We start from the raw sequence: 54,219 nt of genomic DNA on the forward strand, positions 1-54,219 counted from the left end.
TCGGGTAGTACACCTTGTCGAGGTGGGACAGGGCGAGGGTGTGCCCGTCGACCGTCATCTGCGGCATCGGCGCTCTCCGGGAGTGCTGCGGTGGCCCCCTCAGCCAGTCTGCCCCGCCCCCGCTCCCGCCGCCCGGGCCCGGCGGCCGGGGCCCGCGGCCGCTCCACCGGGGTCCGGCTCACGGCACCGGGGTCCGGCTCACGGCGCCGGGGCGGGCCGGGGCGCGCCCGGGTAGGTGCCGAAGTACCAGTGGTTGCCCTCCGGGTCGGCCGCGGCGAAGTCGCGCGAGCCGTAGTCGGTCTCGGTCAGGCCGGTGGTGATCCGGGCCCCGGCGGCCACGGCCCGGGCGTGCACGCCGTCCGGGTCGGCGGTGACCACGTACGCGCTGAACGTGCCCGGCTCGCCCCGCCACTGGCCCGGCGCGGTCTCGCGCACCGAGCCGAGCATCACGCCGCCGCCCTCCGGCCAGGCCAGTTCGGCGTGCGCCACGAACTCGCCCTCGCCGTAACTGGCCACCTCCTGGAAGCCGAAGGCCTCCACCAGGAAGCGGATCAGGGCGCGGGCGTCGGTCGCGCGCAAGGTGGGCCAGACCTGCGGGGCAGGGGTCTCGGTGTCCATGAAACTCACTCCTCGGATGCGGTGGTTACGCCTCCCACTCTGCGGCCGCCCCCGCCGCCCCGCCTTGGACGTTTCGGAACTTGCCCTCCTCCGGCCCCTCCGCCGCCAGCCAGGCACTCGGCGCCGACCCCGCCAGCGCGCGGAACTCCCGGGCCAGGTGCGCCTGGTCGAAGTAGCCGCAGCGGAGCGCCAGTTCCGCCAACCGGGGCGGCGGCGCGCCGGTCGCCAGCAGGTGCCGGGCCCGGTCGAAGCGGATCACCCGGGCGGCGGCCTTCGGGGTCAGCCCGGTCTCCCGGCGGAACCGCTCCTGGAGGTGGCGGGCGCTCCACCCGGTCTCCCGGGCCAGCTCGGCCACCGGCAGCGCCCCGCCGCTGCGCCGCAGCGCCCGCCAGGCCCAGCCCACCTCCGGCGGCACCAGCCCGGACGGCCGGGCGGCCCGCAGCAGCGCCCCGTCCAGTGCGGCGAACCGCTCCGCCCAGCCGTCGGCCGCCCGCAGCCGCTCCTGCAACTGCGGGCCGAGCCGGCCGAGCACGTCCTCCGCCGGGACGTCGATCCCGGCCAACTCCCCTGCGGGCAGCCCGAACAGCGCCCGGGCGGCGAGCGGGTGCACGGCGATCTGCACCCCGGACTGGGCGCCCTCGTGGGTGATCAGTGCGGGGGAGGTGTGCAGCCCGCCGAGCAGCGTCGGGTAGCTGCCGGGCGGCTGCGCCGGATCGGGGTGGCCGGCGATCACCAGCGGCTCGTCCAGGGTGAGGATGAAGGTCAGGTACGGGGAGGGCAGGCCGCGGTGCACGGCCGGGGCCAGGCCGCGCTGGCGGTAGCCGGAGTACCAGGCCACGTACGGGCGCAGCGCCGTCGCGGGCCGGGCGCGGACGGCCTCGTCGACCGGGTCGATGGCGTGCGTGGTCACGGGTTCCAGTATCGGCGCCCGCGGTCGCGGGCGGGAGCGCGGTCGCCTACGGTGAGGGCACGGTCACCCTGTGAGGGGCGCGGTGCGCCGCCGGGGGATGGCCGCCGGGGGGGCAACACCGACGAAGGAGTCCCCGTGACCACTGCCCGAGACATCATGCACACCGGCGCCCAGTGCATCGGCGCCCACCAGACGCTGGACGAGGCCGCGAAGATGATGCGCGACAAGAACGTCGGCGCGCTGCCGATCTGCGGCGACGACCAGAAGCTCCACGGCATCATCACCGACCGCGACATCGTGGTGCGCTGTCTCGCCGAGGGCAAGGACCCGGCCGCCATGACGGCCATCGAACTGGCCGGGCACCTGCACTGCGTGCGGGCCGACGACAGTATGGACACGGTGCTCAAGAAGATGGAGCAGCACCAGATCCGGCGCATCCCGGTGATCGACGGCGACCGGCTGGTCGGCATGATCAGCGAGGCCGACCTGGCGATGGGTCACCGCGAGGGCCACCGGCTGACGGACCAGCAGATCATCGAATTCATGGACAGCGTCTACTCGAAGCGCTGACGCGCCTGCCTTGTACGACGGCCCCGCCGTGCCCGTGGCGGGGCCGCTCGCCGTCTCATGGGCTGGATTTTCCTTTCTCGCAAGGCGAGATGCGGGCACAATTGCGCACATGGGAAAGCAGTACGAATGCATCGACGGCCGGCTGCGGCAGTTCATCGAACGCCAGCCCGTCTACTTCGTCGCGACGGCACCGCTGGCCGGTGACGGGCACGTCAACCTCTCGCCCAAGGGCCGCTCCGGCACCCTCGCGATCATCGACGAACTCACCCTCGCCTACCTGGACTTCGGCGGCTCGCAGGCCGAGACCATCGCCCACCTGCGGGAGAACGGCCGGATCACCCTGATGTGGTGCGCCTTCGACGGCCCGCCCACCGTGGTGCGGGTGCACGGCCACGGCGAGCCGGTCTTCCGGGACGACCCGCGCTTCGCGGACCTCCTCGCCCGCTTCGAACCCGGGGTGGACGGCTCGGGCCTGCGGGCCATCGTGCTGGTCCGGGCCGAACGGGTCAGCGACTCCTGCGGGTACGCCGTGCCGTTCATGGACTACCGCGCCGACCGCGACCTGCACGCGCAGTACTTCGACCGCAAGGACGAGGACGAGTTCGGCGCCTACTGCGAGCGCAAGCCCCTCGTCGCCACCAGCATCGACGGCCTGCCCGCCCTCCCCCTCCCACTCCCCGCCCGCCCGACCGCGTCGACCCAGCCGGCCTGAGGGGTCTGCGGGCCGGAGGGGCGGGGCGGACGGTGACATGGCGAAGCCGCCGTACCCCGGGGGGTGCGGCGGCTTCGTGGGTGCGTGGGGGCGGCGGGCTTACTTGCCCAGGCCGGCCTTGACGGAGCAGATCGGCCAGGCGCCGGGGCCCTGGGCGGCGAGGACCTTCTCGCCGATCGCGATCTGCTGGGCCTTGGAGGCCATGTGGGCCTGCGGGGCGTACGCGGTGCCGCCGAAGGCCGCCCAGGTGCTGGAGGTGAACTGCAGGCCGCCGTAGAAGCCGTTGCCGTTGTTGATGGCCCAGTTGCCGGTGGCCTCGCAGGAGGCGACCTTGTCCCAGACCGACGCCGGCGCGGCGGAGGCGCTGGTGGCCGTGACGAGGCCGGCCACCGGCAGCGCGGTGAGCGCCCCGGCCATCAGAGCCATCCGGACGCGGTTGCGGCGCTTCGGGGTGGCAGTGGTGGTGGCAGCGGCAGTCTCGTTACGGAAGGTCATGCGTTTCCTTTCGGAGGGGGTGTGCGGGCGTGCGGAACCAGGCCTTCGGAAGGCCGTCGGTTGCGGGGACGCATCGCTCGCGCGGTCCGGCACCGTTCCTGCCCGGGGGCCGTGGGGCCCGGCCGGAGCGGAATCGCTCGGTGCAACGAGTTCGAAGGTACGGGGGTGGTCGTGGCGGTTTCAAGGAATCGCAGGTTCGAGCACGTCAGAGGCCTGTTACCGCAGGTAGCGATCACGAAAATAAGGTGATTCCGACCGATTTGCGGCTATTTCCAAGATCAAACCACCCCCGGAAGTGGCCCCGGTCACCGCGAAGGCCGTGTGAGGCCGCGCACACCGTCGACAGCGCGTGACGGCCCGCCCGCCCCCGGTACCGGCGCGGCGCCGCCGCGGGCCCGCCCGGGTGGCCCGCGCCACAGCCCTCACCCGGAGTGCCCCCGCCGGCCACCCACGGTGGCGGGCATAGCCTTCCGCCCATGAGCAATGACAGCGATGCGGCCGACACCGGGGCCGTCGAGGGCGCGGGCCGACCGGCCGGCGCCGAGCACGGGGAGCACCAGCCGGCCGTCGCGCCGAGCGGCTTCGAGCTGGGGACCGACGGACCCAAGGTGATCCTGGCGGGCCTGGACGGCTCCGACTCCTCCTGGCGCGCCACCGCCTACGCCGCCGGACTGGCCCGCCGGCAGCGTGCCCAGCTGGCCGTCGCCTACGTCCAGCCGATACTCGGCGCTGCCACCGCCCTGGCCGGGGCCGCCGTGGAGGAGACCACCCAGGAGGTCGCCGACGAGCTGCTGGCCGCGCTGCGCGAGGCCGAGCAGCGGGTGAGCGAGGTCTGGCGGGTGGAGTGGAGCTTCCTCACCCTGCGTGGCGACCCCTACGCCGGCCTCGCCAAGCTCGCCGACGAGCTGCGCGCCGACGCCGTGGTGGTCGGCGTCTCGGAGCAGGCCGGGCACAAGGTGATCGGCTCGGTCGCGGTCCGGCTGGTCAAGGCCGGCCGCTGGCCGGTCACCGTCGTGCCGTAGCCGTAGCCGTAATAGGGGGGTGGATGTCGGAGGGGTGGCCGCAGTGGCACGGGCCCGGACCGCCCGCCGGGCGGCGCCGGAGCGGCGGGTAGGGTGCGTGACCATGACGGAGACGTCGGGCGCGCACCCCACCGAGCCGGCCCACCCGACCGGTAACGACCTGCACCTGGACCTGCCCGCCACCGGCGGCCGCCGCGCCGCACTGATGGCCGCGCTGCGCGAGGCGATCCGCAGCGGCAGACTGGCCCCCGGCACCCGACTGCCGCCCTACCGGGCCCTGGCCACCGACCTCGGCCTGGCCCGCAACACCGCCGCCGAGGCCTACGCCGAGCTCGTCGCCGAGGGCTGGCTCACCGCCCGCCAGGGCTCCGGCACCACCGTCGCCGACCGCGCCGCACCCGTCCCGCCCACCCGGGCCCGCCGCCCCGCACGCCGCTCCGGACCGGCGCACGACCTGCGCCAGGGCCAGCCCGACGCCGCCTCCTTCCCCCGCGCCGCCTGGTTGGCCGCCGCCCGCCGGGCCCTCACCGCCGCCCCGAACGAGGCCTTCGGGCCGGGCGACCCCCAGGGCCGGCCCGAACTGCGCGCGGTCCTCGCCGACTACCTCGCCCGCGCCCGCGGCGTGCGCACCGACCCCGACCGGATCGTGGTCTGCTCCGGCTTCGCCCACGCGCTGCGCCTGCTCTTCGACGGTGCCGCGCCCGCCCTGCCGCCCGCCGACCAGGGGCCGCTGGCCGTCGAGGCGTACGGGCTGGGCTTCCACCGCGGGCTGCTGGCCGCCGCCGGCGTCACCGCCGTCCCGCTGCCGATCGACGAACAGGGCGCCCGGATAGGGGAGTTGGCCCGGTGTCCGGAGGTCAGGACGGTCCTGCTCACCCCCGCCCACCAGTTCCCGACCGGCGGCCCGCTGCACGCCGGGCGCCGCGCCGCCGTGATCGACTGGGCGCGCGGACGCGGCGGGCTCGTCCTGGAGGACGACTACGACGGGGAGTTCCGCTACGACCGCCAGCCGGTCGGCGCCGTCCAGGGGCTCGACCCCGAACGGGTCGTCTACCTCGGCAGCGCCAGCAAGAGCCTGAGCCCGGCGCTGCGCCTCGGCTGGATGGTCCTGCCGGACCACCTGGTCGACCGGGCGCTCGCCGCGAAGGGCGAACGCGAGGCCTGGGCCAGTGCGTTGGACCAGCTGACCCTCGCCGAGTTCATCGACTCCGGCGGCTACGACCGCCACCTGCGCCGGATGCGCCGCCGCTACCGGGACCGCCGCGACCAGCTGGTGGCCGCGCTGGCCGCCCACGCCCCGCACATCGAGGTGTCCGGCATCGCGGCCGGCCTGCACGCCGTGCTGCGGCTCGCCCCCGGCACCGAACGGTCCGTTCTCCAGGCCGCCGCCCACCGCGGCCTGGCGGTCGAGGGGCTCGCCGACTACCGGCACCCGGCGGCCGATCCGGCGGCGACGCCCGCCGTCGACGGCCTGGTGGTCGGCTACGCCACGCCGCCGGACCACGCCTGGCCGGCCGCGCTCCGGGCACTGTGCGACGTCCTGCCGGCGCCGGCCTGAGCACCTACCGGTCGGAGCACCTACCGGCCTCAGCGCACCGGCCTCAATGCACCGGCCTCAATGCGCCAGCCCGGCCTGGGCGCACCGGCCCGAGCAGGCCGTCCGGGTGCGCGGCGAAGGATAGGGCACCGGCGGTTCCGCCGGGCCGGAACGCGGACGGTCGGTCCCGGGCGTCCGCCCGCCGCTCGTACGCGAGTACGGGTTCGGGCCGAGGAGGGCGGCCCCGACGGCGCCGCCCCCTACGCTCCTTGGACATGCGCAGAACACATCTGAGCCGTGCCGCGCTCGCCGTGGGCCCGGCCCTCGCCGCCGGACTGCTGCTGGCGGCACCCGCCCGGGCTGCCGACAGCCCGCTGCCCCTGACGGCCGTCTCCGACCACCAGACGACCGGCCGGGGAGGTGAGTTCACACTGACCCTGACGCTCACCAACCCGTACGACACCCCGATCCAGTTCGTCTACCAGAGCGTCCAGGAGACGTACGACACCAGTCTGGTGAAGGGGCTCAAGTACACCGCCACGGCCTGCGGCACCCAGACCAACGGGTGCAGCGACAACGTGCACGGCGGCATCGCCCGCTACGACGTCCCGCTCGCCCCCGGCGCCAGCAGCACCTTCACGGTCACCTACGCCGTGGCCCCGGACTCGGCCTGCGGCCAGGGCGTCCGGATCGACTTCTACTCGTACCTGTACTACGAGTACCAGGGCGGTCTGGCCAACAACTCCGGCATCCTGGGCATCCCCGGTACCCAGGTCGCCTGCTGATCCACCCCCTCCCCCCGGCGCGGCCCTCGCGGCCGCACCCCCCGTACACCCGTCAGGTGCCGGCCACCCCCGTACCGGCACCTGACGGGCCTTCCGCATGCGTCGGAGTCGGTGCCGGTGCCGGGCTCGGTGTCGGAGCCGGGTGACAGGATTCGGGCCATGCCCGACTACGCATGGATGCCGTACCGCCCCGGACCGGGCGACGACCTGCCCCTGCCCCTGCCCTACGGGCTGTACGTCGCCCTGCGGGAGCAGGTGGGCCCCGAGCACACCTCCCGGGTCGGCGGGCTGCTGCGCCCCTCGCTGGAACTGCGCACGGACGTCGCCGAGGAGGAGCCCGGCTGGACGTCCGTCGGGCGGACCGGCGGATCGGCGGCGCTGCCGCCCGGCGTCGACTGGCCCGAGGGCGACGGCCACCCGATGGAACTGCTCGCCCGACTCGACTGCGCCCGGCTGGCGGAGGCCTTCCGGGCCGGTGGCGGCGGTCGCTGGCCGTTGCCGGTCGAGGGCCTGCTGCTGTTCTTCCACGACCCGATGCCCGCCGACCTCGACGGGGAGAGCTGCCAGGTGCTGCACGTCCCGGTCGGGAGCCCGGAACGTCCGGCCCCGCCGGACCCGGACGGCCTGGAGCCGCTGCCCGCTCGGCCGGTCCGGGCGCGCTGGGCCCTGTCGGCGCCCTCCTACCTGGAGGACGAGCTGCGGGCGCTCCTCGCGGGCGACTACCTGGTGGCCATGGGCGTCTCGGACGCCTGCCGCGAGCACCTCGGCGGCGCCGACGTCCGGCTCCTGGGGTGGTGCGACAGCGACAACACCACCCGCCCCGACGGGCACCGGCCGCTGCTCCAGGTCGAGGGCTCGGCGGTGGACGCGCGGTGGGGCGAACTCGTCAACGTCTCGTTCTGGATCACCGAGGAGGACCTGGCCGCAGGCCGCCTCGACCGGGTGCGGCAGGGCCTGGAGGTCGCCTGAGCGGTGTGCCGGGTTGACGGCAGGGAGGCTGCGCGGCAGGAGGGCGCGCGGGGTGGGGTCGGCTCGGCGGGGCGCCCGGGGTACGGGGTTGCGCACTCGCGAACGGGTGTTCCGGTGACGATAGCGGCCCGTGGGGGCGGATCACCGGAGATTCACCCTATCGGGGGGTAGTGGGCCGCCGTACGGGCTCCGTCGGGTTCTGGTGATCTAGGGTTCCGGATGGGCCGCCGGGCGATGGCGGTCGTCCTCTCGATACTCGCCAACTTCCCCACCAGCTCGCGGATCTGATGATCCGTCGCGGAGCATGCCCCGGAACCGGAGCGGTACCGGCCCCGGCTGCGTGATCCGACCACACGAATGGAGACCCCTGCCGATGTCCGTGGACACGACGAGCCCGGAGACACAGCAGGACCGGCAGCAGAGCCTCGCGACGGCCGCTGCCCGCAACCTTGCCACCACGACCAAGTCCGCCCCGCAGATGCAGGAGATCACCTCCCGCTGGCTGCTCAAGGTGCTCCCGTGGGTCGAGGCCCACGGTGGTGCGTACCGGGTCAACCGACGGCTCACCTACACCGTCGGCAACGGCGTGGTGGAGTTCATCAAGACCGGATCGCAGGTCCGCGTGATCCCGGCCGAGCTGGGCGAACTCGCCCTGCTGCGCGGCTACGAGGACGAGGAGGTGCTGACCGCCCTCGCCGACCGCTGCCAGCAGCGCGACTTCGGCCCCGGCGAGGTGCTCACCACCCAGGGCGAGGCGGCCGACCGGATCTTCCTGATCGCGCACGGCAAGATCAACAAGATCGGCACCGGCAAGTACGGTGACGAGACCGTGGTCGGCGTGGCCGCCGACGGCGACCGCTTCGGCGACGACTCGCTGCTGAACCCGGACGCGGTCTGGGAGTACACGGCGAAGACCACCACCTCCGGGGTCGCCCTCACCCTGAGCCGGGACGACTTCGCCCGCATCCGGGACAACGCGCCGAGCCTCCAGGAGCACCTGACGACGTTCCTGTCCCTGCCGCTGCAGGCCCAGAACGAGCGCGGCGAGGCCGAGATCGCCATGTCGGCCGGCCACCGCGGCGAGTACGAACTCCCCGGCGCCTTCGTGGACTACGAGCTCAAGCCGCGCGAGTACGAGCTGAGCGTCGCCCAGACCATCCTCAAGATCCACACCCGCGTCGCGGACCTGTACAACCAGCCGATGAACCAGACCGAGCACCAGCTCCGGCTGACCATCGAGGCCCTGCGCGAGCGGCAGGAGCACGAGATGATCAACAACCCGGAGTTCGGCCTGCTCAACAACGCCGACTTCGACCAGCGGATCCAGACCCACTCCGGCCCGCCCACCCCGGACGACCTGGACGAGCTGCTCAACCGCCGCCGTGACCCGGACTACCTGCTGGCCCACCCCAAGGCCATCGCCGCGATCGGCCGCGAGTTCAACGCCCGGGGCATCTACCCGCACCACGTCGACCTCGGCGGGCAGCAGGTGCCGGCCTGGCGCGGGGTTCCGATCCTGCCGTGCAGCAAGATCCCGATCACCAAGGAGAACACCAGCTCGATCCTGGTGATCCGTACCGGTGAGGACAACCAGGGCGTCATCGGCCTGCACCAGACCGGGCTGCCGGACGAGTACCAGCCCTCGCTCTCGGTCCGCTTCATGGGGATCGACGAGAAGGCGATCATCTCCTACCTGGTCAGCGCCTACTACTCCTGCGCGATCCTGGTGCCGGACGCGGTCGGCGTGCTGGAGAACGTCGAGATCGCGCACCGCCGCCACTGAGCGCGCGGAACGGCGGGCGCGGGCCGTAACCGGTCGGCGCGAAGATCGTTTCACCTGATGGCGGACGGCCCGCCCCGGTGGCGGGCCGTCCGCCTGATCACGTCTGAATGCGCATGGTCGTACCCGATCGGCTCTGATCCGGATCCGACCACTGCCGTCCGTTCCTGTCGGCTGATCAGCCAAATCCCTTCCGTCCTGCCCGGACGACCCGAGAGGTGTGTGGAGCCCATGCCGCAGCGCCGGCAGTACCGACGGATACCGCGGCACGGCGGCGGGGGCGCGGTCCCCGGTCGGCGGGCGCGGCTGATCGGCGCGGCGGTCGGCGTGGTGGCGATGTGCGCGCTGGTCGGCGGGGCCAGCGCCTCGGGGGCCGAACGCCCCGGCGGGCACGCGAACGGCGCGGCCGTCGACACCTGCGTGTGCACCGGGACGGACGTGTCCACCACGGTGGGCCCGGGCGGCAGCGTGGACGTCGGAGTGGACGTGGACGTCGAGGTCGGCGTCACCGTCGCCCCCGATGTCGGCCGCCACCACGGGCCCCGGCCGCCGCACGACCACCACCACTGCCACCGGCCGCTGACGGCCGGCACGGTGCCTGCAGTGCCCTCGCCCTCCGGCACGGCCGGGCTCCGGCCGGCGCCGGGGCGACCGACCGGCGGCCACGGGTCCGGCGGCCACGGGGGCGGCGACGAATGGTCCGGTGACGACGGGCAGGGGGAGCACGGGGACGGCTGGTGGCACTGGGGCCACGGGGGGCACCACCATCACCACCACCATCCGCACCCCTGCCCGAGCCCCACCCCGACGCCCACCCCGACCCCGACCCCGACGCCTACGCACACACCGACGCCGACCCCCACCCCTACCCACACCCCGACGCCCACCCCGAGCGCCACCCCCACGCCGTCCCCGACCGCGGTCCCGTCGCCTCCGGCCCCCAGCCCGCCGGCGTCGCCCCCGGCCCCGGCCCCGGCGTCTCCGCCGCCGCCCGCCCCCGCACCGGCGCCACCGCCCCCGGCGGTGCCCGCCGTGCCCGCAGCCCCGGCGCCCGCCGCCCCCGCTCCGCCACCGCCACCGGTGGTGCCGGTTCCGGCGGTGCCCGACCCGACGGTCCCCGCCGTGGTGGCGCCCAGCCCCGTGCTGCCGAGCCCGGCCCGTCCGAGCCCGGCCCGGCCCACGCCGTCGGCGCATCCCTCCTTCAAGGTGGTGCGGGCCGTCAAACCGGGGCCCGTCGCGCCGCCGCACCACGGCGCCTCGACCACCACCACGATGCTGCTGATCACCGTCCCCGCGGTGCTCGCGGCGGCCTCGCTGCGCCCGGGTCGTGGCCGCGGCCGCGGTGGTTCCGGGTCCTGACGGCCTCCCGTCCCGACCTTCCCCCGGCTCCTCCTGTCGAGTCCTGTCGAGCGGGCCCGGGGGTTCGCCTTTCACGTCACGAGCCAAGCCAGAGAAGGGAGTTCCCATGTCCGAGTGGGTGGCGCTGATCATCGCCTTGGCGGCGGCCTGTGCCGTTGTGTTGGCGGTGGTGGTGCTGCGGCGCCGCGGCACCGGCGTCGTCGAGAACACCGACGAGACGCCGGACGTCATCGAGTACATCACGATGATGATCGGAGTGGTCTACGCGATCGTCCTCGGCCTCGCCATCGCGGGTGTCTGGGAGGCGCGCGGCGCCGCCCAGGACGACCTGTTCCGTGAGGCCCAGTCGCTGCGGGAGGTCAGCGACCGGGCGGTGGTCTACCCGGTCGAGTTCCGCGACCAGGTCCGGGCCGACGTCGACGCGTACGTCACCTACGTGGTGACCGTCGAGTGGGACTACATGGGCAAGAACGGTGAGATCACCGACAAGGGCACCGAGTTGCTGGACAAGATCCAGAACGAGGTGGTCTCCCGGGCACCGGCCTCGGACCTGGAGGCCCAGGCCTACCAGCCGATCACCGACCGGATCAGCCAGGCCTCCGACTCCCGCAACCAGCGCGGCCAGAACGCCGGGCCGACCATGCCGGGCGTGGTGTGGTTCGGGCTGATCGGCGGGGCGGTGGTGACCATCGGCATGCTGTTCGCGCTGCAGATCCAGCGCACCCCAAGGGAGTTGATCCTGGCGGCCTGTTTCAGCGTGCTGATCGCCTTCCTGCTGTTCATGATCTGGGACTTCGACGATCCGTTCGCCCGGAGCGTCTCGGTCACCACCCAGCCCTTCACGGACCTCTTCCCCTCGCTCAACCTCAAGAGTTGAACCGGGGCCGAGACCGATGCCGACGCCGGTGGTCCCGAACGGGGCCACCGGCGTCGGTCGTTCGACCGGCTCGACGTCAGCGCAGGCTGCTGTCCATAGAGTTGAGCATGGTGCCGGAGGCGTCGTCGTTCTCCAGCGAGAAGGCGAACAGGCCGCCCAGGCCCTTGCCCTTCGCGTAGGCGCCGCGGGACTGGACGGCCTGCGGGGTGTCACCCGTCCAGAAGTTGGTGCCGTCGTAGACCCAGCTGTTCTCCGTCACCTGGTCCCAATGGGTCTGCGCGGCGGTCGGGTTGAGCTCCTTCCAGGCGGCCAGACCGGCCTCCTGGCTGAGCGGCTTGGCGGCCGTCGGGCCGGTCGCGCTCTGGTACAGGCCGTAGTTCGAGCCGGCCGGGACGCCGGTCCAGCCGCGCCAGTAGAACGGGATGCCGAGCACGATCTTGTTCGCCGGGAAGCCGCCGGGGATGCCGTACTCGGGCAGGCCGGCGGTGTACGCGGTGAGGGTGGTGTCCACGTTGTACTTGCGGGTGCCGGGGGTGATCGGTGTGGTCGGGTCCGCCGGGCTGTCGTGCAGCGGGTCCTGGTGGTTGGTCGGGCCCTTGGCGTCCCAGGAACCGTGCATGTCGTAGGACATCACGTCGGCGTAGTCCAGGTAGGCGCCGATCTTGTCGGTCTCCAGCTGGGCGATCTTGTCCTGGCCGCTGGGCAGCGCGGCGCTCAGCAGGTAGCGCTTGCCCTGGGCGGCGCCGAGGGCGTCCAGCTGGGTGCGGAACTCCTTGAGCAGCAGGGTGTAGTTCTGCTTGTCGGCGGGGGAGTAGTGGTTGCCCGTGTGGCCGCCGGCCGAGTCCGGGTACTCCCAGTCGATGTCGATGCCGTCGAAGATGCCGGCCGCCGAGGCCGCGCCGCCGGAGGCGTCACCGGCGACCCCGGTCGGCAGGTTCCCCTTGAGGAACATGTCGACGCAGGAGGAGACGAAGGCCTTCCGGGAGGCGTCGGTGGCGGCCGCGTCCGAGAAGTACTTGGAGTACGTCCAGCCGCCGATCGAGATGGTGAAGCGCAGGTTCGGGTACTTGGCCTTGAGCTGGCGCAGCTGGTTGAAGTTGCCCTTGAGCGGCTGGTCCCAGCCGTCGGTGCTGCCGTCCACGCTGGTGGCGGAGGTGTAGCCGTCCTGGTAGTCGGCGTAGGCGTCGCCCGCGCCGTCACCGGCGTTGGGGTCGGAGTCGTTGGCCGAGTCGGAGGCCTTCACTGCCTGGAAGCAGGTGAACTTCGAGGGGTCGATGTTGGCGAAGGCGTAGTGGACGACGTCCAGCTTGTTCGCGGCGCCGCTGGTGTCGACGTTCTTCGGGTAGTACGCGTTCTCGTAGATGCCCCACTGGTCGAAGTAGGCCGCACGGACCGGCTGTTGGGCGGGCGCCGCGGCGGTCGTGGTGCTCACCGGGGCGGACTGGGCGGAGGCGTGGCTCCCCGAGTAGCCCTGGACGCTGAACGTGTAGGCCTGGCCGGGCCGCAGCGAGCTGACGGCGACCGAGGTGCCCATCGAGGTGGCGACCAACTGGCCGTTGGACCACACCTTGTAGGCGACCGGGCCGTCGTCGCCGTTCAGGGTGGACGGCTGCCAGCCGAGCACCACGGCGCCGGAGGTGACCTTGCTGACCGTGACGCCGGTCGGGGTGGTGACCTTGCCGTCCCCGGCCGGGCCGCTCGCGGTGGCGGTCGCGGTCGGACTCCCGGTCGGACTCCCGGTGGGGCTGCCGGTGGGGCTCCCGCTCGGGGAGCCCGTCGCGGTCGGACTGCCGCTGGGCGAGCCGGTGGCCGTGGGGCTGCCCGAAGCCGTCGGGCTGGTGGACGCCGTCGGGCTGGTGGACGCCGTCGGGCTGGTGGTGGAGGTCGGCCCGCCCGGACCGGTCAGGGTGAGGTCGTCCGCGTAGTACGTGCCGGTGCCGTACCAGCCGTGGGTGAAGACCGTGACGGAGGTCGTGGTGGCGCCGGTGGTGAAGGTGCTGCTCAGCTGGTTCCAGCCCGTCCCGCCGGGCGTCCAGCTGGAGGCGTTGACGCCGGTGCCGGTGGCGCCCAGGTACACGTAGCTGCCCTGGACGAAGCCGGCCAGGGTGTAGCTGGTGTTCGGCTGGACGGTGACGGTCTGCTGGCACTGCGCGGTGTCGGAGCCGGAGGCGGCGCCGCTGAGCGCGTAACTCCCGCCGTGCACCGGGGTGGTGACCACCGAGCCGTTGGAGCAGCTCCAGCCGGACAGGGTGCCGGTCTCGAAGCCGCCGTTGGCCAGCAGGTTGACCGGCGAGGCGGCGGCGGAGCCGAGGGTGAGGGCGAGGGCGGCGCCGCTGGTGGTCAGCGTGGCGGCCAGGGCGAGTGCGGTGGCCCGTCTGTGCCGGGCGGCCCGACGGGCGGCTCGACCCTCGGCGGGCAGGTCGGGCCGTGCGGGCAGGACGCGGTCGTGCATGCGGGGTGTCCTCCGGATGTGTGGGGGTTCCGGCGGTGCGTGGCCCGGACGGGCCGTGGGGAGCCGGCCCGGACGCGGTGGGGGCGACCGGGCGGGGTGACACGTGCGTGACGGGTGCTCGACTGAACAGATTGGACTGGACCAATATTCGCCGTCAAGGGTGTCCACCCGCTGGACCGACCCGGGCGGCGAACAGCGGCCGACCGGTAGGTTGACCGGGACGGAACAGGACTGCCGAACGGAGGAGCGCATGGACAGTCAGGGCTGGGACGACCGCTACGCCGCGAGTGAACTGGTCTGGGGCGCCGCGCCCAACCGGTGGGTGGTGCGCGAACTCACCGGCCGCACCCCCGGCCACGCCCTCGACCTGGCCACCGGCGAGGGCCGCAACGCCATCTGGCTCGCCGCCCGGGGCTGGGAGGTCACCGGCCTCGACTTCTCCGCCGTCGCCCTCGAACGCGCCGAACGGCTCACCGCCGAACTGCCCGACGAGGTCGCCGACCGCCTCACCTGGCGCCACGGCGACGCCCGCACCCACGAGGCCCCCACCGTCGGCTACGACCTCGTCCTGGTCGCCTACCTCCACCTGCCCGCCGCCGACCGCCGCGCCGCACTGCACCGCGCCGCCGAAGCACTCGCCCCCGGCGGCACCCTGCTGGTGATCGGACACGACCTGAGCAACCTCACCGAAGGCGTCGGCGGCCCGCAGGACCCGGCCGTGCTGCTCACCCCGCAGGACGTCCTCGCCGACCTCGCCCCCTACGGCCTGCACACCGTGCGGGCCGAGCGCGTCCGGCGCGAGGTCGACACCGAACCCGGCCACCGGGGCGGTGCGACGGGCGGTGCGACCGGCGTCGCGACGGGCGTCGCGATCGACGCGCTGGTGCGCCTGGAGCGGGGTGCCGCGTGAGCGCCCGGCCCACGACCGCCCGCCCCACCCGCCGGCTGCTCCTCACCGGCCTCGCGGCCGCCGCCCCGCTGGTGCTCGCCGGCTGCTCCTCCGGCAAGAAGGACAAGGCCGACAAGAACGGCCCGGTCGCCAGGGCCAGTGACCCGGGCGGCGCCGCCTTCGTGATGATCATCCGGCACGGCGAGAAGCCCGACGGCAACCAGCCCGGCCTGGACGAGAACGGCAAGCACGACGGCAAGTCCCTCACCCAGCGCGGCTGGGACCGGGCCAAGGCACTGCCCACCCTGTTCACCACCCCGCCCGCGACCGGCCTGCGCACCCCCGCCCGGATCTACGCCGCCACCGACCAGGGCCCGCTGGCCGGAGCCCACCGGATGCGGCAGACCGTCACCCCGCTGGCCGGCGGGCTCGGACTGACCGTGGACACCACCTACGCCGAGTCCCAGGAGTCCCAGCTGGCCGCCGCCGCCCTCGCCGGAACGCAGCCGGTGCTGATCTGCTGGGAGCACTCCCGGATCCCGCGGATCGTCGAGGCGCTCGGAGCGGCCGGCAGCGGGGCGCCGGGCACCTGGCCGGACCGGTTCGACCTGGTCTGGGTGTTCTCCCGGCCGGCCGGCGGGGCCTGGGCCTTCCAGGAGGTGCGCCAGCACCTGCTGGACGGCGATGCCTGATCCGCCCGGTCGCCCCCCGGTCAGGCTGCCGACGCGCTGATCGTCACCACCGAGTACTGGACGACGGTCAGCGGCACGCCGACCGTCCCGGTGGTCACCGTGTACGGGACGGGCCGGGGCGCCGGGTCGGTGCCGTCCGGGCTGGCGACGGTCACGGCGGTGACGGCCGCTCCGGCCGGGAGCGCGTAGGAGAGGGTGCAGTTGACGGGCGTGGTGCGGAAGTCGGCCGGGGCGTCGCCGAAGTTGGTGAAGTTCACCAGGTGGACGACGGTGTCGCCGCCGAGCCGCCGGGCGTCCAGGAAGATCCGCCGGTCCCCGGTGAGGGTGACGGCGGGCGGCGCCGACTGCCGTACCGCCGCCAGCAGTTGGTCGGCCGAGGCCTGGTCGGTGTTCGACAGGTAGCTCAGCCCGGGCAGGGCCTTGAGGTACCAGCAGCTGCCGCTGCCGTAGGAGTTCCGCCGGCTCGCGGGCAACGGGTCGGCCCGGCGCAGTCCGAGGACGTCGGAGAGCGCGAACTCGGCCCGCAGGCCGCCCAGTTCGTCCAGCGCGGTGGGGGCCGGGCCGGTGATCACGACCGTCCCGCCGGCCGCGACGAAGCCGCGCAGCACGGTCGCCTCGGCGTCCGAGACGGCCTGGAGGTTGGGCAGCAGCAGGACCTGGAAGCGGGCCAGGTCGGCGGCGACGAGGCCGGGGCTGGGCACGGTGTCGAACGGCACCTGGGCGTACACCAGCGCCTTGACCGTGCCGCGGAACTCGCCGAGCCAGGGCAGCGCGGCACAGCTCATCTGCGGGTCGTCGCCGCCCCACCAGTCGGCGATCCCGGCCGGGGCCTTGGCGTTGGCGTACATCCCGTTGCCCTCGCCGGGCGCGACGTAGTCCCGGGACGGCGCGGAGTGGTAGACCCCGACCCGGGCCGCGGAGACCGGGTCGTAGAGCTTCGCCTGGTTGGCCCGGACGAAGGCGTACATCCGGGCGCGCATGGCCGCGTCCACGGTGTCGTTCTTGAACGGCGTCCTCACCTCGTACGGGTTGCAGCCGGCCGCGATCAGCTGGGACATCACCAGCGAGGCGTCGTCGGCCTGCCAGCCGTAGGAGAACGCCCAGGCGGGCTTGGCGCCGCTGGCCGCGCGGGCGTACTTGTACATCGAGATCAGGCAGGTCCAGTCGGTGGCGGTGGCGTGCCGCATCCCGTCGTAGTTGCCGAGGATGTCCACCTCCCAGACCTGGGAGACGGCGCCCTCGGCGGTGCGCAGGTAGCCGCCGTCCAGGCCGATGGAGGTGGCGTAGCGGTAGTCCATCGAGACCGTCTCGACGAAGGTGACCAGGTCGGGGTTGACCGAGCGCCCGGCGGCGGCGATGTCCAACTGGAAGCCGAGCAGGCTGCGGTGGCGCCACTCGACGTAGCGGCGGAACACCGGGTCGGTGAAGTCGGCGGCCCGGGGCAGGGCGAGCCCGGTGTCGGCCTTGAAGGCGGCCGCGCCCCAGCTGGAGGCGTCGCACCAGGTGAGCACGCCGTCGAAGTAGATCGGCACGTCCGGCCAGATGCCGTCCACGCCGGTGGCGGCCACCCCCTTGATCCGCCGGAGGTAGTAGTCCCGCCAGGGCGAGTGGGGGCTGAGCCAGACGCTCTCGTCGCCCGGGTCGACCCAGACCACCACGCTGCCGTAGAACACGTTGGGCTTGCCCGCGAGGTCGCGCTGGACCCAGTCCTTGCCGTGGTCGTCCTTGTAGAAGGAGCGGCCCTTCTCACCGCCGGGGGAGATCAGTTCGAGGGACGGGTAGTACATGACGACCTTGAGGCCGGTCGCGTGGGCCAGGCCGGTGAAGGTCTTCACGTCGGCCATGTGGGCGGCGAACTCGGCGTCGGTGAGCCAGTTGGAGAGCAGGGTGTCGAGTTCGATGACGCTGACGTTCTGCGCCTTGAGGGCGTCGACGTAACCCTGCATGTCGGCGGGCTCGTTGAAGGTGCCGTCGGCGATCCGGGCGTAGCGGGTCCAGTCGGGCCAGGGCTGCGCCGCGGTGGATCCCGGCGCGGCCGGGCGGACGGCTCGGGCGGCTCGGGCGGTCAGGGTCGGGGCGGCGGGAGCGGTCGGCGGGGCCGGGGCGAACGGGGTGGCGGCCCGGGCCGGGTCGGCGGGCAGCAGGCGGCCGGCGGCGAGGGCGCCGCCCGCGCCGAGGCCGGCCCGGAGCAGCCGGCGGCGGCCGAGGCGGGCGGTGGTGGCGGCGGTGGCCGCGGGCGGTGTTCCGTCGTGCTGTTCGGGCATGGTGGTCCCCCAGCGTGGGTCGGAGCGGCTCCGAGGCGACCCTAGACCGTGCGCCGCCCGTCCGGCCGGTCCCCTGTCATGGCTACGCCAGTCGTCGGACGGGTGGATCCGCCGGTGCGCGGAGCACCGCCGCGAGCGGGGCCGGTGGGGCTGGTGGGTGGGAGCGCCGCCGCCTGGGTAGGGGACCTGGACGGACGCCGTCCGATGATCATAGTTTCTCTGTGTGCGATAGGTTCACGGCACGGACGGCGGCGGGAACGAGGAGGGCACGATGGCCGTTTCGCTGGCCAAGGGGCAGAAGATCAGCCTGGAGAAGCCGGGCGGTGGGCAGCTGAGCGTGGTCCGGATGGGCCTGGGCTGGCGGGCGGTGCAGCGCAAGGGCTTCCTGGCCAAACTGCTGTCCGCCGGGCAGGAGATCGACCTGGACGCCTCGGCGGTGCTATTCGCCCACGGCAAGCCGCTGGACGTGGTCTTCTTCCAGCACCTCACCAGCAACGACGGCTCCGTCCGGCACAGCGGGGACAACCTGGTCGGCGGTTCGGGCGACGCGACCGACGACGAGTCGATCACCGTCGACCTGACCAAGGTGTCCGCCGAGGTCGACCAGATCCTCTTCACCGTGAACTCCTTCACCGGGCAGACCTTCCAGGAGGTCGAGGCCGCCTTCTGCCGCCTGGTCGACGAGACCACCGGCGTCGAACTGGCCCGCTACACCCTCACCGGCGGCGGCCCCTACACCGCCCAGATCATGGCCAAGGTGCAGCGCACACCGGGCGGTTGGCAGATGGCCGCGATCGGCCAGCCCGCCAGCGGGCGCACCTTCCAGGACCTCATGCCGGAGCTGGTCAAGCACCTGTGACCCGGGCCCGGGCTCCGGCGCCTCAGTCGAGGTCGCGGCGCCGGAACCCGGCCAGGGCCAGCGCGATCAGCGCGGCCGCGACCAGGGTCAGCACGATCGGCGGCGCCCAGTCCATCCGGGCCGCCGGGAGCCGGGGCACCCGGCCGAACGGGGACAACCCGTCCAGCCCCCGGGGCAGTTGCAGCAACGGGCCCAGGTAGCCGATCACGAACGCGTACGCCGGGACGGCCCAGGCCAGCGCCGTGGCCCGGGGCAGCCAACCGTGGACGGCGGCCGCGAAGCCCACCGTCACCCACAGCGCGGGCACGAAAACCAGCGCCGCACCCAGCAGCCGCAGGAACACGGCACCGTCGCCGGTCGACAGCGCCCCGGCCAGGCCGAAACCCGTGCCCGCCGCCACCATCACCACGACGGAGCCCAGCAGCGCCGCCGCCAGGTGCCCGCCCAGCCAGCCGGAGCGCGACACCCCCGCGGCCAGCACGGGCACCGCCCGCCCGGCGCTCTCCTCGGCGCGCGCACGCTGCGCCGCCAGCACCGCGTAGACGCCGCCGACCACCGCGACGACCAGCATCGTCAGCGCCGCGAAGGAGTCGGCGAGGGAGTGGCCGCCCAGCCGGGCCAGCGCCTCCTTGATCCGGTCGACGTCCCGGAGCATCGAGTCGGCCTCGCCGAGCAGCGAGCCGTACATCGCGCCGAGCAGCAGCAGGGCCGCCGCGAAGCCGCCGATCAGCCCGCGGTGCAGCCGCAGCGCCAGGCCGAACGGGGTGCCCAGGAAGGCGCTGCCGGTGGCCGGGCCGGGGCGGGCCGCGCGCAGCCCGGCGCCGAAGTCGCGGCGGGTGCTCAGCGCGAACCCCGCCACGGCCGTGCCGGCGGCCAGCGCCAGTGCGGGCAGCAGCGGCCACCAGCGGTCCTCGACGAAGGGGTAGCCGCGCTGGAGCCAGCCGATCGGGGAGGCCCAGGAGAGGCCGGTCCGGCCGGTGTCCCCGGCGGCGCGCAGCGCGTAGGCGGCGCCGAGTACGGCGAGGGCGAGCCCGGAGGCCGTCCGGGCGTGCGCGGAGACCTGCGCGGTGACGGCGGCGACGGCCCCGAACAGCAGCCCGCCGACGGCCGTGGCGGCGCCGTAGAGCAGCGCTCCGCCGGCGCCCAGTCCGGGGATGCCGAGCGCGGGCAGGCCCAGGGCGAGCAGCAGGCCGAGGGCGAGGTCGGCGACCGCGGCGGCGGCCAGCGCGGCGGCGAGCTGGGCGTGCCGGCCGACGGCGGCCGAGCGGACCAGCTCGGCGCGGCCGCCCTCCTCCTCGGCCCGGGTGTGCCGGATGACGGTCAGCACGTTCAGCAGACCGGCGAGGACGACCAGCAGGCCCAGCAGCCGGTGGCCGAGCATCGCGCCCCAGGTGTAGTCGGCCAGGTAGCGGGCCGGGCCGGTCATGGCGAGCACGGCGGGACTGGCCGAGGCGTGCGCGATGGAGGCCCGGTCGGCGGCGGTCGGGTAGACGGAGTGGACGCTGTCGGCGGTGGCCAGGGTGAGCAGCCCGAGGCCGAGCACCCAGGCGCTCAGCCGTACCCGGTCGCGGCGCAGCGCGAAGCGCAGCAGGGTGGCGGCGCCGGCCAGGGCGGCGGGCCCGCCGGGGCGGACCGGGGCGGCGCCCCGGGCGGTGGGGGCGGTGGTGGCGGTCATCGGACGGCCTCGGGGTCGGGGCGGTGCCCGTTGGCGGCCAGCTCGTCGCCGTAGTGGCGCAGCATGAGCTCCTCCAGGGTGGGCGGGTGGCTGACCAGGGTGCGCAGTCCGGCCTCGCTCAGCATCCGTACCGCGGCGTCGAGCCGGGTGCCGTCCACGGCGAAGCGGACCCGGCGCCCCTCGGTGCGCAGGGCGTGCACCCCGGGCAGCGCGTCCAGTCCGGTGACGGGCCGGTCGGTCTCCGCCTCCACGGTGGTGCGGGTGAGGTGGCGCAGTTCGGACAGGGTGCCGCTCTGCACCACCCGGCCCCGGCGGATGATGCTGACCCGGTCGCCCAGCTTCTCCACCTCGTCCAGGACGTGGCTGGAGAGCAGGACGGTGCGGCCCTGGTCCTTGGCCTGCCGGACGACGTCCTGGAAGACCACCTCCATCAGCGGGTCCAGGCCGGAGGTCGGCTCGTCCAGCAGCAGGAGCTCGGCGTCGGAGGCGAGTGCGGCGACGATGGCGACCTTCTGCCGGTTGCCCTTGGAGTAGCTGCGGCCCTTCTTGGTCGGGTCGAGGTCGAAGCGCTCGACCAGTTCGTCCCGGCGGCGGGGGTCGGGCCGGCCGCGCAGTCGGCAGAGCAGGTCGATCGCCTCGCCGCCGGTGAGGTTGGGCCACAACTCGACGTCGCCGGGGACGTAGGCGAGGCGGCGGTGCAACTCGACGGCGTCGCGCCACGGGTCCTTGCCGAGCAGCCGGGCGCTGCCGCCCTCGGCGCGCAGCAGGCCGAGCAGGACGCGGAGGGTGGTGGACTTCCCGGCGCCGTTGGGGCCGAGGAAGCCGTGGACCTCGCCGGTCTCGACGGTGAGGTCGAGGCCGTCCAGCGCGGTGGTCCGGCCGAAGGTCTTGCGCAGGCCGGACAGGATGATGGCCTTGGTCATGCTTTCGAAGCTACCGTAGTTTCAGAAAAACGTGAATATTGGGAAGGCGTTAAAGTTCGGTCAGTGGGCGGATGATCTCCGGGAAAGGGGAGAGCGGTGGAACGGGAACCGGAGCGGAGTGCGGAGCAGGGCGTGGAGCAGGGGGCGGCGCCGGTGCCGGGCAGGTGGCACGAGTACCAGGCCGTGGCCGACTTCGTGGAGCGGTTTGCGGCCGAGCTGGTGGTCGCCGGCATGGGTCGGATGCCCGCCCGGATCTTCTCCTGCCTGATGGCCGAGGAGAGCGGTGTGCTGACCTCCGCCGAGCTCTCCGAGCGGCTGCAGATCAGCCCGGCGGCCGTCTCCGGCGGGATGCGCTACCTGATCCAGGTCGGTCTGGTCGCCAAGGAGCGCGAGCCGGGCTCCCGCCGCGACCGCTACCGGGTGCTCAACGACGTCTGGTTCGAGTCGCTGACCCGGCGGGACGAACTGCTGCTGCGCTGGATCGGGGTGTTGAAGGAGGGGGAGGTGACCGTCGGCCGGGGCACGGTCGCGGGGGAGCGGCTCGCGGAGAGCGCGGCCTTCTTCGAGTTCATGATCGACGAGCTGCACGGGATGCTCGGCCGCTGGCGGGTGCACCGGGCCGCGCGGCACCTGGAGCTGTAGGAGCTCGGCCCCGACGGCGTTCGCGTCCCGGAGGTGCGGACGGCGGCAGTCCGGCCGGTCGGGCCGTTCTGCCGCCGTCGGCGGTTGGGTGCGGTGCGTGCGCGGGTGCTACTTCTTCGCGCTCGCCGAGGGGGAGGGCGAGAGCGAGGCGCTCGGCGTGCCGGTCGGCGTGCTGGTCGGCGCGGCGGAGGAGGTGGCGCTGGGGGTCGCGGTGGCGCTCGGGCTGCCGCTGGGGGTGGGCGTCGCGCAGTTCGGGGCGGTGGTCGGGGCGGCCGACGGGGTGCCGGTGGGGGTGGCCGTCGGGCCGGCGGTGGGCGAGGGCGAACCGCTCGGCGTGGCCGTTCCGGTGGGCGTCGCGGTCGCGGTCGGGCTCGGGCAGGACGTCGGCGTGCCGGTCGGGGTGCCGGACGGCGTACCGCTGGGCGTGGCCGTCGGGGAGGCGCTGCCGGTCGGCGTGGTGCTCGGAGTCGTCGTCGGTGTGCCGCTCGGGGTGGCCGTCGGGCTGGCGGAGGGCGAGGGCGAACCGCTCGGCGTCGGCGTGCCGGTGGGCTGCGCGGACGGCGTCGGAGTCGGCGTCACCGGAGGCACCGTCGGCTGGCCGCCCGGCGTCGGGCCGGTGCCGGTGCCGGTGCCGCCGGTCGGGGTGGTGCCCGCGGTGCCGGTGCTGCCGGAGGGCCGGAGGAAGGGCGAGGGCGTCGAGCCGGGCAGGGTCGGAACGCCCGGGCGGTCCGCGACCGTGGTCACCTGGCCGCTGCCGAAGTGCGCCATCCAGTTGCGGACGGTGCGCAGGTACTCGGTGGAGTTGTTGTAGCTGAGGATCGCCCGGTCCAGCTGGGCCGGGTCGGAGAGGTCCCGGCCGCCCGCGCACAGGTAGCGCCCGGCGGCCTCGGCCGCGTCGAAGATGTTGTTCGGGTCGGCCGTGCCCTTGCCGGTGGTGTCCACGCCCCAGGAGGCCCAGGTGGAGGGGATGAACTGCATCGGGCCGACCGCGCGGTCCCAACGGGAGTCGCCGTCGTAGCGGCCACCGTCGGTGTCGGGTATCGCGGCGAAGCCGTTGCCGTCCAGCACCGGGCCGAGGATCGGGGTGAGCGTGGTGCCGGCGGCGTCCACCTTGCCGCCGTTCGCCTGGCCGGACTCGACCTGGCCGATCGCCGCCAGCAGCTGCCAGGGCAGGTGGCAGCCCGGCGAACGCTGCGCGAGTGAGGCCTCGGCCTTCTGGTACGCGGCGAAGACGGTGGCGGGCAGCGAGGGCCCGTTGGCGGTGAACGGGCCGGCCGCGGGCAGGCCGGGCTGGGTGCCGGGCGGCTGCGGCAGCTGGACGGCGCTGCCGCCGTCGGCCGCGGTGCCCGGGACTCCGGCGGCCGGACCGCCGAAGGGGGTGGTGGAGCCGCTCGCGGACTGCGCGGTGGCGTCCTGCGACTGCCCGGTGTCGGCGGCGGCGGCCGGGGCGAGCCCGAGGCCCGACACCTGAGAGCCGGTCAGCGCGGCCAGCGCGGCGAACGCGGCCGCCGTGCCGGTGACCCGCTTGCCGATCCGTACCTTCCGCCCGCCCTTGGCACTGCCGATCCTCGCCGCCATCTGCTGCCCCTCCCCGTCGCCGTCCGGACCCTCCCGGAACGGTTGAGCCTTCGTCATCGTGCCCGCCCGCCGAATCGGCGGCGCCCGCCGCCGCAACGATTAGTATCACGACGATCTGACAGGTCCAGGATGGACGGGAGGCGGCCGCGAACCCGACGACGGGTGAACGCGGCGTCCCGGCCGAGGGCCGGTCGGCCCGGAGTCGTCGCGCGGCGCCCGCTCCGCGCTCCATCTCCGCCGCCGGTAAAGGGAGTTGGCCGTGGGGCCAACGCCGGGCGGCCGGGCGCCCCGGCGGTCGGACGGGCGGTTCGAAGCGCGGGGGTGGTGCGTGGGCGTCGTTTCGGGCTCCCCGGCGGCGCCCGTCGCGAACCCCGCTGACCTGGCCCGATGCCCGCCCCCGTGGGCGGCCTTCCCTAGCAGGACGGACGGTCGGGCGCCAGGGGGCGTCCCCAACTCGGCCCTGGACGGATGACGTTCAGGTGAAAGTGGGCATGCCAGGAATCCCGGTCCGGCATGCTGTGCCGCGTGACCATGTGGATGGAGGCCGAAGCCGTGAGCGCGAACCTGCCGGAGACCGTCGCCGAGGGGGCGGTGGTCCTGCCGGCACCCCCTCGGGTGGTGGACGACCTGGCCCGTGACCTGACCCAGGCCGCCGCCGCCGTCCGGGCGGTGTCGCGCAGCGGCCGCACCACCGGCGGGGACGTCGCGGTCGCCGCCTACACCGCCGTGGTGTGCACCGGGCGTTCGGCAGCGCGCGCCCTGGAGGAGGCCGCCGCCTGGTGCCGGCAGGCCCCGGAGGCCGAGGTGCACTCGCTCGCCTGGGCGCGGGTGCCCGGGCACCGGCACGACGTCTTCGAGTACCGGGTCACCATGGCCGTCAGCTTCCCCGATGACGAGACCGGGGAGCACCTCGGGGACACCCACCACTCCCACCGGTGAGGCCGTATGATCACCTGCATGGGTGATCGGGGTACGAACGGGACGGCCGGAGCGGCGGCGGACGACACCGCCAACGGGACTGCGGCGGAGGCCACTTCGGAGGCCGGCGAGCACGGCGACGACGGCCCGCGCGAACTCTCGCGGGCCGCCGCCGTCGGTGCCACCGTGCTGGCGATCGTCTGCGGCTGCGCGGCGATGCTGGCCGGGCTCCACTGGTTGGGCTGGACCGTCCCGGGCATCGGCTGGATCGTCGCCAAGGCCGGGATCAAGCTGTCGATGGGCGGCTTCCTCGTCCTGGCCGTGGCCGCCGAGCACCTGCGCGGCAAGCTCCGGCCGAAGCCCCGCTCCTGACAGTCCCGCTCCTGACCGGCCCGGTCGGGCCGGTCGGCCGCGGTGCCCCGGGGCTCAACCGGCCTGCGGCGCCGGGCAGGTGAGGTCGTGCTCGGGCGCGCGGCCGTCCAGCAGGTACCGCTCGACGGTGTCCGTGACGCACGGGTCGGAGCCCGGGTACTGGCCGTGGTTGCCGTTGCTGGTGACCGTCACCAGCCGGGAGCCGCGCAGCGCCCGGTGCGCGCCGAGCGCCGCCTCGTAGTACGTCGCCGGGTCGTGCAGCGAGTTGAGCATCAGCACCGGCGGCAGGTGGGCGCCGGTGACCTTGACCTCGGGCGCCGGGGCGGTCGGCCAGAGCGCGCAGACCGAGCTGAACGCGAGCGTGCGGGCACCGATCAGCGGGTAGCGCGCGGTGTTCTCCGCGCCGCGCTCGATCCAGGTGTCCAGGTCCTTCGTCCACGGGGTGTCGCCGCACGTCACCGAGAAGTACTCGGCGAGGAACTCCGGGCTGAGGTACTGGCCGAACAGCCGGCGGGCGGTCTCCTTGGCGGCCGGATCGGCCTGCTGCCAGTCGTCCAGCGCGGTCAGTCCGCTCGCCAGCAGGGGGAAGGCCTTCTCGCTGTAGATCGCGTTGATCGTGCCGTTGTCCAACTGGTTGGGGCCGAGCGTCAACGACCCGTCGGTGATCGGCGCGTCGTGCAGGGCGGCGCGCCGCTGCTCCCAGTGGGCTCCGACCTCCGCCGGGGTCGAGCCCCAGTGGTAGGTGGCGTCCCGGGCGGCCATCCAGGGCAGGAAGTCCTCCTCGAAGCGGCGCTGGAAGCTCATCGGCTGGCCCAGTTCGTACTGCTCCCAGGTGCCGTCGAAGCCGATGTTGCTGTCCAGCACCATCCGCTCGACCCGGTGCGGGAAGAGCGTCCCGTAGTAGGCGCCGATCATGGTGGCGTAGGAGGCGCCGTAGTAGCTGATCTTCTTCTCGCCGAGCAGCGAGCGGTACAGGTCCATGTCGCGTGCGGTCTGCTCGGTGGTCAGGTAGGGCAGCAGGTCGCCGCTGTTCTTCTCGCAACCCTCCACCAGCTTGCGGGAGTTGGCGATGACCCGGTCGACCGCCTCCGGGGACCGGTCGCGGTAGTCCCCGGCCAGGAACTCCTGGAACTCCTCCGGGGTCTGGCACGCGACGTGGGTGCTGCGGCCGACGCCGCGCTGGTCGAAGCTGACGATGTCGTACGCGGCGGCCACCGCGGGGGCGCCCTGGGCGAGGTCCATCGGGCGCAGCAGGCCCTGCCCGCCCGGGCCGCCGGCCGTCTCCATCAGCGCGCCCTTGCGGTGGGCCTGGTCGGTGGCGCGGTGCCGGGAGACGGCGATGCTCAGGTCGGCGCCGGCGCCGGGGTGGTGCCAGTCGCGCGGGACGGCCATGGTGGCGCACTCCAGGGCCGGTTGCCCCGCGCAGGGCTGCCAGTCGAGCGCCTGCCGGGCGTAGCGGGCGGGGACACGGTCGGAGTCCCCCGGATTGCGGCCGGAGTCGGCGTTCGCGGTGGCGGGCAGGGCGAGGCCGGCGAGGAGCGCGGCGGCGAGGGCGGCGGCGGCGCGGCGGCCGTGGGATGCGGTGGTGTTCACGGGAACGATCATGTCCCGCCGGACGGCTGACGCACGATGAGGCAGGAGACCGCCTTCGGGGTGGTGCTGGATACACCCCCGGGCGGGGGTATCCAGCACCACGGGCCCGGCGGGGGGCGTTTCAGCAGCGGTTCGGGCGGGTGGTTCGGGCGGGTGCGGTTCCGGCGGGTGGTTCGGGTGGGTGCGGTTCCGGAGGGCGGCTCAGTAAGCGGCGGTGAACCGGGCACGTCGGTGCACGGGCCGCTCCGCCTCGTCCAGCAGCGCGACGGCGAGGTCCTCCATGGAGATCGCCGAGTTGCCGTCGGCGTCTACCAGCAGCTCGTCCCGGCCGAGCCGGAACCGGCCGGTGCGCACCCCGGGTTCGAGCAGGGCGGCCGGGCTCAGGTACGTCCAGTCGACCTCCCCGTCCGCGCGGTAGAGCTCCAGCTGCTCGCCGCAGGCCAGGGCGATCGGCCGGATCTCCGCGGGGAAGCCGGGCGACTCCACCAGGATCGTGCCGTCGGTGCCCGGTACGGTCAGGCTGCCGGCCCCGCCGACGGCGAGCAGGCGCACGCCGGTCCCGGCGAGGCCGGCCAGCAGACCCCGGGTGGTGGCCGCCAGCTCGTGCTCACGGCCGGGCGCCGGGCGGGTGGCGGTGACCGCCAGGTCCTGGCTGGCGACGATCCGGGCGACGTCGGCGGGCTCGCCGGCATCGCCGACGGCGAGCGTGACGGTGGCCGGCAGGCCGTGCGGCTTGGCGGGGTCGCGGACGACGGCCGTCACCTCGTGGCCGCGGGCGAGCGCCTCGGTCACGACCCGTCGGCCGACGTTGCCGGTGGCGCCGAACACGGTGATGCGCATGAAGGTCTCTCCTCGGTTCCTCTGAACGGGACTGGGACGGGGCAGGGGTGGTGTGTCGTGCGGTGTGCGGTGTGCGGTGTGCGAGGTGCCGGGTCAGGCGTTCTCGCGCACCGGGTCCGGCCGGAGGTCCGGTCCCGGGCCCGGTCCGGTGGGCGGTGGGGCGGCCCGGCGGGGCCGCTGGGTCTGGGCGACGATCAGCGAGCCGAGGACGACCAGCGCGCCGAGCGCCTGCAGCGGGCTCAGGTCCTGTCCGAGCACCAGCCAGCCGGCCAGGGTGGCGACCACCGGGCTGAGCAGGGAGAGGAAGGACAGCGAGGTCGGCGGCAGCGAGCGCAGCCCGCGGAACCAGACGGCGTAGGTGAGGGCCGCGCCGATCAGGCAGAGGTAGGCGTAGCCGAGCAGGTTGTCGGCGGTGTAGTGGGTGGGCGGGGCGCCCTCGCTCAGCAGGGTGACCGGCACCAGCAGCAGGCCGCCGGCGGTGAGTTGCCAGCCGGTGGTGGCGAGCAGCGGTGCGGGGGAGACCCAGCGCTTGGAGAGCACGACGCCGAAGGCCATCACCACCGCGCCGCCGAGCGCGGCGGCCACCCCGGCCGCGTCCAGCCGGGCGCCGGCGCGCAGCACCAGCAGGCTGACGCCCGCCACCCCGGCGATGCCGGAGAGCACGGTGCGCAGGGTGAGCCGGTCGCCGAGCAGGGCGGCCGAGAGCCCGGCGGTGACCAGGGGCTGGACGGCGCCGACGGTGGCGGCGATCCCGCCCGGGAGGCGGTAGGCGGCGATGAACAGCAGGGCCTGGAAGGCGCCGATGTTGAGGGCGCCGAGGACGAGGGCGCGCCACCACCAGTCGCCCTTGGGCAGGGCGCGGGTGAGGGCGATCAGCAGCAGTCCGGCGGGCAGGCAGCGGATGACGGCGGCGAGGAGCGGGCGGTGGGGCGGGAGCAGTTCGGTGGTGACGAGGTAGGTCGTCCCCCAGACCGCGGGTGCGAGGGCCGTCGTCAGCAGGACGGCGAGGCGATTGCTTAGCACTAAGCCAATGTATCTCAGCGCTAAGGCATTCTTCGGCGGATCCCACCGGTGATGTGGCTCACAGTTACCTCATCGCTAAGGAATCCGACGGGCATCGCTTACCCTGAACCCGTGGCAGATCATCTCGACCGCGTTGTCGCGCAATGGGGCGCCGAGCGCCCCGACCTGGACGTCTCCCCGATGGAGGTGTTCGGCCGGCTCAAGCGCCTCTACCGCCTCGTCGACGCCGAACTCAACCGCACCTTCGCCGAACACGGCCTGGACGCGCCCTCGTTCGACGTCCTCGCCACCCTCAAACGCAGCGGCCCGCCCTACCGCCTCACCCCCACCGGCCTGATGCAGTCCGCCATGGTCACCTCCGGTGCCATCACCCAGCGCCTCGACCGCCTGGAAGCCCGCGGTCTGGTCACCCGGACCCGCAGCGACCAGGACCGCCGCAGCCGCGACGTCGAACTCACCCCCGAGGGCCACGCCCTGATCGACCGCGCCCTCCCCGACCACATCGCCACCGAGCACCGCATGCTCACCGGACTCGACGAGGCCCGCAGGGCCGCGCTCGTCGACGCCATGCGCGCGCTGCTCGCCGACCTCGGGGACGACCCGGCCGGCTGACCGGCCGGGTCGCCGGGTGAACCGCCCCGGCCCGTAAACCGATTGCCGGGGCGGGCCGCCCCGCCTTGGATGGCGGCCATGGACCACCCCCTCTGGACCGCACTCCCCGCCGACGTCCGTCGCACGGTCGACGAACACCTCGCCGTACGGCGCCACGTCCACGCGATCAAGGCGATCCGCGACGCGTCGCCGGAGCCCGTGCCCGGCATCCGGGAGTGCAATGACCTGATCGCCGAACGGATGACGGAACTCGGCCTGCTGCCGAACGGGCCGACCCCGGTGCCGGGCCCTCCGGCGGGCCCTCCGCCGGGCCCTTCGGTGGCGGGTGCTACGAGTCGAACCACACCGTGAGCCGCACGTTGTCCGGCCCGTGTAGGTCTGCCAGGGTCCGCATCACCGCGAACACCGGCGCCCACGGCCCGTTCGGTGGTACGGCGTCGCGCCGGGTCAGCCGCGCGATGCGGTGGAGTTGGTCGCCGACCCACCACTCGTCCCCCTCGACCCGGCCGCCGTGGTCGACGGAGTACTTCGTGTGTCGGACCAAGGCCCCGTCCGGCCCAGGGCCGTACACGTGGACCCGCTCGTCCGCCCGCTCGGCCGGTTCGTCCCAGTCCACCGCCGCCAGTTCCGCCCAGCTGATCCAGGTCGGGCTGTGGAAGTCGACCTCGGACGCCCCGAAGGCCGTACGCGTCTCCTCGGGCAGTTCCTCGGGCAGGCCCCGGTCCGGGGCGAGCGGCCGGAAGCCCGCGAGGTTGCGGACCCCGAAGAGGCAGCCGAACTCGTCGTAGTTCCGGCCGCAGTACAGCGCGTAGAGGTCCAGCGCCACGCTCCAGACGGTGTCCTCGTCGGCGTCGTCCACAGGTGCGCCGTGCGTGCAGCGGTACTCGATGAAGCCGTGGATGTCCGTTCCCATTTCCCGGATCCTCGCAGTGCTCCGGGCCCGGGTGCGAGGCGTTTTCCCCGGTGCGGTGCGGTGCGGTGCGGTGCGGTGCGGTGGTCGGGGGTCTACTCCGGCTTGACCGCGACCGCCTTGAAGAAGGTGTAGTGGAAGGTCCCGCCCGGTTCGGCCGCCCGGCGCAGGTCGGCGATGCCGCGGTCGAAGGCCTCCGGGGTGGTGAGCCCGGCGGCCAGGGCCTCCGGTCGGACTGCCTCGACCATCGGGACGAAGGTCCGCCGGGTGAAGCCCTCCACCAGGGCCGGGCGGCCGTCGTCGGCGTAGACCGTCCGCGGGCGGACCGTCACGTCCGCGAACCCGGCCGCCGTCAGCAGCGGGTGCAGCCGGCGCCCCACCAGGGCGTCGCCGCCCGCCCCGGCCTGGAGCCGGACCAGGTGGTCGACGGTGCGGCGGGCTGCCGGGGTCTCCGGGTGGAAGAAGGCCGATCCGTGGTCGCCCTCGATCACCGTGATCGTGCCGCCCGGCCGCAGCACCCGCCGCAGCGCGGCCAGCCCGGCCGTCGGGTCGGGCAGGTGCTCCAGTACGAAGCACAGGAAGACGTGGTCGAACGCGCCGTCCGGGAAGGGCAGTCGGTGCAGGTCGCCGTGGTGCCAGGTGACCTGGGCGGCCGGCGCCGCGGCGGCGATCCGGGCCCGGGCCTGGTCCAGCGACTGCGCGGAGACGTCCGCCGCCGTGAGCAGCACGCCCGGGCTGGTGGCGAGCAGGTGCGCTGTCTGCGCTCCCACCCCGCAGCCCGCTTCCAGTACCCGGCTGCCCGTGGGGTAGGCGGTGCCCGAGTGCAGCAGCTCGGCGAGGGTGTCGGCCTGGTCGCCGAGGCGCTGCGCCTCGGTGTCGGAGTAGCCGTGGACGTACGGGGTGGCGGGGAGCGGGGTCGTTTCGGTGGTCATGGCTCAACCCTCGCGTCAGTATGGACCGGTGAACAGGTCCAAAGCCGCCGCGAACGACAGGTCCAAAGAGGCCGGACCGGCCGGGGAGGTCGGGGAGACCGGTGTCGACTTCCTCCAGCTCGATGCCGCCGAGGCCCCGCCCGGCGGCCTCACCGACTGGCTGGCCCGCCGGTTGCGCGAGGCCGTCGCCGACGGGCTGCTGCCCGCCGGCACCCGACTGCCCGCCAGTCGGGTGCTCGCGGCCGAACTCGGCGTCTCCCGGGGCGTGGTGACCGATGCCTACCGGCGGCTCGCCGAGGCGGGGCAGCTCGCCGGGCGGGGCCGGGGCGGGACTGTCGTGGTCGCGTTGCCGCCAGCCGCGGTTCCCACCGAGGTTCCCAGCTCGGTCTCCGCCGCTGCGCCGGCCCGCCCGGCACCCGCGCTGTTCCGGGACGACCCCGACCCCGAGGTGTTCGACCACCTGCGCGCCACCCCCGCCCGGATCGACCTCACCCCCGGCGTGCCCGACCTCGCCGCGTTCCCCCGCGCCGCCTGGCTGCGGGCCGAACGGGCCGTCCTCGACGGCCTCGCCGCGGCCGACCTCGGCTACGGGGACGTCCGCGGCACCCCCGCCCTGCGGCAGGCCGTCGCCCACTGGCTCGCCCGCAACCGGGGCATCCGCGCCGACCCGGAGGAGGTGCTCGTGGTCGCCGGGACGGCCCAGTCGCTCGCACTGCTCGGCCGGGCCTTCGGCCGGATGGGCATCACCGAGGTCGCGGTCGAGGATCCGGGCTCGCTCGGCGCCCGCCAGCACCTCGCCCACTGGCTCGCCGCCACCCCGCCCGTCCCGGTGGACGCCGAGGGCATCCGGGTCGACGCGCTGCGCGCCACCGGCGCCCCCGCCGTGCTGCTCACCCCCGCCCACCAGTACCCGACCGGTGTCGTCCTCGGCGGCGAGCGGCGCCGTGAACTCCTGCGCTGGGCGGGCGAGGGCGGTCTGGTCGTCGAGGACGACTACGACGCCGAGCACCGTTACGACCGCCCGCCCGTCCCCGCGCTGCGGGCCGAACTGCCCGACCGGGTCTGCTACGCGGGCAGCACCTCCAAACTGCTCGCCCCGGCGCTGCGCACCGGCTGGCTGCTGGTGCCGCCGCCGCTGCGCACCGGCTGGCTGCTGGTGCCGCCGCCGCTGCGTGCGGCCGTCCTCGACGCCAAGCGCTTCGCGGACCTCGGCAACCCGGTGCTGCCCCAACTGGTGCTCGCCCGACTGATGGAATCCGGTGAACTGGAGCGCCACCTGCGGCTGTTGCGCCGCCGCCACCGTCGCCGCCGGGACGCGATGATCGCCGCCGTCCGTACCCACCTCCCCGCCGCGACCGTGCACGGCGCGGCCGCCGGGCTGCACCTGATGCTCACCCTGCCGGAGCAACTCGGATGCAGTGACGTGGAGTTGGCCACCGCGGCGCTCGCCCGCGGCGTCAAGGTCCAGCCCCTGTCCTGGCACGCCCGCCTGCCGTTCCCGCCCGGTCTGGTGCTCGGCTACGCGGCCGGCCCGCCGGGCGACATCGCCGAAGGCATCGCCGTCCTGGGGGAGTTGGTCCGCCGGGCCTCGGCCGGCCGCAATTCGGGTGCCCGCCCGGCTTCTGCGTGATCGAATCGACCACCATGAGGACGACGAAACCCGCTGCACCGGAGCGAGCCGACCTGCTGGCCAGGATGGAGCGGAACCTGGCCGAGCACGCCTGTCACCTGCACCGCCGTACCGCGGGCATGACCGTCGCCGACGCGGACGACCTGACGGTCGCCGACAGCGGCCTCGACGACGACACCTTCAACATCGTCGCCCTGGCCCGCTTCCGCCCGGACACCGCCGACGCGCGGATCGCCGACACCGTCCGGGACCTGGCCGCCAGGGGGCGCCCGTTCTCGTGGTGGGTCGGCCCGGCCTCGACCCCGGCGGACCTGTCCGCCCGCCTGAGCGCCGCCGGCCTGGAGGCGTCCGAGCGGGAGACGGCCATGTGGGCGCTCCTGGACGACGTCCCACCGCCCGAGCACGTCACCGGGCTCGACATCCGCGCCGTGACCACACCCGAAGGCCTCGCCGACCACGCCTCGGTGGTGGCCGCGAACTGGGACCCGCCGGCCGCCACCGTGCGGCGGTTCTTCACCCGTGCGGCGGAGTCGGCACTCGCCGACGACTGTCCGGCCCGCTACCTGGTCGGCTACGTCGACGACCGGCCGGTCTGCTCGGCCGAGGTCCTCCTGCACGCGGGGGTCGCCGGGATCTACAACATCGCCACGCTGGCCGCCCACCGCCGACGCGGCTACGGCGGCGCCGTCACCCTCGCCGCCCTGGCGACGGCCCGCGCCCACGGGCAGCGGATCGCCGTCCTCCAGGCCTCGGTGGAAGGCCGGCCGGTCTACCGCCGCCTGGGCTTCCACGACTGCGGCGAGTTCGTCGAGCACGCCGTCTGAGGCCCACCGCACGCGCCGGGGGCCAACAGGGCCCGGCCCCGGCCCCGGCCCCGGCCCCGGTGCCGGTGCCGGTGGCGGGGGGCGGTGGCGGGGCCGGTGGTGTGCGGGCTGCCGTCCGGCGGGTTCCTGGGTACGCTGACGGACCGTATGCCGTTGCTGACCCTGGAGGGACGGATGGCCCCGTTACGGCGGATCGCCCGGTTGACGTCGGTGGTGCTGGTGGTGGCGGCCGTGCTCGGCCCCGTCCCCGCCGGGTCGGTGACGCGCGGGAGAGGGCTCCCCGACGAGAGGAACCCGGCGATGACCGGACGGCACCAGGACGCGCGTCAACTCGCGGGCCGGCGCATCGTGCTCTCCTACCCCGGCCCGACCCCGCCGCCCGGGGTGCTGCGGGCGATCCGGGAGGGCCGGGCGGCCGGGGTGATCCTGTTCGGTGAGAACGTCACCGGTCCGGAGCAACTGGCCGAGGCGGTGGCCGCGTTGAAGCAGGCCGCCGCCGAGGCCCCGGACGCGCGCCCGCTGCTGCTGATGACCGACCAGGAGGGCGGCAAGGTGCGCCGGCTGCCGGGGGCGCCGGAACTCTCTGCCCGCCGCACCGGGACGGCCCCGGATCCGTTCGCCGCCGCCGTGGACTCCGGCGCCGGTGCCGCCGGAACGCTCGGCGACGCCGGGTTGAACGTCAACCTCGCCCCGGTGCTCGACGTCTACGACACCCCGGGCAACTTCATCGACCGCTACGAGCGCTCCTACGGCCAGGACCCGTCCACGGTGGGCGCGTTGGGCAGCGCCTTCCTCGCCGAGCAGCAGAGCCGGGGGGTGGCGGCCACCGCCAAGCACTTCCCCGGCCTGGGCGCGGCGGCCCGGGACGAGAACACCGACGCCCGCCCCGTCACCCTCCCCGTCCCGCTGGACCGGCTGCGCTCCCGCGACGAGGCCCCGTACCGGGCCGCCATCGCCGCGGGCGTGCGGATGGTGATGGCCTCCTGGGCGGTCTACCCGGCGCTGGACCCGGACCGCCCGGCCGGGCTGTCGCCCACCGTGGTCCAGGGCGAACTCCGTGAGCGCCTGGGCTTCGAAGGCGTCACCGTCACCGACGCCCTGGAGGCCGACGCCCTCACGCCGTACGGTCCGACCGGCTCGCGTGCCGTCGCCGCCGCGGCGGCCGGGATGGACCTGATCCTCTGCTCCGCCCGCGACCCCCAGCAGGGCGAGGACGCCACCACCGCCCTGGCGGCCGCCCTGGACTCCGGCGGCCTCGACCGTGCGGCCTTCACGGAGGCCGTCGCCCGGGTGGACGCGCTGCGGGAGGACTTCGGCTGACGGCGGCCCGCGCGGCCAGGGCAGCCAGGGCGGCCGACCGGGCGGCCCCGCTGCTCGGTCCGGCCGCCGGGCCAACGGTTCATCCTGGGTTCAACAGGCCGACGCCCGGCGAGGTGCGGGGGTTCGCCTTGCCGAATGGGAACGCGCCATCGTAGGCGTGCTTTCGGTCGGAGGCATGGGTTCGAAGGGGAAGTGGCACTTGGGGGTTTGAATCGCATGGCAGAGTTGCAGTCAAGGCACGCATGAAATGTCACATGTGCCATGACACACTGCTCGATCCCCGTCCCACGCGTTCATTCCTCACACCCTCCGAAGGAGGAGCCATGAACCGCATCACCCGCGCTACCCGCATCACCCGGATCGCGGCAGGCGCGGCCGGTGCCGTCGCGCTGCTGGGCGCGCCGCTGCCGGCGGCCGCCGCCGGGCAGGAGTCCGCCACCGTCACCACCTGCGGGCACTCCGGCCTCCAGGCCGGACTGTCCACCAGGGTCTGCGCGGACGTCACCGGTGACGCCGTCGTGCTGTACGGCCTGATCGGGCTGGCCGGCCCGCCCTCGCCGGGAACGCCGTGGCCGCCGGCGCCGCAGGCGCTGGTCACCCGGCTGTCGGCCGATCTGGCCGGCGTCGGCCCGCTCGGTGCGGCGGCCGGGCGCACCGAGTTCAGGGTCAGCACGGTCCGGGTGGACGGGGTCGGTGCCACCGTGCCCCGCGGGTCGGTCGTGCACGCCTCCTTCTCGGTGGAGGGGAGCTTGCGGGGACCGGCCCCGGTCACCGTCGATGTGCCTGTAGGCTGCTGACGGCTCGTCACCCAGACTGCCGGGCCCGGGAGTTGGCAGCGTCCCGGGTCCGGCCCTTCGCCGTCCCGATCCGGCCGTCGATGTGGGAGAGGTCACCTTCCACTGTGACGACTTGAAGAAATCTTCATCTGTGGCGATGATGCCTACCGGCCGTGGCACGGACCCCGCCCGGCCGGGCGACCAGGCCGCCACCGAGCCGGATCGAGGGAGGGAACGGGCCATGCCGGTCCCGCTGTACCAGGCGAAGGCGGAGTTCTTCCGCACCCTCGGCCACCCCGTCCGGATCCGGGTCCTGGAACTGCTCCAGGACGGCCCCCGGCCGGTGCGAGAGCTGCTGGCGGAGATCGGGATCGAGCCGTCCAACCTCTCCCAGCAGCTCGCGGTGCTGCGCCGCACCCAGCTGGTCACGGCCACCCGCGAGGGCAACACGGTGGTGTACGCGCTCAGCACCCCGGACGTCGCCGAGCTGCTCAGCGCGGCGCGGCGGATCCTGACCGAGCTGATCACCGACCAGGGGGCGCTGCTCACCGAGCTGCGCGCCGCCGGTGGCCGGTCGCCCCGCTGAGTCCGCAGCCGGCAGCTTCGCGCCCACCGGCGGGCGACCGTGACCGTGACCGACCCGAGGAGAACAGCCCGATGGGCGACAGCGCCAACAGTGCCGACAGCACCGGCGAGGAGAAGCGCCGCCGCAAGGCGATGCTGATCCGCGCCGGCATCTACATCTTCGCCACCCACCTGTTCGCGGGCTTCGTCCTGCTGCTGTTCGCCCTCGGCGACCGCAAGTAGCCGTCCGGCCCGGCTGCGACGCCCGGCTGCGACGCCCGGCCGCGACGCCCGGCCGCGACGCCCGTCAGCGAGCGCGGTCGCCCCGTACCAGGTAGCGGTCGCTGGTGCTGGTCCAGGCCTGGACGCCGGCCACCAACTCCCGGGTGCCGTCCAGGTACCAGCGCCCCGCCGGGTGGCGGCGGCCCAGGTCGCGGCGCAGCCGCTCGTTCTCCCGGTGCAGGGTGCCGACCCGGGTGCGCACCGCGCGCACGGCCCGGCTGCGGGTGCAGCCGCGGACCCGCTGGAGGGTGAGGACGGTGTTGAACGCGGCGGCGCTCTGCCGTTCCTCCCGCTCCAGCGAGTAGAGGTCGTTGATCAGCGTCGCGGCGTCGGCGGTGTTGGCGCGCAGGCGGTGCAGTGCGGGTTCCGCGTGCAGGGCGGCGGGGGCGTCGGCGCCGTGGACCCGTTCCAGTATGTTCATGAACGGGTAGACGCAGCTGCCGTGGCGGCGCAGCCGCATGGTGTCGGCCAGGCCGAGGCCCAGGGCGGGAACGGTGCCGCGGGCGCGGTGTTCGGCCTCGGCGGGGAAGGTGGCCAGGCAGGCGCGCCACTCGCGGGCCGCCCGGGCGCGCCAGTCGGGGGAGGTGGACCGGCGCTGACGGTCCCAGAGCTCCTGCCAGGCGGTGAGCAGCAGGTCGCCCGGTGCCGCGGGGCGGGCGTCGCCGTCGAGGGCGGAGATCAGCGGGTCGACCAGCGCGTGGGCCTCGGCGGGCCGGCGCCCGGGCGGGCCGTCGAAGCGGTCGTCCAGGACGGTGAACCAGCCCAGCATGTCCACCAGCAGGTCCAGGTCGGTGCCCCGGGCGCGGGGGAAGGCGTGGCCGATCAGCTCGTGCAGGGCGTAGGCCCGGTAGTCGGGGAGCTCGGTGGGGGCGAGCAGGCCGTGGCGGACCGCCCAGTCGGCGTGCCGGTCGGCGGCGGCGCGCAGTTCGGCGGGCGGCCGGGGGAGGGGTACGGCGGCGGGCGCGCCGGGGCGGGCCGCGGTGCCGGTGAGCGGACAGTCGGCGGAGTGCGGCCGGTCCGTGCCGGCCCCGGCCGGTGCGAGGCCTGTGGTGCTTGCGGTGACCGCAGCGTCCGCCGCCACGTCCCGCCCTGCCGGGGCGGAGGCGGCGGCGCTCGGTACGGCGGAGCCGCGCGGCACCAGCCGGACCCGCAGGCCGTGGGCCTGGACGGTGGTCCACACCACCTCCCGGGCCCGCGACCCCGGCACCGCCACCGGCCGCCAGCGGCGCAGGATCGCGGCGGCCGCGACGGTCAGCTCGGCCCAGGCGAAGGCCTCGCCGATGCACTTGTGCTTGCCCGCCCCGAAGGGCAGGAAGGACGGCCGCCCGAGCCCGCCGCCGTCCTGCCAGCGCTCGGGCCGGAAGCTCGACGGGTCGTCGTAGCTCAGCGGGTCGCGGTGCAGCGCGGTGAGGCTGTACAGCAGCTCTGTCCCGGCCGGGATCCGGTACGGGCCGAGGTCGACGGGCACCCGGGCGGTGCGCATCAGGAAGGCGTTGGGGGCGTGCAGCCGCACCACCTCCTGGGTGACGCCGCGGGTGTACGTGAGCCGGGCGAGCGCCTCGGGGGTGGGGGTGGTGCCGGCGGGCAGGTGCTCGTCCAGTTCGGCCAGGACCCGGGCCTCCACCTCGGGGTGGCGCAGGAGTTCGTCGAGCAGCCAGGTGAGCGTGGTGGAGACGGTCTCGGTGCCGGCGCCGAACATGGTGATGGCCTCGGAGCGGACGTCGGCCTCGGTGAGCGGACGGCCGGTGGCCGGGTCGGTGGCGGCGCGCAGCAGGGCCGGCAGGGTGCCGCCGCGCTGGTCCGGCCGGGCGCGTCCGGGGCGGCCGTTGACGGCCTGGTCGACCACCCGGTTGAGCACCCGGACGGCGGCGTCGAAGCGCCGGTTGACGGGCAGCGGGAGCCGGGCGAGGGCGGGGTGAGGGTAGAGGGACTGGACGATCTGGCCCTTCACCAGGTCGGGCAGTGCCCGGTGGAAGGCGAGGGTGGCGTCCTCGCTGAGCCGGGCGTCGAACAGCGAGCGGGTGACGATCTCCAGCGCGAGGTGGTTCATCTCCTTGGCCACGTCGAGGACTTGGCCGGGGCGCCAGCGGCCGGCCCGTTCCTCGGTGACCTGGTGCATCACGGCCAGGTAGCCGGCCGTCCGGTCGGGGGCGAAGGCGGGTTGGATGATCCGGCGGCGGTCGCGGTGCGCCTGTCCCTCGGACATCAGCAGGCCGTCGCCGAAGGCGGTCCTGAGGGTGTCCTGGACGGCGCCGCGCGGGCAGTCGTGGGCGAGGGCGACGAGCAGGGTGTGGACCAGCCGGGCGTCGGTCACCACGCAGACGGTTCGGGGCCCGAGCCGGATGCGGACCACGCCGCCGTGGCGGGCCAGCGAGCCGAGGAAGCCGAGCGGGTCGCGCAGCAGGGCGGCCGCGTGGCCGAGGCCGGGCAGGGCGCCGGGGGCGAGCGGCGGGACGGCGGCTCGGGTGGCGGGTGCGGGGGGTGGCGTGGTTCTCGGGGGGACGATCCGTTTCCGTGTCTCTGCCAGCAGGGCGTTGGTCGGCAGGGTCATGACACTTCCTCTCACCAGAGGGGCCGGTGCGGGCGGTACCGGGGGAAGGCACCGGCCGGCCGGCCGGGTGGCGGGGGCCGGCGAGCGCGGAACCCGCGTGCGCCAGGGGCGGAGGGCGCACGCCATGGGAAACGCGCCGGTGCGACGGGCGTTGCGCCGAACGCGCCCGGATCACTCCAACGGACGATCATCGTGTCGGCGCTGCGCCCGTCCGTCCGTCAGGCCTGCCGCCCGGCCCCCGGGGCGGCCCTCGGCCCGGTCCGTCACCCGGCCCTCGCCCGGTCCTTCGTCCGACCCTCGGCCCGGTCCTCCGCCCGGCGTCGAAGCGGCCCGCTTCCGTCGCCCTGACCTGCGTCGATGCCGTCCACGCGGTGGCCCGTACCGGGCCCCGGCGGGAGGGTCTTTGGACCCTCGCCGCACGGTCGCGGGGACGCCAGCATGGTGGGTGGAGAAGGAGGAACCTGATGACCCGTCTGCGCCACCGGCCCGCCCTCGACGTCCGGGTGGAGATCCGCGGCGAGCTGCCGCGCGAGGACGCCGAGTACGCCCGGAGCCGGGCGCAGGACACCGCGGTGCTCCTGGGCCCCGACGTCCACGGACTGCGGCTGCGGTTCACCCGGGCCCGCGACCGCATGCTCACCCGGCCCGCGCTCGCCCAGGCCGACGTCGAGCTGGACGGCACCGGCCCGGTCCGGGTCCAGCTGGCCACCGGCACCGCCCGGGAGGCCGTCGACCTGGTGCTCGGCACCCTGGCCGGCCGGGTGGCCCGGCTGCGCGAACTGGGCGACATCGGTCTGGCCGCCGTGCACGAGAGCGCCTACCGGCCGCAGTGGGCCGACCGGCCGCTCGCCCGGCGGCGGATCGCCCGGCACAAGGCGGTCGTGCCCGCCCGCCGCACCCAGGCGCAGGCGGCCCGCGAACTGCTGCTCCTGGACCGGCGGTTCCACCTGTTCCTGGACGCCGACACCGGACGGGACGGCCTGGTCCACCGCTGCCCGCTGAGCGGCGCGGTCGAGCCCTGGCCCACCGGCGGCGACGCGCTGCCGGTGCTCGACCTCGCCGAGGCGGCCCGCCGGCTCTGGCTCACCGGGCGCCCGTTCGTCTGCCACACCGGCCCCGAGGACGGCCGCGCCCGGGTGCTCTACCGCCGCTACGACGGGCACTACGGCCTGATAACGCCGGTAGCGGAGGGCGGTCGCGGGGCAGGAATGCCCTCGGCGCGCGATTGATCCGCGAGGTTCGACCGCCCGCCGGGCCGGACCGCCCGTCGGACCGCACCTCCCGCCGGGCTCCACCACCCTCCAGACGCCACCAACTCCACGACAGGGGAACGGGACCATGGACTGCGATGACGAGGTCATGCTGACCGTCCGGATCACGGCCGCCGAGCGGGCGCTGCTGCGGGACCTCGCGCGCGGCCACGGCGGCGACGTCTCCGGTGTCGCGGTCGACGGGCTCCTGGAGGTCATCCCCTCGCTGCACGACGACGGTTCGGTGCTGCCGCTGCTGCGGGTCCTGGCCCGGCCCGCGCCCTGTGCGGTCACCCTCTGGCTGCCCGCGCCGGTCGCGGACCTGCTGCCGTTGCTCGGTGAGCGGCTGGTGCGCACCGGCGGCCCGTCGGCGGGCCCGGCCAGTGCCGCGCTCTCCGCCGCGCTGCGGGTGTGGCTCGCCGGGGACCGGGCCGTGCTCGCCGCCGGGCTGGCCCGGTTGCACGGCGGTTGCGGTGCGGTGGGGGTGGCGAGCGGACCGGCGGTCGGTGGTCCGGCCCGGGTCGGGGTCGCGGCCTGAGGGCCGGGGTGAGGGCCGGGGTGAGGGCCGGCCCGGCGTCTGTAGTGAGTCAAGTGACGGATCGTCATATCGCGTATGGCGATGGCATGTCCGGGGCGGAAACTTCCCCGTTCGGGGCGCTGGCCAGCTCCCGGCGGGAGGTCTAGCATTCGACACGGCCCGCCGGGGCGCAGACCCCGAGGGTTCCGGCCGGGTGGCCGCCACCACCCCGTGCCGGGGAGCGCGTACCCCCCGAGTGCGCTCCCCGGCACTTCGCCGCCCGGGCCGCCGGGCCCCGTCTGCCGTTCCCCGTCCGCTCGGCCTCGCCTCGAACGGGCCGGGGACTTTCGCAAGAGGTTTCTGTTATTCCCCGCCGTCCCACCGGCTCTCCCTCGTGTCGGAAGGTTCGGACCCCTCACCACAGGGTCCGGGCCGTCGCACGAGGAAAGGAACGCGATGGGACACCGGAGCAGCGAACTCCGCCGGCGCAGGCGCCGCAGGTTCACCCGCAGGAGCGCCCTGGTCGCCGTGGCGGTCGCGGCCGGACTGGTCGCGGGCACCCTGGGCCTGCGCACCGCGCTGGAGCCCGGGGCGATGCGCAGCACCGTCACGGCGGCGGACGCGCCGCTCGACGCGGTCGCGGACGACGGTGGCCCGGGCGAGACGGGCACCGCCGAGGGCGCCACCAGGGCGCCCGCCCCGAAGCGGGACGAGAAGGCCGCCCCGCCCAAGGCGATACCCAAGGACCAGCCCGACCGCGGCCTGGTCTACGCGGGGCTGACCCTGCCGACCAGTGACCGCTGCGGCAACATGCTGGAGGTCACCGGCAGCGCCCAGTGCAGCCACGGCCCGGACGCGCCGCCCAAGGACGTGGACATCCGCAAGGACGTTCCGCCGGTCGCCGCCCCGGCCGCCCGGGTACCCGCGCTCACTCCGCCCGCCGGCGCCCAACCGCCCTCCACGGCCGATCTGTTGAAGGGCGGCGCGCCCGTCCTCGACGCCACCCAGAAGGCGCTGCTCGGCGAGGCCGGCCAGGGCTCCGCAGCGCAGGACGCCGCCCCGCCCGCGGCCGCCCCGGCCGCCGGAGCGGGCCTGGTCTGCGAGGGTGACGGCAGCAGCGGCAACCGCGTCCAGGTGGTGTACGTGCACACCCCCGGCAACGACCGGTTCGCCCAGTACCTGTCCTCCTTCAAGAAGTGGGCCGCGGACGTCGACGTCATCTACGACGCCAGCGCCGCCGAGACCGGCGGCGTGCGGCACGTCCGCTTCGTCACCGAACCCGACTGCACCGCCTCGGTGTTGAACGTGCAGATCTCCGACTCCGAGATCCAGGACTTCAACGCGAGCAACCGCGCCCTGGCCGCGCAGGGGTTCAACCGCAAGGACCGCAAGTACATGATGTTCACCGACGCCAAGGTGTACTGCGGGATCGGCACCTTCGCCGGTGACGAGCGCCCGGGCCAGGACAACCTCAGCAACTTCGGTCCCTCGTACGGCCGGACCGACTCCGGCTGCTGGAGCGGAACCACCGCCGCGCACGAACTCGGCCACAACCTGGGCGCGGTGAACAACAGCGCGCCCAACTCCAGCAAGGCCGGTCACTGCACGGACGAGTGGGACATCATGTGCTACTCGGACGCCCCGTACTACCCGCAGATGCGGATCGCCTGCCCGGACCGTGCGCACGACGACCGGCTCGACTGCAACCACGACGACTACTACAACACCTCGCCGGCACCCGGCAGTTACCTGGCCACGCACTGGAACGTCGCGAACAACCGCTTCCTCATCGCGGGCAACGGCGGCGGGACCGGGCCGAACCCCACGCCGACCCCGACCGCCACCGGGCCGACCCCGACCCCGACCGGCACGGGTCCGACCCCCACGGGCACGCCCACCCGCACGCCCTCGCCGTCCCCGACGCCGACCGGCGGTCCCACCGCCACGCCCACCGGCTCCCCGTCGCCGACCAGGACCCCGGCCCCGGGTGGCGCCGGTCCTGACGTGACGACCAGTCAGATCACCCAGAACTCGGTCGTGCTGAGCTGGAACCCCGTTCCCGCCGCCGCCGGTTACGACGTCCAGCTGAACGGCCGGACCATCGGCACCGTCCGCTCGACCGTGGTCGGCGTGGTCCGGTTGGCCCCCGGTACCGGCTACACCGTGGCCGTCGCCGTCCGCGACGCCGCCGGAACGGTCGGCAAGCCCGGCCGCGCGGCGAACTTCCGCACCCTCGCCGACACCGGCCGCCCGCAGCCCGGCACCCACTACAGCATGGTCAACGGCCTCACCGGCCAGGCCGCCGACCTGTGGGGCAGCTCGATGAACGACGGCACCGTGGCGATCGGTTACCAGCGCACCGGCTACGCCAACCAGAAGTGGCAGTTCGAGGACGCCGGCAACGGTGCGCTGCGGATCAAGTCCACGCGCTCGGGCAAGTGCCTGCAGCTCGGCGGCACCCCGGTGGCCGGGCAGTACGTGGCGCAGCAGCCGTGCTCCGACACCGCTGAGCAGAAGTGGCAACTCAACGCCGCCGAGGGCGGGTTCACCCTCACCGCCGACGGGACCGGCCTGGTGCTCGGGCTCAGCGACCGTTGGTACTACGGTGGTTGGCTGCTGGAGTTGCAGCAGCCGAACGGCCGGCCGTACCAGAACTGGTCGCTGCTGAAGACCTCGTAGCCCGGCACGGCCGCACGATCCCGCACCACCCCGTACTACCCGTACGGCCCCGTACGATCCCGCACGGCCCGTACGATCCCGCACAGCGGGTGCGGCCGCCACCACCGGATGGCGGCCGCACCCGGCACCGCCGCTCCACCTACCCTCACCCCCACCGCCGAGGACCGCCCGACATGCGAACCCGCACTCGCCCGCTGCTCGCCTCCCTCGCCCTCGCCGCCGTCGCCGTCCTGCCCACCGCCGCACCCGCCGCCGCCCACGGGGACACCGTCCACCTGGACGTGACCGGCCAGCAGAACGGCCGGGTCAGCACCGTCGCCACCTGGGAGAACGACCACGACCCGGTCACCGAGGAGTTCGCCGGCACGCTCTCCGCGACCGCCGCCGACGGCCGGACCGTCGGCCCCTGGCGGCTGGTCGCCGTGCCGGGCCGCCCGGGTACGTACACCACCCGGGAGCTGCTGCCCGCCGGGCACTGGAAGATCTCCGTCGACTGCGCCTTCCCCTCCTTGGGCCACGGCGAGCGCGAACTCGACGTCGAGGCGGCGGCGATCAGCGACCCGGTGCCGCTGGACGCGGCCGCCTCCGCCCACTCCTCGGCCTCCGCCGCGCCCTCCGCCGGACCCTCCGCCACAGCCTCCGGCGCCACGCCCACCGCGGGCCCGACCGTGGTGGCCGCGGCGGCCACCACCGCCGCGCCCGCCCACGAGACCACCGACGACGCCACCACCTGGGCCGCCATCGGCACCGCCACCGCGGCCGTGCTGCTGGTCGGCACCGGCTTCTGGCTGCGCGGACGCGCCCGCCGCTGACGGGCCGGAGCGCGGCGCCGCCCCGGCCGGCCGTCGGCGACCCGTGATCCGTGCCACCCCGGCAAACCGGGAACCGGCGGCGCACGAAGCACGTCTGAGCGATCACCGGGCGTCACCGGACGCCCGGCCGATCGCAAGGGAGCATCCGCGCATGAGGAAGGTCCTGATCACCGGCGGTGCCGGCTTCATCGGCAGCACGGTGGCCTCGGTCCTGCTCGACCGGGGCATCACCCCGGTCGTCCTGGACGACCTGTCCAAGGGCCGCGCCGAGTTCGTGGAGAACCGCGTCTTCTGCGGGGGCGACATCGCCGACGCCGCCCTGCTGGACCGGATCTTCACCGAACACCCGGACATCGACGCCACCGTGCACTGCGCGGCCAGGATCGTCGTCCCGGAGTCGGTGGCCAAGCCGCTGTTCTACTACCGGGAGAACGTCGCCAAGACCGTCGAGCTGCTCGACGCCCTCCAACGCCACGGCTGCACCCGGGTGGTGTTCAGCAGCTCCGCCTCGATCTACGCGCCCACCCCGGACGGCCGGGTCGACGAGGACTCCGCGCTGGAGGCGAACAGCCCGTACGCGCGCACCAAGCTGATGATGGAGCAGGTGCTCCAGGACTGGACCCGGGGCGAGGGCGCCGAGCGGCAGCGGGTCATCACCCTGCGGTACTTCAACCCGGTCGGTGCCGACTCCCGGCTGCGCACCGGCCTGCAGAACCTCAACCCCAGCCACGCCCTCGGCAAGCTGATCGAGGCCCACACCGAGGGCACCCCGTTCACCGTCACCGGCGTCGACTGGCCGACCCGGGACGGCTCCGGCATCCGCGACTACGTCCACGTGCAGGACTTGGCGGAGGCCCACGTCGCGGCGCTGCTCCGGTTCGACGAGGTGATCGCCCCCGACGCCGCCGACCGCTTCCGGGCGATCAACGTCGGGACGGGCGAGGGCACCACCGTCCGTGAGCTGGTCGCCGCCTTCGAGCAGGCCGTCGGCGGCAAGCTCGACGTCCGTGAGGCCGGCCCGCGCCCGGGCGACGTGATCGGCTGCTACGCCTCCGTCGACGCCGCCCGCGAGCTGCTCGACTGGTCGCCGCGGCGCACCCTGGCCGAGGGCGTCGCCGACGCGCTCGCCTGGCGCGCCAAGTGGGCCACCCAGCTCGGCGCGAACTGACCGGCCGCAACCGCTACTTCACGGCCTCGCCGGACTTCGCCCAGTTGTCGTGCAGGCGGTCCAGGTAGGACTGCGCCTGCGGGCCGATCCTGACGCCCCGGGCGAAGGCGAGCATGTTGCCCGCCCCGGCGTTGTAGCCGAGGGCGAGCAGCTCGTCCTTGTTCAGCGGGGCGCCCACCTTGGCGGGGAGCTGTTCGGCGAGGTCGTGGAGGTGCCAGGCGGCTGCCTGGACGGCCAGGTTGCGGTCGTCCGGCAGCTCCTCCCAGCGGCGGGAGGCGAACGGGCGGCCCGGCTTGGTGTCGTCGAAGGCGGCGCGGTGCATGTTGGCGATGCCGAAGGCGGCGTCCGGCTTGCCGCGCTGCCAGGCCCGCTCGAAGTCCGGGTCGTGCGGCTTGTACGCCTCGTTGTAGAGGATCGCCATCAGCAACTGGGGGTTGACCCCGGCCTCGGCCGCGTACTGGCGCACCGGCGCCGCGTAGTCGGCGGGCTCGTAGCGGCCGGAGGGCTTCGACGGGGCCGCCGACGACCCGCCCGACCCGCCCGACCCGGCTCCCGCGTCGGCCCCCGACCCGCTGCCCGCCGAACCGGAGGCGCCGGACGACGGGGCGGCGGCGGAGGACGAGGGCGCCGCCGAAGCGGCCCCGGGCTCGTGGCCGCCGCTGCGGACGATGCCCCACCCGGCCGCCGCCAGGACGCCGATCACGATCCAGCGCCCCCAGCGCGGACCTTTCTGCTCCTCGCTCACCGCCGTCGGCCCTCCCCGTTCGCCCGTCATCCAGTTCGACCGTCGTACGGTCGCTCGTGCCCCGCGGGAGGCCCGGCCGGTCCTACTCGGCGGACTTCGCGTCGCCGTCGAGGTTGCGCAGGAAGTCCTTCGCCTTCTCGACGCCGGTGTCGATCTGCCCGCTGTACTTGCCGTCCGTGCGGTCGTCGATCACGTCGCCGACCTTCTCCAGGCCTTGCCCGAGCACGTCGCTGTGCTCGCGGGCGAGGTCGGTGGCCTTGTCCGCGATGTTCTTAAGACTTTCAAACATGGTGACGCTCTACTCCTCTGGTGCGTTCCTGTTGGTGTGCCGACGTGGCGGGGATCATGGTCATCCTAACGAGGGCCGGCCGGGCGGTCCGCCGCTGCGGAACGGCGGCGAGTGACTTTGCTGAAATGGGTTTGTATGCTCCAGACCAGCCTCTACAGGCCTGTAGACGGCGGGAATTGCCAGCGGACGGATGGCGTCCCGGCACGAGGGGCGGCGTGGTCTCGCCGCCGCAGCCGAAACGATCGAGGGAAGTGCGCATGGCCGGCCAGCGGGCGAGAACGCCGTACCAGGACGCGGGACCTCGCATCGAGGACCCCGCCGTGCCCGCCCAGCGCTCCCGCGCGGCCGGCGGTGACCCCGACCCGTCGCGGCAGGCCCGCGCCCAGCGTGCCGGGGCCTCGCGCCGCAGGCAGCAGGCCCGTCGGCGCGGCGGACCGGTCGCGGCGCTCGCCGCGGTCGGGCTGCCGCTGCTCGGCGGGATCGGCGACGAACTCGGCGGCCCCGGCGTCGGCATCCTGTTCGCGGTCGGCGCGGTGCTCGGCACCGGCGTCGCGGCCGTGCTGTGCAGTCGGAGCGGCCGCTGGTGGGTGCTGACCGGGACCCCCCTGGTGGTGCTGCTGACGGCCTCGGCCGTCGAGTACGGGGCCGATCCCGACAAGTACCGGGGCAAGGGCCTGGGCACCGGCGCGGTGCGCTGGGTGGTCGAGGCGTTCCCGGTGATGGCGACGGCGCTGGCGGTCGCGCTGCTGGTGATCGTGGTGCGCGCGGTGCTGGACCGCCGCCGGCCCCCCAGGGCCGGAGCCCCGAGCGGACGGGGCCGCCGTGGCTGACCGCACCAACCGCACGAACCGCACCGACCACACCGAGCGCCCGCGCGGCCGGGCCCCGCGCCGTGGCTCCGCCGCCCGTCGGGGGCCCGCCCCGCTGACCGTGGCCGGCCGCACCCTGGCCTGCGCCGTCTCGGTCGCCGTGCTCGGCGCCAGCGGCTTCACCTGGTACGAGTACCGCAGCCTGGACGACGGCATGATCAAGTCCGGTGCGTTGAACGAGGCGAAGAAGAACGCCCCGCCGCACCTGGACAAGTCCGTCAACCTGCTGCTGATCGGCCTCGACAGCCGCAAGGACATGGACGGCAACGACCTGCCCAAGCAGTTCGTCGAGGACGAACTGCACGCCGGCTCCAGCGAGATCGGCGGCTACAACACCAACGCCCTGATCGTGCTGCACATCCCGGCCAACGGCGGGAAGGTCACCGCGCTGTCCGTCCCGCGTGACGACTACGTGCAGACCGTCGGCGCCGACGGCAAGATGCACAAGATCAAGGAGGCCTACGGCATCGCCAAGGAGGCCGCCGAGTCGAAGCTCGCGGGCAAGGGCCTCTCCAAGGCGGATCTGGAACGGCAGAGCCGGGAGGCCGGCCGCTCGGCCACGATCCAGACGGTGCAGAGCTTCCTGGACGTCCCGATCGACCACTTCGCCGAGGTCAACCTGATCGGCTTCTACGACATCGCCAAGGCCGTGGAACCGATCCAGGTCTGCCTCAACCACCCGGTCGACGATCCGATCATCGCCCGGACCGCCGCGCACGAGGGCGGCGGCACCGGCCTCAAACTGCCCGCCGGGATCAGCTCGTTGAACGCCGCCCAGGCACTGTCCTTCGTCCGCCAGCGCCACCACCTCACCAACGGCGACCTCGACCGCACCCACCGGCAGCAGGCGTTCATCTCCTCCGTCGAGTACAAGCTCAAGCAGCAGGGCATCCTCAACGACTTCGGACAGATGCAGAAGCTGTTCGGGGTGGTGAAGAAGGACGTCGTGATCGACAACGAGTGGAACATCCTCGACTTCGCCCAGCAGGCGCCCAACCTCACCGGTGGCAACGTCGAGTTCAACACCCTGCCCATCACCGGGTTCAAGACCGTCGGCGGGCAGGAGGTCAACACCGTCAACCCGGACCTGATCAAGAAGATCGTCCGGCAGCTCTTCAACCGCGAACCGGCGCCCGCCGCCCCGGCCGCGGCCCCCGGCGGCGCCCCGGGCGAGACGGCCCCGCCCTCGCCCTCGCCCAGCGCCGCGCCCAAGTCGGTGGTCGACGTCAACGCGACGGCGGGCGCGGGCGCCGCCGCCACCGAGTCCAAGGCGCTGGTCGACCTCGGCTACCAGGCCGGCCGGATCGGTGACGCGCCCGCGCGGATCCGCACCACCACCGTGAGCTACGGCACCGGCGCCAAGGCCGACGCCCAGGCGGTCGCCGCCCGGTACGGCGTCACCGCCGTCCCGTCCTCGGCCGTCCCGGCGGGCCACGTCCTGGTCACCCTCGCCGGGACCCGGACCGCGACCCCCACCCCGGCCGCGACCGCCTCGGGCGCCCCCGCGCCGGCCGACGGCTCCGCCGACCCGGCCGCCGGGCTGCCGATGCAGGGGCCGGCGGTGAAGGCCGGCGGGATCCCCTGCGTGGACTGACCCGCGGTACGAGCGTCCGGCGGGGCCGCCCGCCGGACGCGCCAGGTGTCTGGTCGGACCGTGCGTCGGGTCGGGTCGTGCGTCGGGTCGGGTCGTGCGTCGGGTCGGGTCGTGCTTCGGGTCAGGCCCGAGCGGTCAGGCCCAACCGGCCGTCCTGAGCACGGCGGAGGCGACGTCCGGGAGCGGCAGGCGGGTGGTGTCGACGGTGAAGTCCGCGACGCCGGCCTGGTCGAGGATCCGGTGGAGCCCGTCGGCGCGCTCCAGGTGCCAGGGCAGGGACCCGGGGTCGTTGTCGGCCTCGTGCCGGCGCCTGAGCCGGCCGTGGACGACGGGGAGGTCCGCCGTCAGGCGGCAGACCTGGAGCGGCATGCCGAGGGCGGCCCGGTAGCCGTCGCGCTCGGCGATGCTCTCGGCCACCCCGGCCAGGACGAACCGGCGCACCCCGGCGTCCCGGTAGTTGGCGGTCAGGGCGCGCAGGTTGCGCAGCAGCAGACCGAGGTTGAACGGGTCGCCCTCGGGGGCGGGCCACGCCTGGCAGAGCCGGTCGAGGTCCATGACCGCGTGCGGCACACCGGCTTCCTGGAGGAGGTCGCCCACCGCGTCGGCGGCCGAGGTCTTGCCGACTCCGACGGTGCCGGTGATCAGCAGGGCACGCGGCTCCGCCCCGTTCGTGTGGTCCTGGTGGTTCAGCACTGCTCGCTCCGTGTCCGGTGGTGTCCTGCCTTGGGCTGCTCCGCGCATCATGGCCCGGGTGCGGGCGGCACGGCGGTCAGGGGCGCGGGGCCTTCTCGCCGTGGACGGCGGTGTACTCGGCGGCCAGCCAGGGGGCCAGCCCGTCGATGAGGGCGGCCAGGACCGCGCGGTCGGTGGTGGGGGTGCGGGCCACGGCGGCGGCCAGGCGCATCCGGTCCGCGTGGTCGGGGTAGTGGGCGGCGAAGGCCTCGGCGGAGACGGTGAGGTCGCTGGTCCAGCCGCCCCAGCGAGGCATGACCAGGGTGAAGCCGGTGCGGACGAGCCGACGGGAGACCGCGCGGCTCAGCGCGGTGAGCCGGGCGTCCGAATCGGCGGCGGCCAGTCGCTCGCGCCAGCGGGGGAGGGCGAGCGCGAGGTCGCCGTTGGTCTCGCGGGCGAGCAGGGAGTCCGGACGGTAGCGGGGGAGTCGCCCCGCGAGGTCCTCGCCGAGCAGCGGGGTGCACAGGCAGGCGACGAACCAGCCCAGGTCGTGCCGTTCCAGCTCGCTGAGCAGCGTGCCGGTGCCGAACAGGAGCACGCCGACGCCGTCGACCTGCGGGAAGTCCGCGTCGAGGGCGGCCTCGAGGGCGTCGGCCGCCCGTCGGTCGTCGGGCGTGGGCTCCCGGTGCAGGGCGAGCAGCAGGTCGAGGTCGGAGACGCCGGGGAGCGCGGTGCCGCGCGGGATGCTGCCGTACAGGTAGGCGCCGTGCAGGCGGTCCGGGCCGAAGGCGGCGGCGATCCGCGCCCGCGCGGCGTCGACCACCGGCGCGAACTCCGGCCGGACGCGCTCCAGCGAGCCCTCCCGCGCGATGTACCCGTCCTCGTCCAGTCCCTGAATGTCCATGGGCGAACCCTGCCGCACCGTCACGTGGTTGACCAGCGGATTTCCGGGGCCCGGGCGAATTGTCAGTGGGGCGTGCCAGCATCCATTGCACACGAACACGGAGGGAATTCTCATGGGCACCTGGGACATCGGCCCTTTCGACAACGACACGGCGGCGGATTTCGCCGGTGGCCTCGATGACGCCGCGCCGGGCGAGCGCGCGGGCCTCGTCCGGGCGGCGCTGGAGCGCGCCGCCCGCGGGCCGGAGTACCTGGACGACGACGAGGGCGTGGAGGCCGTCGCGGCGGCGGCGCTGGTCGCCGCCCAGTGCCCGGGCAGCGGGGCGGTGACGACGGCCTACGGCCCGGCCGAGCCGATACCCGAGCTGCCCGTCGAGCTGCGCGCGCTGGCGGTGGCGGCGCTGGACCGGGTGGTCGCGGAGGAGTCCGAACTGGCCGAGCTGTGGGACGAGTCGGACTCCGACGGGGAGTGGCGCCGGGGGATCCGCGCCCTGCGCGAGGTCCTGGAGCCGGTGCCGCCGGTGACGTAGGCGTCGCTGCCCGGGCTGTGAGCGATCGTCAACCGTTCTTGCCGGCACGCCAGTAGGCGAGCGCGGCGAGGCTGGTGGCGGCCCCGAGCGCGCAGACGGCGTTCCAGCCGCCGTGGTCGTACACCACGGTGGAGGCGATCGCGCCCGCTCCGCAGCCGACGGAGTACAGCAGCATGTAGCCCGCGGTCAGGCGGCTCCTGGCCTCGGGGCGGACTTGGTAGAGGAGGTGCTGGTTGACCACGTGCACGGACTGGAGGCCGTAGTCGATGACGACCACGGCGAGCACCAGCCACCACACCGAGTGCGGCAGCAGCGCGGCCGGGAGCCAGGCGGCGAGCATGGCCACCAGGCCGAGGCCAGCGGTGCGTTCGGCGTGACGGCGGCCGCGGTCGGCCTGGCGTCCCGCGCGTCCGGCGCCGAGTGCCCCGGCGGCTCCGGCCAGTCCGAACAGGCCGATCCGGGTGTGGCTGAGCTCGAAGGGCGGTGCGGCGAGCGGGAGGACCATCGGGGTGAGCAGGACGGTGACGGAGGTGAAGGTGAGCAGGGCGAGCACGGCGCGCACGCGCAGCACGCGCTCCTCGGCGAAGAGCGTGAACACCGAGCCGACCAGCCGCAGGTAGCGGATCCGCCCGGTCGGGCCGCGGCGGTCGGGCGGGAGGACGGCCGCGACGGCGAAGGCCATGGCGCCGGTCGCGACGGCGGAGGCGAGGTAGACGGCGCGCCAGCCGGCCAGGTCGCCGACCGTCCCGGCGACGGTGCGCGCGAGCAGGATGCCGACCACGATGCCGCTGGTGACGGTACCGACCACCCGGCCCCGGTCGCCGGGCGCGGCGAGCGAGGCGGAGTGGGCGACGACGACCTGGGCGACGACGGCCAGCACCCCGACGGCCGCCATCGCGGCCAGCAGCAGCGGAGCGGAGGGTGCGACGGCGACGGCGAGCAGGGCGAGGACGGACAAGCCGAGTTGGGCGGTGGTCAGGGCGCGGCGGTCGACGTGGTCGCCGAGCGGGACGAGCAGCAGCAGGCCGAGCCCGTAACCGACCTGGGTGAGGGTGCCGACCAGGCCGATGGTGGCCGGGTCGATGCCGTAGTCCCGGGCGATCAGGTCCAGCAGCGGCTGGGAGTAGTAGACGTTGGCGACGGCCAGGCCGCACGCGACGGAGAGCAGCCAGGCCGCGGCCGGTGACAGGCCGCGCGGCGGCGTGGCCGCGCGCGTCGCGTCGGTGGTGGGTGGGCCGGTGGGAGCGGGGGAGGTCATGAGCGGGAACCCCTCGACGGGCAGCAGTGGTTTCAAAGTGCTACCGCGTCACCCTGGCATATCCTGGTTTCAATAAGCAACCACACGTTCGGCGGTACGCTGGCCGCGGACCGGTCGAGAGGTGGGAAGAGTGCCGAAACGCACCACGCACGAGGAGTCGACCTGCCCGGTCGCCCGCCCGCTCGACGTGGTCGGCGACGGCTGGACGCTGCTGATCGTCCGGGACGCCTTCGACGGGCTGCGCCGCTTCGGGCAGTTCCAGAAGAACCTGGGGCTGGCCAAGAACATCCTGTCGGCGCGGCTCACCAAACTGGTCGCCAATGGCGTCTTCGAACTCGCCCCGGCCGCCGACGGCAGCCCCTACCAGGAGTACCTGCTCACCGAGAAGGGCCGCGCGCTGTTCCCGGTGATCACCGCGCTGCGGCAGTGGGGTGACGACTGGTTCTTCGTCGAGGGCGAGCCCCGGGCCCGGCTGGTCGACCGCGCCTCGGGCGCCCCGGTCGCCCCGGTGGAGGTGCGCTCGGCGGACGGGCGGCCGCTCGGCCCGGACGACGCGAAGGTGCTGCTGTCCTGAGATGTGCCACCGCCACCGGCGTTCGAGACGGCCGGTGGCGGCGGGGCGGTGGGGCAGTGGGCGGCGGGGCGGTGGGATCAGGGGGTCGCGGGCGGGCAGGGCGTGACCGTGCCCGTCGGTCCCGGCTGCTTGCAGAGTGGCGTCGCCGTCTGGGCGGCGGCCGAGGTGGCACCGGCCGAGGTGCTGCCGGTCGAGGTCGTGGTGCCCTCGCCCGTCGCGCCGGTCCCGGTCGTGGTGGTCTTGCTGGTCGGTGCCTCGCTGAGCGTCGAGGCGGACGAGGAGTGCGTCGTCGCGGTGCTCTCGGACGGCCTGCCCGACGTGGTCGACGAGGTGGCCGCGGCTGAGCCCGTACCGGTGGAGGCGCCGGAGGACGTCGTACCGCCGGACGTCGCTCCGGAGGAGGTGGCGCCGGAGGACGTCGCACCGGAGCTGGTGGCGCCCGAGGTCGAGGCCGTCGCGCCGGACGAGGTCGCTCCGGAGGAGGTGGCACCCGAGCTGGTGGCGCCGGAGGAGGTGGCGCCGGACGAGGTCGCACCGCTGGACGTCGCGCCCGAAGAGGTCGTGCCCGAGGTCGAGGCCGTCGCCGTCGGCGACGTGGGCTTCCACGGCACGGGCGGCGGAATGCCCGGCACCAGTTGCTTCGGCGGCTCGACGCGCTTGTCCACCACCTCGATCCGACCGGTCAGCCGGGAGAACCAGCCGCCCGTCTCGACGTTCACCAGGATGATCTCGGTCACCGGCTGCGGGGCCGGCACCACCACGATCAGCGTGGTCGGCTCGAAGCCCGTCCAGGCCTTCCCGGTGTACTTGGCGTTGCTCACCAGCACCGCCGGCTTCAACGGGTTGCCGCAGGCGCAGCGCACCCGGGGCACGCCCTGGGCGTCCACCAGGACGGCCGTGCCCGCCTGCAGCACGGACTGGTACTCCACCACGGCGCCGCTCTTGTAGCTGTGGTTGGTCACCCGGGTGTCCACCCGCAGGTAGGCCGAGGTCAGCGAGCGCAGGTAGGACGGGATCGCGGACTGTTCGATGCCCGCGGCCGAGGCCCAGGCCCGTCCGGCGTCACCGCTGGACACCATGCCGATCAGCCGTTCGGTGTCGCAGCTGGACCGGCTCATCGTCCCGCCGTACAGGCCCGCCGAGTTGCCTTGCACGCTGTGCAGGACGGCCGGGGAGCTGGTTCTGGGGGTGCCGCCCGGCTGTGCCGCCGTGCTGGTGGGAGCGGGGGCCGGGGCGCTCATGCCCTGGGTTTCCACCGATGGGGTGAACGGCGCCGGTCCGGGGTCGGCCGGGGCCTGGAGGGCGACCTCGTTGGCGGTCGGGACGGCCTCGTTCTTGCCGCCCTGGTTGTTGACGATCAGCACCGTCGCCACCACGGCCGCCGCCACCACGCCGGCCGCGACCGACAGCCCCTTCCGGGAACGCCACCACGGCCTGCGCGGACCCCGCCCGCTGCCCGCGCTGGAGCCACCCGCACCGCCCCCGGACGGCCCCGACGGTCCTGAGGGCCCCGACGGGCCCGAGGGCGGTGGGGGGACCGGGCACCCACCCCCCCTGGCCCCACCCCACGGGGGGGCGGCGAGCCGGCCGGACCGGGGGCCGGC

Annotated in this window: 52 protein-coding genes and 1 pseudogene (1 of these 53 running past the window's edge); 32 read left to right on the plus strand and 21 right to left on the minus strand. The window is 74.5% G+C overall.

Features of this window, described 5'->3' with window-relative positions:
* From ligD to ACFC1T_RS11730, 3 genes and pseudogenes are all read right to left on the minus strand, one after another.
* A pseudogene (gene ligD, locus ACFC1T_RS11720) lies at positions 1-67 on the minus strand (non-homologous end-joining DNA ligase) (its annotated part extends 812 nt beyond the left edge of the window); the annotation flags it as partial.
* A 131-nt stretch (positions 68-198) separates the two neighbouring features.
* Complete coding sequence (locus ACFC1T_RS11725; RefSeq protein WP_375886761.1) at positions 199-618, minus strand: VOC family protein; 420 nt, start codon at positions 616-618, stop codon at positions 199-201.
* A gap of 25 nt (positions 619-643) precedes the next feature.
* Complete coding sequence (locus ACFC1T_RS11730; RefSeq protein WP_375886764.1) at positions 644-1,528, minus strand: helix-turn-helix domain-containing protein; 885 nt, start codon at positions 1,526-1,528, stop codon at positions 644-646.
* 135 nt (positions 1,529-1,663) lie between these two features.
* Between ACFC1T_RS11730 and ACFC1T_RS11735 the strand changes: the two genes are divergently transcribed.
* Together ACFC1T_RS11735 and ACFC1T_RS11740 are read left to right on the plus strand one after the other, a co-directional pair.
* Complete coding sequence (locus ACFC1T_RS11735) at positions 1,664-2,098, plus strand: CBS domain-containing protein (protein WP_375886767.1); 435 nt, start codon at positions 1,664-1,666, stop codon at positions 2,096-2,098.
* 109 nt (positions 2,099-2,207) lie between these two features.
* Positions 2,208-2,810 (plus strand): pyridoxamine 5'-phosphate oxidase family protein, encoded by a 603-nt coding sequence (locus ACFC1T_RS11740; protein ID WP_375886770.1) that lies wholly within the window; start codon positions 2,208-2,210, stop codon positions 2,808-2,810.
* A gap of 99 nt (positions 2,811-2,909) precedes the next feature.
* Here ACFC1T_RS11740 and ACFC1T_RS11745 read toward each other — a convergent pair whose 3' ends face one another.
* On the minus strand, positions 2,910-3,305 hold the full coding sequence (locus tag ACFC1T_RS11745; protein WP_375886773.1) for a transglycosylase family protein: 396 nt from the start codon (positions 3,303-3,305) through the stop codon (positions 2,910-2,912).
* A gap of 476 nt (positions 3,306-3,781) precedes the next feature.
* On the opposite strand from ACFC1T_RS11745, the gene ACFC1T_RS11750 reads away from it, so the two are divergent.
* The 7 genes from ACFC1T_RS11750 (at position 3,782) to ACFC1T_RS11780 (ending at position 11,634) form a co-directional block, all read left to right on the plus strand.
* On the plus strand, positions 3,782-4,327 hold the full coding sequence (locus ACFC1T_RS11750) for a universal stress protein (RefSeq protein ID WP_375886776.1): 546 nt from the start codon (positions 3,782-3,784) through the stop codon (positions 4,325-4,327).
* Between the two features lie 103 nt (positions 4,328-4,430).
* The gene (locus ACFC1T_RS11755; protein WP_375886779.1) at positions 4,431-5,885 is read left to right on the plus strand and encodes a PLP-dependent aminotransferase family protein; all 1,455 of its coding nucleotides are present in this window, start codon (positions 4,431-4,433) and stop codon (positions 5,883-5,885) included.
* A gap of 254 nt (positions 5,886-6,139) precedes the next feature.
* The gene (locus tag ACFC1T_RS11760; RefSeq protein ID WP_375886782.1) at positions 6,140-6,649 is read left to right on the plus strand and encodes a hypothetical protein; all 510 of its coding nucleotides are present in this window, start codon (positions 6,140-6,142) and stop codon (positions 6,647-6,649) included.
* Positions 6,650-6,808: 159 nt separating this feature from the next.
* Positions 6,809-7,618, plus strand: coding sequence for a DUF1963 domain-containing protein (locus tag ACFC1T_RS11765; protein ID WP_375886783.1), 810 nt, complete (start codon positions 6,809-6,811; stop codon positions 7,616-7,618).
* Between the two features lie 373 nt (positions 7,619-7,991).
* Positions 7,992-9,401, plus strand: a complete 1,410-nt coding sequence (locus tag ACFC1T_RS11770; RefSeq protein WP_375886785.1) for a family 2B encapsulin nanocompartment shell protein — start codon at positions 7,992-7,994, stop codon at positions 9,399-9,401.
* A gap of 228 nt (positions 9,402-9,629) precedes the next feature.
* On the plus strand, positions 9,630-10,757 hold the full coding sequence (locus tag ACFC1T_RS11775) for a hypothetical protein (RefSeq protein ID WP_375886788.1): 1,128 nt from the start codon (positions 9,630-9,632) through the stop codon (positions 10,755-10,757).
* A 106-nt stretch (positions 10,758-10,863) separates the two neighbouring features.
* Positions 10,864-11,634 (plus strand): hypothetical protein, encoded by a 771-nt coding sequence (locus ACFC1T_RS11780; RefSeq protein ID WP_375886791.1) that lies wholly within the window; start codon positions 10,864-10,866, stop codon positions 11,632-11,634.
* Positions 11,635-11,710: 76 nt separating this feature from the next.
* Here ACFC1T_RS11780 and ACFC1T_RS11785 read toward each other — a convergent pair whose 3' ends face one another.
* Positions 11,711-14,086, minus strand: coding sequence for a glycosyl hydrolase family 18 protein (locus ACFC1T_RS11785; RefSeq protein ID WP_375886793.1), 2,376 nt, complete (start codon positions 14,084-14,086; stop codon positions 11,711-11,713).
* 250 nt (positions 14,087-14,336) lie between these two features.
* Between ACFC1T_RS11785 and ACFC1T_RS11790 the strand changes: the two genes are divergently transcribed.
* Positions 14,337-14,996 carry a methyltransferase domain-containing protein gene (locus ACFC1T_RS11790; RefSeq protein WP_375886795.1) on the plus strand — a complete coding sequence of 220 codons (660 nt, stop codon included), beginning with the start codon at positions 14,337-14,339 and terminating at the stop codon, positions 14,994-14,996.
* The gene (locus tag ACFC1T_RS11795) at positions 14,993-15,667 is read left to right on the plus strand and encodes a hypothetical protein (RefSeq protein ID WP_375886798.1); all 675 of its coding nucleotides are present in this window, start codon (positions 14,993-14,995) and stop codon (positions 15,665-15,667) included. Before ACFC1T_RS11790 ends, ACFC1T_RS11795 begins: the two co-directional genes overlap by 4 nt.
* A 20-nt stretch (positions 15,668-15,687) precedes the next feature.
* Here the strand turns inward: ACFC1T_RS11795 and ACFC1T_RS11800 are convergent, their stop codons facing one another.
* Positions 15,688-17,931 carry a hypothetical protein gene (locus ACFC1T_RS11800; protein ID WP_375886800.1) on the minus strand — a complete coding sequence of 748 codons (2,244 nt, stop codon included), beginning with the start codon at positions 17,929-17,931 and terminating at the stop codon, positions 15,688-15,690.
* Between the two features lie 271 nt (positions 17,932-18,202).
* Between ACFC1T_RS11800 and ACFC1T_RS11805 the strand changes: the two genes are divergently transcribed.
* Positions 18,203-18,790 carry a TerD family protein gene (locus ACFC1T_RS11805; RefSeq protein ID WP_375886802.1) on the plus strand — a complete coding sequence of 196 codons (588 nt, stop codon included), beginning with the start codon at positions 18,203-18,205 and terminating at the stop codon, positions 18,788-18,790.
* 22 nt (positions 18,791-18,812) lie between these two features.
* Here ACFC1T_RS11805 and ACFC1T_RS11810 read toward each other — a convergent pair whose 3' ends face one another.
* Together ACFC1T_RS11810 and ACFC1T_RS11815 are read right to left on the minus strand one after the other, a co-directional pair.
* Positions 18,813-20,465, minus strand: coding sequence for an ABC transporter permease (locus tag ACFC1T_RS11810; RefSeq protein ID WP_375886805.1), 1,653 nt, complete (start codon positions 20,463-20,465; stop codon positions 18,813-18,815).
* A complete protein-coding gene (locus tag ACFC1T_RS11815; protein WP_375886808.1) occupies positions 20,462-21,388 on the minus strand; it encodes an ABC transporter ATP-binding protein in 927 nt (308 codons plus the stop codon). The genes ACFC1T_RS11810 and ACFC1T_RS11815 overlap by 4 nt, the downstream gene beginning before the upstream one ends.
* A gap of 96 nt (positions 21,389-21,484) precedes the next feature.
* On the opposite strand from ACFC1T_RS11815, the gene ACFC1T_RS11820 reads away from it, so the two are divergent.
* The gene (locus ACFC1T_RS11820; RefSeq protein ID WP_375886811.1) at positions 21,485-22,030 is read left to right on the plus strand and encodes a GbsR/MarR family transcriptional regulator; all 546 of its coding nucleotides are present in this window, start codon (positions 21,485-21,487) and stop codon (positions 22,028-22,030) included.
* Positions 22,031-22,138: 108 nt separating this feature from the next.
* Here ACFC1T_RS11820 and ACFC1T_RS11825 read toward each other — a convergent pair whose 3' ends face one another.
* Positions 22,139-23,608, minus strand: coding sequence for a hypothetical protein (locus ACFC1T_RS11825; protein WP_375886814.1), 1,470 nt, complete (start codon positions 23,606-23,608; stop codon positions 22,139-22,141).
* Positions 23,609-24,133: 525 nt separating this feature from the next.
* Between ACFC1T_RS11825 and ACFC1T_RS11830 the strand changes: the two genes are divergently transcribed.
* Together ACFC1T_RS11830 and ACFC1T_RS11835 are read left to right on the plus strand one after the other, a co-directional pair.
* A complete protein-coding gene (locus ACFC1T_RS11830; RefSeq protein ID WP_375886815.1) occupies positions 24,134-24,547 on the plus strand; it encodes a hypothetical protein in 414 nt (137 codons plus the stop codon).
* Between the two features lie 18 nt (positions 24,548-24,565).
* Positions 24,566-24,898 carry a hypothetical protein gene (locus tag ACFC1T_RS11835; RefSeq protein ID WP_375886818.1) on the plus strand — a complete coding sequence of 111 codons (333 nt, stop codon included), beginning with the start codon at positions 24,566-24,568 and terminating at the stop codon, positions 24,896-24,898.
* A gap of 54 nt (positions 24,899-24,952) precedes the next feature.
* Here the strand turns inward: ACFC1T_RS11835 and ACFC1T_RS11840 are convergent, their stop codons facing one another.
* The 3 genes from ACFC1T_RS11840 to ACFC1T_RS11850 form a co-directional block, all read right to left on the minus strand.
* On the minus strand, positions 24,953-26,491 hold the full coding sequence (locus ACFC1T_RS11840; protein WP_375886821.1) for an alpha/beta hydrolase: 1,539 nt from the start codon (positions 26,489-26,491) through the stop codon (positions 24,953-24,955).
* A gap of 201 nt (positions 26,492-26,692) precedes the next feature.
* Positions 26,693-27,331, minus strand: a complete 639-nt coding sequence (locus ACFC1T_RS11845) for an NAD(P)-dependent oxidoreductase (protein WP_375886823.1) — start codon at positions 27,329-27,331, stop codon at positions 26,693-26,695.
* 93 nt (positions 27,332-27,424) lie between these two features.
* Positions 27,425-28,354 carry an EamA family transporter gene (locus tag ACFC1T_RS11850; protein ID WP_375886825.1) on the minus strand — a complete coding sequence of 310 codons (930 nt, stop codon included), beginning with the start codon at positions 28,352-28,354 and terminating at the stop codon, positions 27,425-27,427.
* Positions 28,355-28,465: 111 nt separating this feature from the next.
* On the opposite strand from ACFC1T_RS11850, the gene ACFC1T_RS11855 reads away from it, so the two are divergent.
* Both ACFC1T_RS11855 and ACFC1T_RS11860 read left to right on the plus strand, forming a co-directional pair.
* Positions 28,466-28,966, plus strand: a complete 501-nt coding sequence (locus ACFC1T_RS11855) for a MarR family winged helix-turn-helix transcriptional regulator (RefSeq protein WP_375886828.1) — start codon at positions 28,466-28,468, stop codon at positions 28,964-28,966.
* 78 nt (positions 28,967-29,044) lie between these two features.
* Positions 29,045-29,317, plus strand: a complete 273-nt coding sequence (locus ACFC1T_RS11860; protein WP_375886830.1) for a hypothetical protein — start codon at positions 29,045-29,047, stop codon at positions 29,315-29,317.
* Here the strand turns inward: ACFC1T_RS11860 and ACFC1T_RS11865 are convergent.
* Positions 29,295-29,879: a hypothetical protein gene (locus tag ACFC1T_RS11865; RefSeq protein WP_375886832.1), complete on the minus strand. Its 585-nt coding sequence runs from the start codon at positions 29,877-29,879 to the stop codon at positions 29,295-29,297. The genes ACFC1T_RS11860 and ACFC1T_RS11865 overlap by 23 nt on opposite strands.
* Positions 29,880-29,971: 92 nt before the next feature.
* Complete coding sequence (locus ACFC1T_RS11870; RefSeq protein ID WP_375886835.1) at positions 29,972-30,808, minus strand: methyltransferase domain-containing protein; 837 nt, start codon at positions 30,806-30,808, stop codon at positions 29,972-29,974.
* A gap of 28 nt (positions 30,809-30,836) precedes the next feature.
* On the opposite strand from ACFC1T_RS11870, the gene ACFC1T_RS11875 reads away from it, so the two are divergent.
* From ACFC1T_RS11875 to ACFC1T_RS11900, 6 genes are all read left to right on the plus strand, one after another.
* Positions 30,837-32,438 (plus strand): PLP-dependent aminotransferase family protein, encoded by a 1,602-nt coding sequence (locus ACFC1T_RS11875; RefSeq protein WP_375886838.1) that lies wholly within the window; start codon positions 30,837-30,839, stop codon positions 32,436-32,438.
* 65 nt (positions 32,439-32,503) lie between these two features.
* On the plus strand, positions 32,504-33,262 hold the full coding sequence (locus tag ACFC1T_RS11880) for a GNAT family N-acetyltransferase (protein ID WP_375887047.1): 759 nt from the start codon (positions 32,504-32,506) through the stop codon (positions 33,260-33,262).
* Between the two features lie 147 nt (positions 33,263-33,409).
* Positions 33,410-34,582, plus strand: a complete 1,173-nt coding sequence (locus ACFC1T_RS11885) for a glycoside hydrolase family 3 N-terminal domain-containing protein (RefSeq protein WP_375886841.1) — start codon at positions 33,410-33,412, stop codon at positions 34,580-34,582.
* Positions 34,583-34,905: 323 nt separating this feature from the next.
* Positions 34,906-35,379 (plus strand): hypothetical protein, encoded by a 474-nt coding sequence (locus tag ACFC1T_RS11890; RefSeq protein WP_375886843.1) that lies wholly within the window; start codon positions 34,906-34,908, stop codon positions 35,377-35,379.
* A 220-nt stretch (positions 35,380-35,599) separates the two neighbouring features.
* The gene (locus ACFC1T_RS11895) at positions 35,600-35,944 is read left to right on the plus strand and encodes an ArsR/SmtB family transcription factor (RefSeq protein ID WP_375886846.1); all 345 of its coding nucleotides are present in this window, start codon (positions 35,600-35,602) and stop codon (positions 35,942-35,944) included.
* Between the two features lie 71 nt (positions 35,945-36,015).
* Positions 36,016-36,165 carry a DUF6126 family protein gene (locus ACFC1T_RS11900; protein ID WP_375886849.1) on the plus strand — a complete coding sequence of 50 codons (150 nt, stop codon included), beginning with the start codon at positions 36,016-36,018 and terminating at the stop codon, positions 36,163-36,165.
* Positions 36,166-36,229: 64 nt separating this feature from the next.
* On the opposite strand, the gene ACFC1T_RS11905 is transcribed toward ACFC1T_RS11900, so the two are convergent.
* On the minus strand, positions 36,230-38,755 hold the full coding sequence (locus ACFC1T_RS11905) for a cytochrome P450 (RefSeq protein WP_375886852.1): 2,526 nt from the start codon (positions 38,753-38,755) through the stop codon (positions 36,230-36,232).
* Between the two features lie 464 nt (positions 38,756-39,219).
* Here ACFC1T_RS11905 and ACFC1T_RS11910 point away from each other — a divergent pair, with 464 nt between their 5' ends.
* The 5 genes from ACFC1T_RS11910 to galE all read left to right on the plus strand — a co-directional run bounded on the left by ACFC1T_RS11910 (position 39,220) and on the right by galE (position 45,181).
* Entirely contained in the window at positions 39,220-39,984 is a 765-nt protein-coding gene (locus ACFC1T_RS11910) for a sigma 54 modulation/S30EA ribosomal C-terminal domain-containing protein (RefSeq protein ID WP_375886855.1), read from the plus strand.
* Positions 39,985-40,093: 109 nt separating this feature from the next.
* Complete coding sequence (locus ACFC1T_RS11915) at positions 40,094-40,543, plus strand: hypothetical protein (RefSeq protein ID WP_375886857.1); 450 nt, start codon at positions 40,094-40,096, stop codon at positions 40,541-40,543.
* Positions 40,544-40,978: 435 nt separating this feature from the next.
* Positions 40,979-43,201, plus strand: coding sequence for an RICIN domain-containing protein (locus ACFC1T_RS11920; RefSeq protein ID WP_375886860.1), 2,223 nt, complete (start codon positions 40,979-40,981; stop codon positions 43,199-43,201).
* A 173-nt stretch (positions 43,202-43,374) separates the two neighbouring features.
* A complete protein-coding gene (locus tag ACFC1T_RS11925; RefSeq protein ID WP_375886862.1) occupies positions 43,375-44,013 on the plus strand; it encodes a hypothetical protein in 639 nt (212 codons plus the stop codon).
* A gap of 151 nt (positions 44,014-44,164) precedes the next feature.
* Positions 44,165-45,181 (plus strand): UDP-glucose 4-epimerase GalE, encoded by a 1,017-nt coding sequence (gene galE / locus ACFC1T_RS11930; RefSeq protein WP_375886865.1) that lies wholly within the window; start codon positions 44,165-44,167, stop codon positions 45,179-45,181.
* Between the two features lie 13 nt (positions 45,182-45,194).
* Here the strand turns inward: galE and ACFC1T_RS11935 are convergent, their stop codons facing one another.
* Both ACFC1T_RS11935 and ACFC1T_RS11940 read right to left on the minus strand, forming a co-directional pair.
* Positions 45,195-45,926, minus strand: coding sequence for a lytic transglycosylase domain-containing protein (locus ACFC1T_RS11935; protein WP_375886868.1), 732 nt, complete (start codon positions 45,924-45,926; stop codon positions 45,195-45,197).
* Between the two features lie 82 nt (positions 45,927-46,008).
* Positions 46,009-46,215 carry an antitoxin gene (locus tag ACFC1T_RS11940; RefSeq protein ID WP_360240392.1) on the minus strand — a complete coding sequence of 69 codons (207 nt, stop codon included), beginning with the start codon at positions 46,213-46,215 and terminating at the stop codon, positions 46,009-46,011.
* A 257-nt stretch (positions 46,216-46,472) separates the two neighbouring features.
* On the opposite strand from ACFC1T_RS11940, the gene ACFC1T_RS11945 reads away from it, so the two are divergent.
* Together ACFC1T_RS11945 and ACFC1T_RS11950 are read left to right on the plus strand one after the other, a co-directional pair.
* Complete coding sequence (locus ACFC1T_RS11945) at positions 46,473-47,045, plus strand: DUF6542 domain-containing protein (protein ID WP_375886871.1); 573 nt, start codon at positions 46,473-46,475, stop codon at positions 47,043-47,045.
* Positions 47,038-48,678: an LCP family protein gene (locus ACFC1T_RS11950; protein WP_375886872.1), complete on the plus strand. Its 1,641-nt coding sequence runs from the start codon at positions 47,038-47,040 to the stop codon at positions 48,676-48,678. Before ACFC1T_RS11945 ends, ACFC1T_RS11950 begins: the two co-directional genes overlap by 8 nt.
* A 135-nt stretch (positions 48,679-48,813) precedes the next feature.
* On the opposite strand, the gene ACFC1T_RS11955 is transcribed toward ACFC1T_RS11950, so the two are convergent.
* Positions 48,814-49,371, minus strand: a complete 558-nt coding sequence (locus tag ACFC1T_RS11955) for a hypothetical protein (RefSeq protein WP_375886874.1) — start codon at positions 49,369-49,371, stop codon at positions 48,814-48,816.
* 76 nt (positions 49,372-49,447) lie between these two features.
* The gene (locus tag ACFC1T_RS11960) at positions 49,448-50,254 is read right to left on the minus strand and encodes a nucleotidyltransferase domain-containing protein (protein WP_375886877.1); all 807 of its coding nucleotides are present in this window, start codon (positions 50,252-50,254) and stop codon (positions 49,448-49,450) included.
* Positions 50,255-50,366: 112 nt separating this feature from the next.
* Here ACFC1T_RS11960 and ACFC1T_RS11965 point away from each other — a divergent pair, with 112 nt between their 5' ends.
* Entirely contained in the window at positions 50,367-50,783 is a 417-nt protein-coding gene (locus ACFC1T_RS11965; protein ID WP_375886879.1) for a DUF4259 domain-containing protein, read from the plus strand.
* A 28-nt stretch (positions 50,784-50,811) separates the two neighbouring features.
* On the opposite strand, the gene ACFC1T_RS11970 is transcribed toward ACFC1T_RS11965, so the two are convergent.
* A complete protein-coding gene (locus ACFC1T_RS11970; protein ID WP_375886882.1) occupies positions 50,812-52,041 on the minus strand; it encodes an MFS transporter in 1,230 nt (409 codons plus the stop codon).
* A gap of 130 nt (positions 52,042-52,171) precedes the next feature.
* Here ACFC1T_RS11970 and ACFC1T_RS11975 point away from each other — a divergent pair, with 130 nt between their 5' ends.
* On the plus strand, positions 52,172-52,615 hold the full coding sequence (locus tag ACFC1T_RS11975) for a winged helix-turn-helix transcriptional regulator (protein WP_375886884.1): 444 nt from the start codon (positions 52,172-52,174) through the stop codon (positions 52,613-52,615).
* A 77-nt stretch (positions 52,616-52,692) separates the two neighbouring features.
* On the opposite strand, the gene ACFC1T_RS11980 is transcribed toward ACFC1T_RS11975, so the two are convergent.
* Complete coding sequence (locus tag ACFC1T_RS11980) at positions 52,693-53,991, minus strand: DUF6777 domain-containing protein (RefSeq protein ID WP_375886886.1); 1,299 nt, start codon at positions 53,989-53,991, stop codon at positions 52,693-52,695.
* Between the last annotated feature and the right edge of the window lie 228 nt (positions 53,992-54,219).

This window comes from Kitasatospora sp. NPDC056076 (genome assembly GCF_042266305.1).
In the GTDB taxonomy this organism is placed as follows: Bacteria; Actinomycetota; Actinomycetes; order Streptomycetales; family Streptomycetaceae; genus Kitasatospora.

Coding starts and splice junctions, on each gene's coding strand:
- ACFC1T_RS11790 (WP_375886795.1), top strand. CDS start 14,337: ATGGACAGTCAGGGCTGGGACGACCGCTACGCCGCGAGTGAACTGGTC.
- ACFC1T_RS11915 (WP_375886857.1), top strand. CDS start 40,094: ATGGACTGCGATGACGAGGTCATGCTGACCGTCCGGATCACGGCCGCC.
- ACFC1T_RS11965 (WP_375886879.1), top strand. CDS start 50,367: ATGGGCACCTGGGACATCGGCCCTTTCGACAACGACACGGCGGCGGAT.
- ACFC1T_RS11780 (WP_375886791.1), top strand. CDS start 10,864: ATGTCCGAGTGGGTGGCGCTGATCATCGCCTTGGCGGCGGCCTGTGCC.
- ACFC1T_RS11750 (WP_375886776.1), top strand. CDS start 3,782: ATGAGCAATGACAGCGATGCGGCCGACACCGGGGCCGTCGAGGGCGCG.
- ACFC1T_RS11960 (WP_375886877.1), bottom strand. CDS start 50,254: ATGGACATTCAGGGACTGGACGAGGACGGGTACATCGCGCGGGAGGGC.
- ACFC1T_RS11880 (WP_375887047.1), top strand. CDS start 32,504: ATGGAGCGGAACCTGGCCGAGCACGCCTGTCACCTGCACCGCCGTACC.
- ACFC1T_RS11845 (WP_375886823.1), bottom strand. CDS start 27,331: ATGCGCATCACCGTGTTCGGCGCCACCGGCAACGTCGGCCGACGGGTC.
- ACFC1T_RS11910 (WP_375886855.1), top strand. CDS start 39,220: ATGACCCGTCTGCGCCACCGGCCCGCCCTCGACGTCCGGGTGGAGATC.
- ACFC1T_RS11865 (WP_375886832.1), bottom strand. CDS start 29,879: ATGGGAACGGACATCCACGGCTTCATCGAGTACCGCTGCACGCACGGC.
- ACFC1T_RS11810 (WP_375886805.1), bottom strand. CDS start 20,465: ATGACCGCCACCACCGCCCCCACCGCCCGGGGCGCCGCCCCGGTCCGC.
- ACFC1T_RS11785 (WP_375886793.1), bottom strand. CDS start 14,086: ATGCACGACCGCGTCCTGCCCGCACGGCCCGACCTGCCCGCCGAGGGT.
- ACFC1T_RS11805 (WP_375886802.1), top strand. CDS start 18,203: ATGGCCGTTTCGCTGGCCAAGGGGCAGAAGATCAGCCTGGAGAAGCCG.
- ACFC1T_RS11860 (WP_375886830.1), top strand. CDS start 29,045: ATGGACCACCCCCTCTGGACCGCACTCCCCGCCGACGTCCGTCGCACG.
- ACFC1T_RS11725 (WP_375886761.1), bottom strand. CDS start 618: ATGGACACCGAGACCCCTGCCCCGCAGGTCTGGCCCACCTTGCGCGCG.
- ACFC1T_RS11885 (WP_375886841.1), top strand. CDS start 33,410: ATGCCGTTGCTGACCCTGGAGGGACGGATGGCCCCGTTACGGCGGATC.
- ACFC1T_RS11905 (WP_375886852.1), bottom strand. CDS start 38,755: ATGACCCTGCCGACCAACGCCCTGCTGGCAGAGACACGGAAACGGATC.
- ACFC1T_RS11775 (WP_375886788.1), top strand. CDS start 9,630: ATGCCGCAGCGCCGGCAGTACCGACGGATACCGCGGCACGGCGGCGGG.
- ACFC1T_RS11800 (WP_375886800.1), bottom strand. CDS start 17,931: ATGCCCGAACAGCACGACGGAACACCGCCCGCGGCCACCGCCGCCACC.
- ACFC1T_RS11740 (WP_375886770.1), top strand. CDS start 2,208: ATGGGAAAGCAGTACGAATGCATCGACGGCCGGCTGCGGCAGTTCATC.
- ACFC1T_RS11970 (WP_375886882.1), bottom strand. CDS start 52,041: ATGACCTCCCCCGCTCCCACCGGCCCACCCACCACCGACGCGACGCGC.
- ACFC1T_RS11745 (WP_375886773.1), bottom strand. CDS start 3,305: ATGACCTTCCGTAACGAGACTGCCGCTGCCACCACCACTGCCACCCCG.
- ACFC1T_RS11760 (WP_375886782.1), top strand. CDS start 6,140: ATGCGCAGAACACATCTGAGCCGTGCCGCGCTCGCCGTGGGCCCGGCC.
- galE (WP_375886865.1), top strand. CDS start 44,165: ATGAGGAAGGTCCTGATCACCGGCGGTGCCGGCTTCATCGGCAGCACG.
- ACFC1T_RS11940 (WP_360240392.1), bottom strand. CDS start 46,215: ATGTTTGAAAGTCTTAAGAACATCGCGGACAAGGCCACCGACCTCGCC.
- ACFC1T_RS11925 (WP_375886862.1), top strand. CDS start 43,375: ATGCGAACCCGCACTCGCCCGCTGCTCGCCTCCCTCGCCCTCGCCGCC.
- ACFC1T_RS11755 (WP_375886779.1), top strand. CDS start 4,431: ATGACGGAGACGTCGGGCGCGCACCCCACCGAGCCGGCCCACCCGACC.
- ACFC1T_RS11945 (WP_375886871.1), top strand. CDS start 46,473: ATGGCCGGCCAGCGGGCGAGAACGCCGTACCAGGACGCGGGACCTCGC.
- ACFC1T_RS11765 (WP_375886783.1), top strand. CDS start 6,809: ATGCCCGACTACGCATGGATGCCGTACCGCCCCGGACCGGGCGACGAC.
- ACFC1T_RS11770 (WP_375886785.1), top strand. CDS start 7,992: ATGTCCGTGGACACGACGAGCCCGGAGACACAGCAGGACCGGCAGCAG.
- ACFC1T_RS11890 (WP_375886843.1), top strand. CDS start 34,906: ATGAACCGCATCACCCGCGCTACCCGCATCACCCGGATCGCGGCAGGC.
- ACFC1T_RS11920 (WP_375886860.1), top strand. CDS start 40,979: ATGGGACACCGGAGCAGCGAACTCCGCCGGCGCAGGCGCCGCAGGTTC.
- ACFC1T_RS11900 (WP_375886849.1), top strand. CDS start 36,016: ATGGGCGACAGCGCCAACAGTGCCGACAGCACCGGCGAGGAGAAGCGC.
- ACFC1T_RS11825 (WP_375886814.1), bottom strand. CDS start 23,608: ATGGCGGCGAGGATCGGCAGTGCCAAGGGCGGGCGGAAGGTACGGATC.
- ACFC1T_RS11835 (WP_375886818.1), top strand. CDS start 24,566: ATGGGTGATCGGGGTACGAACGGGACGGCCGGAGCGGCGGCGGACGAC.
- ACFC1T_RS11815 (WP_375886808.1), bottom strand. CDS start 21,388: ATGACCAAGGCCATCATCCTGTCCGGCCTGCGCAAGACCTTCGGCCGG.
- ACFC1T_RS11895 (WP_375886846.1), top strand. CDS start 35,600: ATGCCGGTCCCGCTGTACCAGGCGAAGGCGGAGTTCTTCCGCACCCTC.
- ACFC1T_RS11870 (WP_375886835.1), bottom strand. CDS start 30,808: ATGACCACCGAAACGACCCCGCTCCCCGCCACCCCGTACGTCCACGGC.